General features: G+C 63.3%; 34 protein-coding genes. 18 read left to right on the plus strand and 16 right to left on the minus strand.

The features are described from left to right. Positions 1-56: 56 nt before the first annotated feature. Entirely contained in the window at positions 57-1,232 is a 1,176-nt protein-coding gene (locus ACTG4J_RS04215) for a pyridoxal phosphate-dependent aminotransferase (RefSeq protein ID WP_439137365.1), read from the plus strand. On the opposite strand, the gene eda is transcribed toward ACTG4J_RS04215, so the two are convergent. The 7 genes from eda to ACTG4J_RS04250 form a co-directional block, all read right to left on the minus strand. Beyond that, the gene (gene eda / locus ACTG4J_RS04220; protein ID WP_439137367.1) at positions 1,229-1,870 is read right to left on the minus strand and encodes a bifunctional 4-hydroxy-2-oxoglutarate aldolase/2-dehydro-3-deoxy-phosphogluconate aldolase; all 642 of its coding nucleotides are present in this window, start codon (positions 1,868-1,870) and stop codon (positions 1,229-1,231) included. The genes ACTG4J_RS04215 and eda overlap by 4 nt on opposite strands. Before the next feature lie 64 nt (positions 1,871-1,934). After that, complete coding sequence (edd, locus tag ACTG4J_RS04225; RefSeq protein WP_439137369.1) at positions 1,935-3,740, minus strand: phosphogluconate dehydratase; 1,806 nt, start codon at positions 3,738-3,740, stop codon at positions 1,935-1,937. Between the two features lie 69 nt (positions 3,741-3,809). Beyond that, positions 3,810-4,943 (minus strand): ABC transporter ATP-binding protein, encoded by a 1,134-nt coding sequence (locus tag ACTG4J_RS04230; RefSeq protein ID WP_439137370.1) that lies wholly within the window; start codon positions 4,941-4,943, stop codon positions 3,810-3,812. Positions 4,944-4,964: 21 nt separating this feature from the next. Continuing rightward, positions 4,965-6,638, minus strand: a complete 1,674-nt coding sequence (locus ACTG4J_RS04235) for an alpha-glucosidase (protein ID WP_439137372.1) — start codon at positions 6,636-6,638, stop codon at positions 4,965-4,967. A gap of 17 nt (positions 6,639-6,655) precedes the next feature. Then, positions 6,656-7,831, minus strand: a complete 1,176-nt coding sequence (locus tag ACTG4J_RS04240; protein ID WP_439137374.1) for a carbohydrate ABC transporter permease — start codon at positions 7,829-7,831, stop codon at positions 6,656-6,658. A 30-nt stretch (positions 7,832-7,861) separates the two neighbouring features. Next, the gene (locus ACTG4J_RS04245; protein WP_439137376.1) at positions 7,862-8,863 is read right to left on the minus strand and encodes a carbohydrate ABC transporter permease; all 1,002 of its coding nucleotides are present in this window, start codon (positions 8,861-8,863) and stop codon (positions 7,862-7,864) included. A gap of 83 nt (positions 8,864-8,946) precedes the next feature. Further along, positions 8,947-10,305, minus strand: a complete 1,359-nt coding sequence (locus tag ACTG4J_RS04250) for an ABC transporter substrate-binding protein (RefSeq protein WP_439137378.1) — start codon at positions 10,303-10,305, stop codon at positions 8,947-8,949. A 272-nt stretch (positions 10,306-10,577) separates the two neighbouring features. On the opposite strand from ACTG4J_RS04250, the gene ACTG4J_RS04255 reads away from it, so the two are divergent. The 3 genes from ACTG4J_RS04255 to ACTG4J_RS04265 are packed head-to-tail and all read left to right on the plus strand — an operon-like array spanning position 10,578 to position 13,920. Further along, positions 10,578-11,600 carry a substrate-binding domain-containing protein gene (locus ACTG4J_RS04255; protein ID WP_439137380.1) on the plus strand — a complete coding sequence of 341 codons (1,023 nt, stop codon included), beginning with the start codon at positions 10,578-10,580 and terminating at the stop codon, positions 11,598-11,600. Between the two features lie 23 nt (positions 11,601-11,623). Next, positions 11,624-12,937, plus strand: coding sequence for a GH1 family beta-glucosidase (locus tag ACTG4J_RS04260; RefSeq protein WP_439137381.1), 1,314 nt, complete (start codon positions 11,624-11,626; stop codon positions 12,935-12,937). A gap of 23 nt (positions 12,938-12,960) precedes the next feature. After that, positions 12,961-13,920 (plus strand): glucokinase, encoded by a 960-nt coding sequence (locus ACTG4J_RS04265; RefSeq protein WP_439137383.1) that lies wholly within the window; start codon positions 12,961-12,963, stop codon positions 13,918-13,920. Here ACTG4J_RS04265 and ACTG4J_RS04270 read toward each other — a convergent pair. The 3 genes from ACTG4J_RS04270 to ACTG4J_RS04280 form a co-directional block, all read right to left on the minus strand. Beyond that, on the minus strand, positions 13,917-15,386 hold the full coding sequence (locus tag ACTG4J_RS04270) for a carboxypeptidase M32 (protein WP_439137385.1): 1,470 nt from the start codon (positions 15,384-15,386) through the stop codon (positions 13,917-13,919). The two genes, ACTG4J_RS04265 and ACTG4J_RS04270, sit on opposite strands and share 4 nt — an antisense overlap. Continuing rightward, positions 15,383-16,525 carry a heme A synthase gene (ctaA, locus tag ACTG4J_RS04275; protein ID WP_439137386.1) on the minus strand — a complete coding sequence of 381 codons (1,143 nt, stop codon included), beginning with the start codon at positions 16,523-16,525 and terminating at the stop codon, positions 15,383-15,385. The genes ACTG4J_RS04270 and ctaA overlap by 4 nt, the downstream gene beginning before the upstream one ends. 165 nt (positions 16,526-16,690) lie before the next feature. Then, entirely contained in the window at positions 16,691-17,452 is a 762-nt protein-coding gene (locus ACTG4J_RS04280) for an RNA methyltransferase (RefSeq protein ID WP_439137388.1), read from the minus strand. A 99-nt stretch (positions 17,453-17,551) separates the two neighbouring features. Between ACTG4J_RS04280 and ACTG4J_RS04285 the strand changes: the two genes are divergently transcribed. Beyond that, positions 17,552-18,172, plus strand: a complete 621-nt coding sequence (locus ACTG4J_RS04285; RefSeq protein ID WP_439137390.1) for a thiamine phosphate synthase — start codon at positions 17,552-17,554, stop codon at positions 18,170-18,172. Positions 18,173-18,179: 7 nt separating this feature from the next. Further along, positions 18,180-19,208 (plus strand): patatin-like phospholipase family protein, encoded by a 1,029-nt coding sequence (locus tag ACTG4J_RS04290; protein ID WP_439137392.1) that lies wholly within the window; start codon positions 18,180-18,182, stop codon positions 19,206-19,208. A gap of 18 nt (positions 19,209-19,226) precedes the next feature. Here ACTG4J_RS04290 and ACTG4J_RS04295 read toward each other — a convergent pair whose 3' ends face one another. After that, complete coding sequence (locus ACTG4J_RS04295; RefSeq protein WP_439137394.1) at positions 19,227-19,550, minus strand: hypothetical protein; 324 nt, start codon at positions 19,548-19,550, stop codon at positions 19,227-19,229. 109 nt (positions 19,551-19,659) lie between these two features. Then, a complete protein-coding gene (locus ACTG4J_RS04300) occupies positions 19,660-20,277 on the minus strand; it encodes a helix-turn-helix domain-containing protein (RefSeq protein WP_439137396.1) in 618 nt (205 codons plus the stop codon). Between the two features lie 64 nt (positions 20,278-20,341). Here ACTG4J_RS04300 and ACTG4J_RS04305 point away from each other — a divergent pair, with 64 nt between their 5' ends. The 3 genes from ACTG4J_RS04305 to ACTG4J_RS04315 all read left to right on the plus strand — a co-directional run bounded on the left by ACTG4J_RS04305 (position 20,342) and on the right by ACTG4J_RS04315 (position 23,752). Then, the gene (locus tag ACTG4J_RS04305) at positions 20,342-21,826 is read left to right on the plus strand and encodes a class I adenylate-forming enzyme family protein (RefSeq protein ID WP_439137398.1); all 1,485 of its coding nucleotides are present in this window, start codon (positions 20,342-20,344) and stop codon (positions 21,824-21,826) included. Continuing rightward, positions 21,823-22,470: a DsbA family oxidoreductase gene (locus ACTG4J_RS04310; protein ID WP_439137399.1), complete on the plus strand. Its 648-nt coding sequence runs from the start codon at positions 21,823-21,825 to the stop codon at positions 22,468-22,470. Before ACTG4J_RS04305 ends, ACTG4J_RS04310 begins: the two co-directional genes overlap by 4 nt. A 61-nt stretch (positions 22,471-22,531) precedes the next feature. After that, the gene (locus ACTG4J_RS04315) at positions 22,532-23,752 is read left to right on the plus strand and encodes a multidrug effflux MFS transporter (RefSeq protein WP_439137401.1); all 1,221 of its coding nucleotides are present in this window, start codon (positions 22,532-22,534) and stop codon (positions 23,750-23,752) included. A 10-nt stretch (positions 23,753-23,762) separates the two neighbouring features. On the opposite strand, the gene mfd is transcribed toward ACTG4J_RS04315, so the two are convergent. Both mfd and ACTG4J_RS04325 read right to left on the minus strand, forming a co-directional pair. Then, a complete protein-coding gene (mfd, locus tag ACTG4J_RS04320) occupies positions 23,763-27,203 on the minus strand; it encodes a transcription-repair coupling factor (RefSeq protein WP_439137403.1) in 3,441 nt (1,146 codons plus the stop codon). A gap of 39 nt (positions 27,204-27,242) precedes the next feature. Then, positions 27,243-27,761, minus strand: a complete 519-nt coding sequence (locus ACTG4J_RS04325; protein ID WP_439137405.1) for a component of SufBCD complex — start codon at positions 27,759-27,761, stop codon at positions 27,243-27,245. A gap of 169 nt (positions 27,762-27,930) precedes the next feature. Between ACTG4J_RS04325 and hemB the strand changes: the two genes are divergently transcribed. From hemB to ACTG4J_RS04365, 8 genes are all read left to right on the plus strand, one after another. After that, positions 27,931-28,923, plus strand: coding sequence for a porphobilinogen synthase (hemB, locus tag ACTG4J_RS04330; RefSeq protein WP_439137407.1), 993 nt, complete (start codon positions 27,931-27,933; stop codon positions 28,921-28,923). Between the two features lie 128 nt (positions 28,924-29,051). Beyond that, a complete protein-coding gene (locus ACTG4J_RS04335) occupies positions 29,052-29,609 on the plus strand; it encodes a YSC84-related protein (protein ID WP_439137408.1) in 558 nt (185 codons plus the stop codon). A gap of 75 nt (positions 29,610-29,684) precedes the next feature. Beyond that, a complete protein-coding gene (locus ACTG4J_RS04340; RefSeq protein ID WP_439137410.1) occupies positions 29,685-32,156 on the plus strand; it encodes a penicillin acylase family protein in 2,472 nt (823 codons plus the stop codon). Positions 32,157-32,232: 76 nt separating this feature from the next. Continuing rightward, positions 32,233-33,111, plus strand: coding sequence for an ATPase (locus tag ACTG4J_RS04345; RefSeq protein WP_439137412.1), 879 nt, complete (start codon positions 32,233-32,235; stop codon positions 33,109-33,111). A gap of 32 nt (positions 33,112-33,143) precedes the next feature. After that, positions 33,144-34,088 carry a homoserine O-succinyltransferase gene (locus tag ACTG4J_RS04350; RefSeq protein ID WP_439137414.1) on the plus strand — a complete coding sequence of 315 codons (945 nt, stop codon included), beginning with the start codon at positions 33,144-33,146 and terminating at the stop codon, positions 34,086-34,088. Further along, a complete protein-coding gene (locus tag ACTG4J_RS04355) occupies positions 34,085-35,044 on the plus strand; it encodes an alpha/beta fold hydrolase (RefSeq protein WP_439137416.1) in 960 nt (319 codons plus the stop codon). Before ACTG4J_RS04350 ends, ACTG4J_RS04355 begins: the two co-directional genes overlap by 4 nt. Positions 35,045-35,103: 59 nt before the next feature. Continuing rightward, positions 35,104-35,994: a polyphosphate kinase 2 gene (ppk2, locus tag ACTG4J_RS04360; RefSeq protein WP_439137418.1), complete on the plus strand. Its 891-nt coding sequence runs from the start codon at positions 35,104-35,106 to the stop codon at positions 35,992-35,994. A gap of 6 nt (positions 35,995-36,000) precedes the next feature. Beyond that, positions 36,001-36,618, plus strand: a complete 618-nt coding sequence (locus ACTG4J_RS04365; protein ID WP_439137420.1) for a TetR/AcrR family transcriptional regulator — start codon at positions 36,001-36,003, stop codon at positions 36,616-36,618. Here ACTG4J_RS04365 and ACTG4J_RS04370 read toward each other — a convergent pair. Beyond that, positions 36,615-38,162: a helicase HerA-like domain-containing protein gene (locus ACTG4J_RS04370; protein WP_439137421.1), complete on the minus strand. Its 1,548-nt coding sequence runs from the start codon at positions 38,160-38,162 to the stop codon at positions 36,615-36,617. The genes ACTG4J_RS04365 and ACTG4J_RS04370 overlap by 4 nt on opposite strands. 410 nt (positions 38,163-38,572) lie before the next feature. On the opposite strand from ACTG4J_RS04370, the gene ACTG4J_RS04375 reads away from it, so the two are divergent. After that, a complete protein-coding gene (locus tag ACTG4J_RS04375) occupies positions 38,573-39,208 on the plus strand; it encodes an invasion associated locus B family protein (RefSeq protein ID WP_439137423.1) in 636 nt (211 codons plus the stop codon). 20 nt (positions 39,209-39,228) lie between these two features. Here the strand turns inward: ACTG4J_RS04375 and ACTG4J_RS04380 are convergent, their stop codons facing one another. Then, on the minus strand, positions 39,229-40,440 hold the full coding sequence (locus ACTG4J_RS04380; protein ID WP_439137424.1) for a beta-ketoacyl-[acyl-carrier-protein] synthase family protein: 1,212 nt from the start codon (positions 40,438-40,440) through the stop codon (positions 39,229-39,231). Positions 40,441-40,458 lie beyond the last annotated feature (18 nt).

Genomic DNA, 40,458 nt, shown 5'->3' on the forward strand with positions numbered 1-40,458 from the left:
CGCGCGCACCCATGCGCAACTGCCAGCCTAGCCCAATCGGATCGGAGCGCCCAATCATGCCCAGCCCCTCGCAGCGGATCGCGACATTGACGGGCGATGGCGATGATGGCTGGCAACTCTTCTACCGTGCCCGCGCGATGAAGGCCGCAGGTCATGATGTGTTGGAGTTGACCATCGGCGAGCATGATATCGGCACGGACCCTTTGATCTTGGACGAGATGCACCGCGCGGCGCGGGCCGGGCATACGGGATATGCCGCCGTGCCGGGGGTGGCCGCGTTGCGTGCAGCCGTGGCCGCAAGATTGAGCAAGCAACATGGGCGGCGCGTCACAGCCGATCATGTGCTGATCGTGCCGGGTGGACAGGCGGGGCTTTTCGCCGCCCATCACGCGGCCTGCGATGCGGGCGATCGTGCGCTGTTGATCGATCCTTATTACGCCACCTATCCCGGCACGATCCGCGCCGTGGGCGCCCTGCCGGTTCCGGTCCCTGCGCGCAGCGAGGATGGGTTTCAGCCCGATCTCGCAGCCCTTGCCGTCGCCGCAAAAGGCGCAAGATCGCTGTTGATCAACAGCCCCAACAACCCCACTGGCGCCGTCTATTCCGATGAGAGCCTGTCGGGGATCGCGGCCATCGCGCAGGCGCATGATCTTTGGGTGATCGCGGACGAAGTCTATGACACCCAAGTCTGGCATGGGCGGCATCGTCCGATCGCCAGCCTGCCCGGCATGGCCGCGCGCACGCTGAGCATCGGATCGCTGTCCAAAAGCCACGCCATGACCGGATCGCGCCTTGGATGGGTCTGTGGGCCGGAAGCGGTCATCGCACAGATGATCACTTTGGCCACCCATACAACCTATGGCGTGCCGGGTTATATTCAGGAGGCGGGGCTTTTCGCCTTGGCGCAAGGGGCCGCGATCGAGGCGTCGGTGGCCGCGCCCTTCAAGCGGCGGCGCGATCTGCTCTTGGCGCGCATCGAAGACCATCCATATCTCCGCGCGATCCCGCCGGATGGGGCCATGTATGTGATGCTCGATATTCGTGCCACCGGCCTATCGGGCGATGAATTCGCCGCGCGTCTTCTTGATGCAGAATTGGTGGCGGTCATGCCCGGCGAAAGCTTCGGAAATGCTGCAGCGGGTCATGTGCGGGTGGCTTTGACCTTGCCCGACGACCGCTTCGCCGATGCGATCGCCCGGCTCATCGGATTTGCCGAAACTTTGGCCGCCTAACGCGCCAAGCCTGCCGCCGCGGCGGCCAAGGCGGTAATCCCCGCCCAATCGCCCGCGGCGACCATTTCCTTGGGCGCAACCCAAGAGCCGCCTGCACAGATCACATTGGGCAAGCCAAGATAGCTGGGCGCATTTTGCGGCGTGATGCCGCCCGTGGGGCAGAAAGAGACCTGCGGGATCGGCCCGCCGATGGATTTGAGCGCAGGCGCGCCGCCCGCGGCCTCTGCGGGAAAGAATTTCAGCATGTCATAGCCCTGTTCCCACAGCGCCATGACCTCCGATGCCGTGACAGCCCCCGGCAAGAGCGGCAGGCCGATCTCGACCGATGCCGCGATCAGGCGTGGCGTGGCACCGGGCGAGACGCCGAACTTGGCACCCGCTTGCTTGGCGGCACGGATATCGTCGGGGGTGAGCAGCGTGCCAGCACCAACGATGCCGCCCGGCACATCGGCCATGGCCCGGATCGCGTCGAGCGCGCAATCCGTGCGCAGCGTCACCTCGAGCGCGGGCAGGCCGCCGGCCACCAACGCATGGGCCAGCGGCGCGGCATGAGCCGCATCCTCAAGCACCAAGACCGGGATGATCGGCGCTTGCGCCGCGATCTCGCGCGTGACGGCGGATTGGGCCATGGGGGTCATCAATGGTATCCTTTGCAACGATGGGGCTTTGCGTATTTGGGGAAAGATGAAGGCAAATGATACCCTACACGACCACGGCAGCGCCCAACGTGGCAGGCCCGGCATTGGCACGAAAGATCTCGAACAATTCACGCCCCACACCGTGACTATTGGCCGAAAGGTCGGGCAGCGCGGCGGTGCGATCGGCGACACCGTCGGTCAGCACGGCAAGCACACCGGTGCTGGCATCGACGCAGATAAGGTCGCCATCCTGCAGCTTGCCGATCAGCCCGCCATCAAGCGCCTCGGGGGCGACATGGATGGCAGAGGGGACTTTGCCCGAAGCGCCCGACATACGGCCATCGGTAACCAGCGCCACCTTGTGGCCGCGATCTTGCAGCACCGACAGAAGCGGCGTCAGCGCATGGAGTTCCGGCATGCCATTGGCCCGCGGGCCTTGGAATCGCACCACCACCACCACATCGCGGTTCAGATCGCCGCGCTGAAAGGCGGCCTTGACCGCGGCTTGGCTTTCAAAGATCGCCGCGGGGGCTTCGATCACATGGCGGGCGGGATCGACGGCCGAGACCTTCATCACGCCGCGACCCAGATTGCCGACCAGTTCGACCAAGCCACCCTGTGGCTGGAAGGGGGCGGCGGCGGGACGGAGGATCTTGTCGTTGAGGCTGGCGCGCGGGCCTGCCTCCCATGCAAGCGCGCCGTCGCGCAGTTTGGGTTCTTGCGCATAAAGCGCGAGCCCCTGGCCCGCCACGGTCTGGGTGTCGGGGTGCAGCAGCCCGGCCTCCAGCAACTCGCCGATCATGTAGGCAAGGCCACCGGCGGCGTGGAAATGGTTCACATCGGCCAGACCATTGGGATAGACCCGCGCCATCAGCGGCGTGGCCGCCGAGATATCGGCGAAATCCGTCGGCTCAATGATCACCCCCGCCGCGCGCGCCATGGCGACGAGATGGATGACAAGGTTGGTCGACCCGCCTGTCGCCATCAGCCCGACGATTCCATTGACGAAGGCCTTCTCGTCGAGGATGTCGCAGACCGGCGTATAGGCATTGCCAAGCGCTGTGATGGCCGCCGCGCGTTCGGTCGCGGCATCGGTCAGCGCCTCGCGCAAGGGTGTGCCGGGATTGACAAAGGACGCGCCGGGCAGGTGCAACCCCATGAATTCCATCAACATCTGGTTGGAATTGGCCGTGCCGTAAAAGGTACAGGTACCGGGGCCGTGATAGCTGTCCATCTCGGCCTTCATCAGCACGTCGCGGCCGACGGCGCCGGTCGCGAATTGCTGGCGCACCTTGGATTTCTCGTCATTGGGCAAGCCCGAGACCATCGGCCCCGCCGGCACGAAAAGCCCCGGCAGATAGCCGAAGGTGGCCGCCGCCATCACCAGACCCGGCACGATCTTGTCGCAAACGCCCAAGTAAAGCACCGCGTCGAAGGTGTTGTGGCTGAGCGCCACGCCGGTCGCCAAGGCGATCACATCACGCGAGAAAAGCGACAACTCCATCCCTGTCTGGCCTTGTGTCACGCCATCGCACATGGCGGGCACGCCACCTGCAACCTGCGCCGTGGCGCCGGCACGCCGCGCGGCCGCCTTGATCTTGTCAGGGTATGTTTCAAAGGGCTGATGGGCCGAGAGCATGTCGTTATAGGCCGTCACGATCCCGATATTGGGCGCGCGCGCGGCCACCAGCGCATCCTTGTCGGCACCCATCGCGGCATCGGCATGGGCTTGATTGCCGCAAGACAGATGGGCACGGCGCGGGCCATCCTCGGCCAATTTGCGCATCCGGTCGAGATATGTGGCGCGGGTGGCATGCGAGCGCGCCACGATCCGATCGGTTACTGCAGCGATACGACCGTCCAAGGACATGCCGCCCCTCCCTTTGATGCGAGTCGCCGCGTGTTTATCATGTTAGCGCTAACAACGCCAGTCACGCCCTCAATGCGGCTGCACGCCGGGCAGAAAAACGGGCTGGTCACGATGGTGCAGCGAAATGCCGTCACGGAAAACATGCACCTTTTCGGGATCGGCTGTCAGGCGCACGGTCTGTCCACGCAGGCCCGCATGGATTCCCTGCAGTTTTCCGATGACGCCATCCTGAACGCCCACGCCTTTGGCGAAATACAGCAGCGTCACCTCGCCAAGGGCCTCGACGATATCGACCGTCCCCTCGAAGGCAAAGGCGGCATCAGCGGTCTCGACCATATCCTCTGGCCGAATTCCAACTTGAACATCCGCCCCCAAATCACTGGCAAGAGACGGGTAATGCGACTTCACTTGCCCGGCACCCTGCGCCAGTTCCAACGTCGTGACATCGCCCGTGCCGACGATCTTGCCCGCCATCAGGTTCATCGCGGGGCTGCCGATGAATTGCGCGACGAAGGTGGAATTGGGCCGCTCGTATAGCTCCAATGGCGTGCCCACCTGCGCGATGCCGCCGCCTGCAAGCACGACGATGCGTGAGGCCAGCGTCATCGCCTCGACCTGATCATGGGTGACGTAGATCATGGTGCTGTCGGGCATTTGTTCTTTCAACTGCGCGATCTCGATCCGGGTCGCGACCCGCAGCGCGGCATCGAGGTTCGAGAGCGGCTCGTCAAACAGATAGACCTTGGGGTCGCGCACGATCGAGCGCCCGATCGCCACCCGCTGACGCTGGCCGCCCGAGAGCGCCTTGGGCAGGCGATCAAGGAAATTGGTCAGTTGCAGCTTGTCGGCGGCGGCGCGCACTTTTTGGTCGATGCTGGCCCGATCAAGCCCCGCAATCTTGAGCGAAAAGGCCATGTTGTCGTAGACGGTCATATGCGGGTAAAGCGCATAGGATTGGAACACCATGGCGATGCCGCGCTGGCTGGGCGGCACATCATTGACCACCTGACCGTCAATCTCGAGCGTGCCGCCCGAAATCTTTTCCAGACCCGCGATCATGCGCAAAAGCGTGGATTTCCCACAGCCCGAGGGGCCGACGAAGACGATCAATTCGCCTGTCTTGATGTCGAGGTCGATGTCATGAAGGACGCGCACAGCGCCCCCATAGACCTTTTCCACCCCACTCAGCTTCAGATCGGCCATGTCCTCTCCCCCCTGCCCTTGTTACGTCGCGATTTGCGTGTCATCGGCCGCGGCGAAAACGGCGTGATATGGCGATAGATCGAACACATCTCCATCCTCAGTTGCGGGCGCGAAGGGGGCGCCGCGATCTTGGCGCCATTGACCCTCGGGCATGGGAACGCGCTGGGGCTCATCCGTCATGTTGAAGGCACAGAACAACACCTGGCCTTCATGGCTACGCCGGAAACTCAGCACGCCATCCACGGCGCTGATATGGGACAGATCGCCCTTGATGAGCGGGGCCCATGCTTGGCGAAAGCCGATCATGCGGCGGTAGAAGTCAAGCATGCTGTCCGCCTGTGCCGCTTGGGCGCCGACAGCGCGCGGCAGATGTTCGACCGCAACGGGCAGCCAGGGCCGCGCCTCCGAAAAGCCGCCATTGTGATTGTCGGTGGTCCAAGGCATCGGCGTGCGACAACCATCGCGCCCCTTGAACTTGGGCCAGAAGCGGATGCCATAGGGGTCTTGCAGATCCTCATAGGCGACATAGGCTTCGGTCAGGCCCAGCTCTTCGCCCTGATAGATGCAGACCGAGCCGCGCAAAGACATCAAGAGCCCGGCAAAAAGCCGCACCGCCGCATCATCCAGCCCCCAGCGCGTCGCATGGCGCACGACGTCATGGTTGGAAAAGGCCCAACAGGCCCAGCCATCGCCGATCGTCGCCTCATAGGCGGTAAGCACTTCGGCCACCTTGGCGGCATCAGGGGTGGTGCCCGACAGGAACTCGAAGCTGTAGCACATATGCACCTTGTCGCCGTCCGAGGTGTATTCGGCCTGTATCTCCATGCCACGCTGGGCATCGCCCACCTCGCCCACGGCGGTCGTGCCGGGGTATTCGTTCATCAAGACGCGCAGCCGCCGTAAAAAGGCGAGGTTCTCGGGCTGGTTCTTGTCGTAACGGTGATCTTGCCAGTTATAGGGGTTCACCTCGGGCGCGATGGTTGTGTTGCGCGCCTCGGGGGGCAATGCGGGATTGTCGCGCAACAGCTTGTCGTGGAAGTAGAAATTGATCGTATCAAGGCGGAAGCCATCCACCCCACGCTCCAGCCAGAACCGCGCCACATCCAAAAGCGCATCTTGCACATCAGCATTGTGCAGATTCAGGTCGGGCTGTTCTTTCAAGAAGTTGTGCAGGAAATATTGCATCCGGTCGCCCGACCATTCCCAGGCCGGGCCGCCAAAGATCGACAGCCAGTTGTTGGGCGGGCTGCCATCGGGCTTGGCGTCGGCCCAGACATACCAATCGGCCTTGGCATTCGTGCGGCTGTGCTGGCTTTCCTGAAACCAGACATGCTGGTTCGAGCTATGGCTGATCACCAGATCGATCAGCACCCGCACCCCCAATTCATGCGCGCGCGCGATCAGCGCGTCGAAATCGGCCAACGTGCCGAACATCGGATCGACGTCGCAATAATCGCTGACATCATAGCCGAAATCGAGCATGGGCGACCGGAAGAAGGGCGAAATCCAGATCGCATCGACGCCCAAGCCCGCGACATGTTCCAGCCGCGCGATGATGCCCGCCAGATCGCCGATCCCGTCGGCGTTGCTGTCTTGGAAACTGCGCGGATAGATCTGGTAGATCACAGCGCCGCGCCACCAGTCGAGGTCAGGCGCAATGATATCTTCGGGCCGCAAGGAGTGCATGGCAGTCATCTTGGGGGGAGGCTTTCCTATTTCACCGATCCGGCCAACAGGCCGCGAACGAGGTAGCGTTGCATTGTGAAAAACACGATCAGCGGCACGGCGATGGAGACAAAGGCCGAGGTCGCCAAAATCTCCCAATCGCCGCCGCGGGTACCCATCAACTCGACGATCTGGCGCGTCATCACCGTGGTCTGGCCCGAACTGTCGATCAAAAACACCATGGCGACGAGCAAGTCATTCCATGTCCAAAGAAACTGAAAGATCGCGAAGCTGGCCAAGGCCGGAAAGCTCAGGGGCAGCACGATCTTGGTAAAGACCTGAAAATCGGTGGCGCCATCGACCTTGGCGCATTCGATGATCTCACGCGGCAGGCCGACCATGTAGTTGCGCAACAAATAGATCGCGAGCGGCAGGCCAAAGCCGGTATGGGCAAGCCAAACCCCCAAGTAACCCTTTCCGATCCCGATCTGGTTATGCAACGTCAACAGCGGGATCAGCGCCAGCTGCAGCGGCACGACAAGCATCGCCACGACAGCCGCCACCAACAGCGCGCGGCCCGGAAACTCCATCCATGCCAGCGCATAGGCCGCGAAAGCGGCGATCAAGATGGGGATGATGGTGGCCGGGATCGTCACGGTGAGCGTATTGAAAAAGGCCTTTGCCATCCCCTCGCGGTTACCGGGGTCGAACAGCACGCCCCGGTAATTGGACAGCGTGAACTCCGGCGGGCTTTCGGCGGTCACAAAGACGCGTTGACCACGCCCGCTGATCTGTTCGTCATTGCCCGACCAGATGTAATCGCCGTTCGCCGCGACGCTCAGCGTCTCGCCCTCGCCCAGATCGGCGGTCTCACCCGGTGCAAAGGCCGCGATATCGCGCGACGAGACACCCCAAGCACTGATCACGGCGGCCACATCGGCGGCGGTCTCGGCCCGGCCATCAACGACGTAGAGATTGCCCTCGACCACGAAAACCCCGTCGCGTTCGATGCGGAACTCTCCGGGATTGGCGGCGCGGAATACCTCGTTCTGCACCGCGGGAAACATTGCCGCCCACCAGCCCGAGGTGCGGATTTGATCGGTGGTGCGGAAAGACGACACCAACAGCCCCAACGTGGGAAACACCCATAACAGCACCAATGCCGCTACCGATAGATGCACGGCCCAAGTCAGGCTGGATTTCTTGCCCGCGATATTATCCATGATCCCGCCCCCCGCGACACAAGCCAGACATCAGCGCATCTCCTTGCGGGCGTTATAGACGTTCCACACAAGGATCGGCGTCACGAGCAGCATGATCACCATGGCCGCCGCCGACCCCATGCCCCAATCATTTGCGCGGAACATCTTGTCATACATGAAATTGGCCAACACTTGCGTTTCCCACTGGCCGTTGGTCATGGCAAAGACGATGTCGAAGACCTTCAGCACGACGATAGTGATTGTCGTCCAGACCACCACGATCGTGCCCGCGATCTGGGGCACCTTGATCTTGAAGAAAATCTGGAACGGGTTGGCGCCATCGACGATGGCCGCCTCGATCGTCTCCTCGGGGATGCCGCGCAGCGCGGCGGACAAGATCACCATGGCAAAGCCGGTCTGAATCCAGATCAGGACGATCATCAAGAAGAGGTTGTTCCAAAACGGCACCGTCAGCCATGTGACAGGCGCAGCGCCGCCTAGCTGCAAATAGACCGCATTCAGAATACCGATCTGCGCCACATCCTCGGGGCGGGCATCATAGACCAGCTTGAAGATCACGGCCGCGCCCACGAAGGAAATCGCCATCGGCATGAAGATCAACGATTTGGCGATATTGCCCCAGCCAATCCTGTCGGTCAGCTGTGCCGCCAAAAGTCCGAAGGCGGTCGAGGCCGCAGGCACGATCAAGAGCCACAGGAAATTGTTGCGCAGCGCCTCCCAGAACTTGGGATCATCAAGCATGCGCGCGTAGTTGTCGGCCCCCACGAAGGCCCCGCCTGCATTGCGGTCGACCAGCGACAGGCGGAAAGTCTCGAACACCGGATAGGCAAGGTATAGCCCAAGCGCGAACAGCGCGGGAAACAGGAACAGCCAAGGCCGCACCGCATTGGCGCGGTTGATGTTGCGCCCCGTATTCGGCCCGCGCGCCGGGAACAGGACGCGGTCAAGAAACAGGTTCGACAGGTAGAAATAGCCCACGCATCCGCCAACACCCACGATGATGGTGATCAAGGCCTGAAATGCCGGATTCATCTGCAAACCTCCCCCAAGGCGCGGAACGGAATGATCCGGCCCCGCAGGGCCGGATCTTCTGTGTCAGCGCATCACGCGCACGCTTACTTCAGCGCGTCCCAGCTGGACTGGATGGTGTCGGCCACGGCCTGCGCATCGGCACCGCCGACAAAATCGACCATGCCGGTCCAGAAGCTGCCAGCACCCACGCCGCCCGGCATCAGGTCGGAGCCATCGAAGCGGAAGGTGGTCGCGTTGAGCAGGATCTCGCCCTGCCCAGCCTCGACCGCGCTGGGATAGGCCTCGAGGTTCACACCCGAATGGGGCGTGAGGAACCCACCCTGCGCCATCATGATCTCATGCGCGAAGGGGGTCTGCAGGAAGGCCATGAAAGCCGCCGCCGCATCCGAAGGATCGGTCACGGCCATCAGCGTGCCACCGCCCAGAACCGGGTTGCCGAGGTCTTCACCCGCAAAGGAAGGGAAGTAGAAGTAATCGGCATCTTCACCCACAACCGTGCCTTCGGGGAAGAAGGCGGGGATGAAGCTGGCCTGGCGGTGCATGTAGCAGCCCGGGGGGGATGCAAACAGGCCCGCAGGGCTGTCACGGAAATCGGTCGTGGCAACCGCACCTGCGCCGCCCGCGACATAGTCATCATTGCGCGCAAAAGAGCCGAAGACCTCGATCGCATTGACGACGCGGGGGTCGTTGAAGGGCATGTCATTGGTGGTCCAGGCATCATAGACATCGGGGGTCTGCGTGCGCAGCATGATGTCTTCCACCCAGTCTGTAGCCGGCCAGCCGGTCGCTGCACCCGAACCCAGACCAATACACCACGGCGTGCCGCCATCCGCGACGATCTGGTCGCTCAGCGCGATCAGCTCTTCCATGGTGGTGGGGATCTCGTAGCCCGCATCCTCGAAATTCTCAGGCACGAACCAAACCAGAGACTTCAGGTTCACGTTGAAGAAAAAGCCGTAGAACTCATCCTGGCCCGATGCATTGGCATAAGTGCCCAGATCGACCCATGACGACCCGGCGGCGTAGTTTTCACCGACCCATGCCGCCATATCGGGGCCAAGCGCGCTGAGTTGGCCATTGCCCGCCAAAACCGCCGCGAGACCGGGCTGCGGGAAAACCGCGATATTGGGGGCGGAACCGGCCTCGACGTCGATGACGATCTGCTGCTCGAAGCTGTCAGAGCCGGTGTAGCTGGCATCCACCCCGGTGGCCGCTTCGAAATAGTTGAGCAAGATGTCGAAACGCTCCGCCTCGGGCGAAAGCCAAGGGCCGGAAACGGTCAGGCTTTGACCCGCCAAGCTGGGCGCCGATGCCGAGAACGCGGCATAGCTGTCCCAATTGAACGCCCCTTCGCCCTGCGCGAAGGGCATATGCGCGTCTGCCAACGCACCACCCGCCGAAAGCGCGACAACAGCCGCGCTGATCATCAAGGAATGTTTCATCTTATCCTCCCAGGAAACTGCCGACCCGAAGGGCCGACATAAACTTGCACCCAAGCACGGATGGCACTTTGCCAAATCTTCCAAAGCGCTTTGGGTTGGAAGCACATTTTCGAATACAACTGAGTCTGTCAATCCGGCTCGCGCAAAATACTGAAATAACGAAGAGTATTTCGCAGGTGCAGAAAGATTTGGCAGTTTTGAATCTTTGACAATCCGCCCGCTGCAACGCTAGCCTCGCATGACAATTCAAACCGGTTTGGATCATTTCGCGCATGAATCTCAAGGAACTGGCAGATTCGCTGAACCTCAGCCCGACGACCGTCAGCCGTGCGCTGAACGGCTACCCGGAAGTGCGCGAAGAAACCCGTAGCCGCGTCATGGCCGCAGCAAAGGCCGCCAATTACGCCCCCAACAGCCGGGCGCGGCGCTTGGCCACAGGGCGCGCAATGACCATCGGTCACGTCATCCCGCTGACCGGCCGGGCCGAGATGGTCAATCCGATCTTCGCCGATTTCTTGCTTGGCGCGGGCGAGGTCTATGCCGCCGAAGGCTATGATCTGCTCTTGTCGATGGTCCCCGAGGCCGAGACCGAGGCCGCGTTTCGCCAGCTTGCCACCAATGGGTCAGTCGATGGCGTCATGGTGCAGGCCCCGCAACAAGACGACCCCCGTATCGCCCTGCTGAACGAGTTGGCCCTGCCTTTTCTGGTTCATGGGCGCACAGGGGACGCGCAGGGTTACAGCTGGCTCGACATCGCCAATCTGCGCGCCTTTCGGCGGGCCACGGATTTCTTGATTGATCTCGGACATCGCCGGATCGCGCTGATCAATGGTCAGGAAGGCTTCGATTTCGCAAGGCGTCGCCGCCGGGGCTTCGAAGAGGCCTTGGCGGCGCGCAATATCGCCGCCCTGCCCCATTTGATGGCCAGTGACGCGATGACCGAAAGCTTCGGCTATCTGACCGCCGCGCGCATGCTTGACGGCCCCAACCCGCCCACCGCCTTCTTGGTGTCATCCGTAATCCTCGCCATCGGTGTGCGGCGCGCTGCGGGTGAACGGGGCTTGCGCATGGGGCGCGAGATATCGGTCATCTGCCATGATGACGAATTGAGTTATCTCAACAATGACGTCGGCGGCCCGGCCTTTACCGCCACCCGCTCATCCATTCGGGCGGCCGGGCGGCGCTGCGCCGAGATCTTGATCCAGCTGATCCGCGAACCTGACCATCTTCCGATCCAGGAATTGTGGGATGTCGATCTGATGGTCGGACGCTCGACCGGCCCCTGCCCCGGCTGAACAGCCAGACAAGGAAACAAATCATGGATTTCGCCCGCACGGATTTTCCCGATGGGTTCCTCTTCGGTGTCGCCACATCCGCCTACCAGATCGAGGGGCATGGCTTTGGCGGTGCCGGGCAGACCCATTGGGACAGCTTCGCCGCGACGCCCGGCAATGTCGTGCGCGCCGAGCATGGTCAGATCGCCTGCGACCACTACCACCGTTGGGAAGATGACCTCGACCTGATCAAGGGGCTGGGGGCCGATGTCTATCGCTTCTCGACCTCATGGGCGCGGGTGCTGCCAGACGGCACCGGCCAGCCCAATGCAAAAGGTCTCGATTTCTACGACCGGCTGGTCGACGGGATGCTGGCGCGCGGGTTGAAACCCGCAGCCACGCTCTATCATTGGGAGTTGCCGCAGGCCTTGGCCGACAAAGGCGGTTGGCGCAATGCCGACATGCCCGACTGGTTCGCCGATTACACCCATCTGGTGATGACGCGCATCGGTGACCGGGTTTGGTCGGCCGCGCCCATCAACGAGCCGTGGTGCGTCGGCTGGCTGTCGCATTTCGAAGGGGCGCATGCGCCGGGCCTGCGCGATATCCGCGCCACCGCGCGCGCAATGCATCACGTGCTGCTCAGCCATGGGCGATCGATTCAGGTGATGCGCGATCTGGGGATGACGAACCTTGGCGCGGTGTGCAATTTCGAATGGGCCGAACCCGCCAGCGACGCACCCCAAGATATCGCCGCCGCCCGGCGCTATGATGCCATCTATAATCGCTTTTTCCTTGGCGGGCTGTTCAAGGGCGCCTATCCGGCCGAGGTGCTTGAAGGGTTGGAGCCCCATCTGCCGCAAGGCTGGCAAGATGATTTCGTTACCATTCAGGCCCCGCTCGATTGGTTGGGGCTGAACTATTATACCCGCAAGCTGGTGCGCCATGCCGATGGTCCATGGCCCAGCTACACGGATGCCCCGACCCGCCTGCCGCTGACCCAGATGGGATGGGAGATCTACCCCGAGGGCTTGCGCGATTTCTTGATCCGCACCGCACGCGACTATTCCGGCGACCTGCCGCTATTCATAACGGAAAACGGGATGGCCAACCCCGATTTGCCCGATCAGCCCGACACCGCCCGCATCGCCTATTTGCAAGCGCATCTGCACGCCGTGCAGGCCGCAATCACCGCTGGCGCGCCGGTTCAAGGCTATTTCGTCTGGTCCTTGATGGATAATTACGAATGGGCGCTTGGCTATGAAAAACGCTTTGGCCTGATCCATGTCGATTTCGAGACCTTGGCAAGGACGCCCAAAGCGTCCTATCACGCGCTCGCGCGCTGGTGGCGCGGCTAAGGGCAAGACAACCGGGATCGGCAATGGGCAATCTCACAGGCAAAGACGGGCTGAGCCTCGTCGCCGATATCGGCGGCACGAATACCCGCGTGGCCCTTGCGCGCGGCCCGATCGTGGACCGCGCGACTGTGATGCGCCATAGCAATGCCGATCATCCCGACCTTGCATCGGTGCTGGCCCAATACCTGGCCCAAAACGATATCGCGACCGATCAGATCAGCGGGATCTGCGTGGCTGCGGCTGGCCCCGTGCATGACGGCGTCGCGCGCCTGACAAATCTGGATTGGCAGATCGACCGCGAAACGCTGCGCCGCACATTGGGCGCGCAAAAGGTGGCGGTGCTCAATGATCTGCAAGCCCAAGGCCATGCGATCGGCCATATCGATGCCGATGATCTCGACATCATCATCGCCCAACCCACGGTGCCGGACCATGCCGCCAAGCTTGTTGTTGGGCTAGGCACGGGCTTCAACGCCTGCCCGGTCTTCGACACCAATGCCGGCCGCTTCGTTCCCCCGTCCGAGGCGGGCCATGTGAGCCTGCCCGCCCTTGGCGGCAGCATGGCCGCGCTCACCGCCGCGATGATGGAAGATTTCGGCTTTGCCTCGGTGGAAGAGGTGCTTTCGGGGCGCGGCATCAGCTATCTGCACCGCGTCTTGCATGGCGAGGCCGCGCTCCCTGCGCAAATCATGGCCGATCTGGACGCGGGCGAGGCGCGCGCGCAAGCGACCGCCGCGGGTTTCGTTCAGATCATGGGCACGGTGGTGGGCGATCTCGCACTGTCGCACCTGCCCTTTGGCGGCGTGTATTTGGTGGGGGGCGTCAGCCGCGCTTTCGCCCCCTATCTTGACCGTTTCGGCTTTGCCGATCACCTGCGCGCCAAGGGCCGTTTCGCTGATTTCATGGGCCGCTTCGGCATCTTTGTGGTGCGCGACGACTACGCCGCACTGACCGGCTGCGCCTCGCATCTGGCCAAGCTTTAAAGCCCGTATAGCGCGCTGTATTTCGCCTCGAGATAACCCAACAGCGCATCTTCATGCACGGGGGCGCCGGTGGCATGGGCGATGGTCGCTTGCGGCGTGCGCAGCCCGCCATGGCATTGCAAATTGGACCGCAGCCAGCCAAGTGCGGTCGACAGATCGCCGCGCGCCAATTGCCCATCCAAATCCGGCGCCGCCGCGCGCAACGCGACATGCAGACAGCCCGCATAGACATTGCCAAGGCTGTAGGTCGGGAAATATCCGAACAACCCCACCGGCCAATGCACATCTTGCAAGACCCCTTGCGAAGGCTTGCCAACCGCGATCCCGAAATCCGCGCCGAAACGGTCGTTCCACGCCGCCTCGAGATCGCCCAAGGCCAGATCGCCGCGCATCAAGGCGCGCTCCAGATCGAAACGCAGCATGACATGCAGGTTGTAATGCACCTCATCGGCCTCGGTGCGGATGAAACCCGCCGCCACCCGGTTCACGGCGCGGGCGAAATCCTCGGGCGTGTCCACCGAAAGCGGCCCGAAATGATCGCGCATCCGCCCATAAAGCCAGTCGCAAAAGGCCGGTGAGCGACCAAGCTGATTTTCATAGATCCGGCTTTGGCTTTCATGCACCCCCATCGAGACGCCTTGGCCCAGCACGCTCAACCCGTAATCTTGCGCGATATTCTGTTCATATCCCGCGTGTCCCACCTCGTGGATGGTGGAATAGATACAGCCCAAGGGCTCGGCCTCGTCGATGCGGGTGGTGATGCGCACATCATTGAACGAACCCGATGAGAACGGATGCACCGCCTCGTCGATGCGCCCGCGGCTGAAATCATAACCAAAAACGGCGGCCACCTCTTGAGCAAGCGCCAACTGCGCCCCACGGGGGAAATGGCCGGTCAGCACCGGTGCCGGCGGCGCATCGCGCAAAGCCGCACGCAGCCCAACGATACGGGGCCGCATCCGGTCGAACAGCGCCGCGATCTCGGCACCCGTGATGCCCGGCTCATAGCCATCGAGCAGCGCGTCATAAGGATCGCCGCCCCCGGCCAGCGCCTGCGCCTCGGCGCGGCGCAGCGCGATCACCTCGCCCAGAACCGGCAAGAACCCCGCCAGATCCTCGGCCTTGCGCGCCGCCGCCCATTTGCCCTGCGACACAGAGGTGACGCGCGCGATCTCGGCGGCGAGATCGCCCGGCACACGGCACGCACGTGTGTAGCTATGCGCGATCAGCCGGATCTGCGCCGCCTCACCCTCGCTTTGCGGCGTCGCGCCGACCAGCCAATCGCCGATCCGCGGATCGGTGCGGCGCGCATGCAAGACCGCCTCAAGCGCCGCCATCTCTTCACCGCGCTGCATCGCCGCGCCGCGCGGCATCATGGTTTCTTGGTCCCAGCCCAAACGCCCCATCACCTGCGCCAGCGCCTCGGTCTCGCGCTGAAAGGCCAAAAGCCCCGCTAGCGCGCTCATGGCTTGGCCCCCTTCACGCTTTGCGCCAGCGGGTACATGCTCAAGAACCGCGCGCGCAGCACCAAGGTCAGCACCGCCACAGCCCCCAGCTGATGCCAGATCGCGATATACCAGGGCGAGGAATGCATCACCGTCACGATCCCCAACACCATCTGGGCGAAAATCGCCACCATCACCCAATCAAAGGCGCGCTTGGTCGCCATCCGCCCGGTGCGCCGCGCGGCGAACCAGACGCCGATCGCCAACGCCAAGATGATATAGCCGACGATCCGGTGAATGAACTGCACCGTCCCGTCATTCTCGAACAGGTTGCGCCAAAGCGGCTCGATCGTCCACATGCCGGGCGGGAAAAACCCTCCCGCCATCAAGGGCCAATCAATGTAATTGCGTCCCGCATCGATGCCCGCGACCAGCGCGCCGATCAAGATCTGCAAAAAGCTCAAGTGCAAAAGCCCCGTCGACATGCCCTTGAGTTTGCGATCTCCATCGCGGCGTGCGGCCATCAGCAGCGCCTCTTCGCGGCCAAGCTTCATCATAAACCACGCGATCAGACCAAGGATCAGAAACGCCAGCCCAAGATGCGTGGCCAGGCGGTAGGAGGCGACCGAGATCATCCCCTCTTGCAGCCCCGAGTGCACCATCCACCAGCCGATCGCCCCCTGTAGGCCACCCAAGCCACCCAGCAACAGCAAGCGCCCCGTCCAACCGGGCGGGATATTGCGCGAGACCAAAAGCGCGAAAAACCCCAACGCCCAGACAAGGCCGATCACGCGCCCCAGCTGCCGATGGCCCCATTCCCACCAATAGATTACCTTGAACTCCGCAAGGCTCATGCCGCGGTTCATCAGCTGGTATTGCGGGATCTGGCGATAAGCGTCGAATTCCGCCTGCCAATCCGCGGCATTCATCGGCGGCACGGCCCCGGAAAGCGGTGCCCATTCGGTAATCGACAGCCCCGAATCCGTCAGCCGCGTCAGACCGCCCACCGCCACCATCAAGACAACCAGCGCAAACAGGGCCATCAACCACGCCCGCACCAGCCGCCGCGCGCGGCCACTGTCGCGCGTCACCCCGCCCGGTGTCGCGGCTGGTTTCTGGACACTGTCCACTTCTTGGAAAATGCTGCGCTTCTCGGCCATCGGCGGGTTCCCCTGTCACTCGTTGCCAGACCTAACGCGCGACCGCCCCCCCTTCAAGCGACAGCCAAGCGACTGCGGCAAGCGGTCCAACATCTTCTTCGTTTCAAAAATATCCCGGGGGGGACGCGGCCCAGGGCCGCGGCGGGGGCAGCGCCCCCATTTCACTCAACCATCATTGCGCTTTTGTTCGGCCCAGCGAACGATCTGGCGAAACGCGCCGTGCAGCGTGCGCACATCGGCTTGCGTCAGGGGCAAGCGGCTCCAGATCTGGCGCAGGTTGCGCTTCATGCGCGGGGCCTTGTCCTCGGGAAAGAAAAAACCTGCCTCATCAAGCCGCGCCTCCAGATGATCGCCAAGTGCTGCGATCTCGGCTTGATTGGCGAAATCGGTGCCTGCCATATCCAGCACTTCGGGCGGTGTCGCATCGCCCGCACGGCGGAATTCATAGGCGCAAAGCAGCACGCATTGCGCCAGGTTGAGCGAGGGAAAATCCGGGTTTACCGGCACCGAGATCACGGCATTGGCGCGCGCGATATCATCATTGTCGAGGCCCGAGCGTTCCGGGCCGAACAACACGGCGACACGCCCGCCCTTGGCGATGATTTCACGCGCCTGCGCCATCGCATGCTCGGGCGTCAGGATCGGCACCGTGATGCCGCGCGCGCGCGCCGTGGTGGCGAAAACATAGGTGCAATCGGCGACCGCGGTGGGCAGGTCATCATAAAGCCCCGCATGATCGAGCAACCGCCCCGCCCCCGAGGCAAGCGCCACCGCACGTTCATTGGGCCAGCCGTCGCGGGGCGCGACCACCCGCATGCGATCCAGCCCGAAATTCCACATCCCCCGCGCCGCCGCGCCGATATTCTCGCCCATTTGTGGGCGGAGCAGGACAAAGACAGGCTGGGCGGCGGGCGTGGCATTGGTCATGAAGCAGCGGTTAGCGCGGCACGGCGCGCGCGGCAAGCGCCCCATTGCCCCACAAGCGCACGGGCGTTATCACCCAGACAGCCGCAAGGATGCCCGCACATGACGCAGACCGAACAACCGAACCTTTACCTGATCACGCCCCAAAGCTTCGAGATCAGCGCATTCGCGCCGCGTTTGTCGGCCGTGCTGGATGCCGAACCCATCGCCTGCCTGCGTCTGGCGATGGTCAGCGATGACGAGGATGATCTGGCGCGCGCCGCCGATGGTCTGCGCGAGATTGCCCATGCCCGCGATGTCCCCTTGGTGATCACCGGCCATGCGGGCCTGGCCGAGCGGCTGGGGCTCGACGGGGTGCATTTGGGCGATGGCGCGCGCAATGTGCGCGCCACGCGCAAGGCGCTGGGGGCGGATGCGATCATCGGCGCCTATTGCGGCGCTTCGCGCCATGATGGGCTGTCAGCGGGCGAAAGCGGGGCCGATTACGTCGCCTTCGGCCCGATCGGCGATCATGCGCTCTTGCCAGGCCCGCGCGCCGAGATCGCACTTTTCGAATGGTGGTCGCAAATGATCGAATTGCCCGTCGTCGCCGAGGGCGCACTTGACCGCGAACTGGTCGCATCCCTCGCGCCGGTCACCGATTTCTTTGCCCTCGGCAACGAGATTTGGCGCGCCGATGACCCTGTTACCGCACTGCGCGATTTGATCGCGCCCATTCGCTGAGGCCCCGATGGCGCGGCGCATCACCCTTGCCCTTCAGGGCGGCGGCGCGCATGGGGCCTTTACCTGGGGTGTGCTTGACCGGCTATTGGAAAGCGACGAGATCGAGATCGCTGGCATCTCGGGCACCTCGGCGGGCGCGCTGAACGGGGCGGCACTCAAAGCGGGATTGCTGCGCGGCGGGCGCGATGCGGCCCGCGAAAACCTTGCATGGCTGTGGGAGCAGATGGGCGCGATCACCGATCCGCGCCTGAACCCGTGGCTGACCGCCGTGACCCCCAGTGCCCTAAGCGACGCCATCGAAAGCTCGCTGCCCTTCGCCTTGGGCGATGGGCTGTCGCGGGTGGTCAGCCCCTATGCCTCGGGGCCTTTCTATACCAACCCGCTCGAACGCATCGTGACGCGTTTTCACTATGACACGGTCTGCGCCGCACAAGGCCCCGATTTCTCGATCTGCGCCACCAATGTGCGCAGCGGCAAGATCCGCGTCTTTCGTGGCGCCGAAATCACGGCCGCGGCGCTGATGGCCTCGGCCTGCCTGCCAAGCCTGTTTCGCGCGATCGAAATCCCCGACCCCAAGACCGGCAAGGTCGAGGCCTATTGGGATGGCGGCTATACTGGAAACCCCGCGCTTTTCCCCCTCTTCGCGCCCGAGCTGCCCGCCGATATCGTGATCGTGAATATCAACCCGCTGATCCGCGACGAAATCCCGACCTCGGCGCGGGCGATCCAGAACCGGGTCAATGAGATCAGCTTCAACGCCGCGCTTTTGCGCGAATTGCGCGCGATCGCCTTTGTCCAACGTCTGATCGAAGCGGGCCAAGTCGAAGATGGCCGGATGAAGCGCTTGCGCATCCATATGATCGCCGATGACGCGCTGATGCAGCAACTCTCGGTCGCCACCAAGATCGTGCCGGTGCCTGCGGTTTTGCACCAGCTTTTCACCGCCGGTCGCGATGCGGCGGCGATGTTCTTGGACAAGCACCTGGGCCAGATCGGCGTCGCAAGCAGCGTCGATCTGCGTGAAATGTTCGACTAGCCCAAGCGCCGGGCGCACTTACTGGGTATCGACCAACCCGAGGCTGACGACAGGCGCACCTTGCACCAGATCGTATCCAAAGCCGAAGGCCGCATTATCGAACAGGTATCCGGCGAACACATCGACGCCGATGTCGCCTGAAAACAGGAAATAGGTGACACCCGCGCCCAAGGTGCTTTCATTGGCGCGGTCGTTTTCCAACAAACGCGCGGTAATGCCGAAATTGGGGTCTTGCATCGCGCCGAAGGTGAATGTGCCGCCCAACATCAGGGTCGGATCAGCCAGCACGGGGCTTGCGCCGGCCAGAAATACAACTGCGGTGGCCAAGGTTACATGTTTCACAGGACTGCTCTCGTTATGCTTAAAAACTCCACGCATTGTAGCAGCTTTGCGGCAGGACACAAGAATTTGTGTCCACAAGCACCCGTCTACGCGCCAAAGCCATGCCCGTTCAGCCCAGTGATGTCACCCACAAGATCGTGGCGTCATCCTCTGACAGCGAGATCACGTTATGCCCCATCGAGGCGTCATAATACGCGCTGTCACCCCGCTTGAGATCAACGGGTGCATAGAATTCGGTCAACAGCCGCACCACCCCGGTCAGCACATAGAGAAATTCCTCGCCATCATGACGCACCCAGCCATCGAATTCGTCAAAGCTGCGCGCGCGAATGCGGGCACGATAGGGCAGCATGGATTTGCGCGTCAGCGCCCCGGCCAGCAACTCATGCTCATAGGTGGTGGTGGCGTGCGCCTGCCCCTCGCCCGACCGCGTCACGGCCATACGCCCGTTGACATGCGGATCGGTGGGAGGCGTGAAAAGCTGCGGCACCGAGATGCCCAGCCCCAAGGCCAGCTTCTTGAGCGCCTCATAGGTTGGCGACATCTGCCCATTCTCGATCTTGGACAACGTTGAACGCGCGAGCCCCGCGTGGTTGGCCGCCTGTTCCAGCGTCCAATCGCGCGCGCGGCGCAATTCGCGCACCCGCAAACCCAGATCGACGGGCTGCGCCGGGGCCTCGGCCCCCGTCTCACGTGCAAGGCGGATCAGGCTTGGTTCATCACTCATGAGCCGGGTTTAGCGCGCGCGCGGATGGCTTGCAACGTGGCGATGGCAGGCGTAATTCCAACCCATGCACCCCTGCCCCGCCCCTTTCAATTTGGCCGATTACGTTCTGACGGCAGGGCGCGCGACACCCGACAAGATCGCGCTCGCGGTGCTTGGCCCCGCGCGCGCCGAGCGATGGAGCTTTGCGCGGCTGGAGACCGCCGTAAGGGCAATGGCGGGGGGCTTGCGCGGCTTGGGCCTTGCGCCGGGCGCGCGCGTCTTGCTGCGGCTCGGCAATGACACGCATTTCCCCGTGGCCTTTCTCGGGGCGATCGCTGCGGGGCTTGTGCCCGTCCCCACCGCCCAAGGTCTGAGCGTGGCCGAGCTAGACAGCATGAGCCCGCTGATCGCGCCCGATGCAATCCTCGCCGCCCCCGGCGTCACCCTGCCCTCTGCGCCGGGCTGCAAGGTGGTGACGGATCTGGCGGCGCTGATGGCCGGGCCCGCGGACAGTTTTGCGCTGGGCGACCCCGACCGCCCGGCCTTCATCGTTTTTACCTCCGGCTCTTCGGGGCGGCCAAAGCCCGTGGTGCATGCCCATCGCGCGATCTGGGCAAGACGCATGATGTGGGATGGCTGGTATGGGCTGCGGCCCGATGACCGGGTCTTGCATGCCGGGGCGTTCAACTGGACCTTCACCTTGGGCACCGGGCTGCTCGATCCATGGTCCATCGGTGCCACCGCCTTGATCCCCGCACCCGGCACCAAACCCGAGGCGTTGACGCTCTTGCTCAAGCGGCACGACGCCACGATCTTTGCCGCCGTGCCGGGGGTGTTTCGCAAGCTGTTGAAATCGGCCGATCCGCTGCAGCTGCCAAAGCTGCGCCATGCGCTAAGCGCGGGCGAGAAACTCTCGCAACTTCTTCGCGAGCAATGGCAAGATGCGACGGGCTGCATGATCCACGAAGCATTGGGCATGTCGGAATGCTCGACCTTCATCTCGGGCAGCCCGGCGCGGCCCGCGCCTGCGCACAGTCTTGGCTTCCCGCAACCCGGTCGCCGGATCGCGGTGCTGGGTCCGAACGGCGCAGCCGTGGCAAAGGGGGATGTCGGCATCCTAGCCATTCACCGCGATGATCCGGGGCTGATGCTTGGCTATCTGGGGGCGGATTTCTTGCCCAAGCTGCCATTGCGCGGCGCGTGGTTCGCCACCGGCGATCTGGTCAGCGCGGCATCTTCCGGGGCGCTGCTTTACCACGGGCGGCATGATGATATCCTGACCACCGGCGGCTACCGCATCGCTCCGCTGGAGATCGAGGCCGCCTTTCACGATGCCGCAGGTCTGATCGAATGCGCCGCCACCGCGCTGCCGGTCAAGGCCGATACCGATGTGCTGGCGCTGGCCTATAGCGGCACGGCGACGCCCGAGGCTTTGGCGGCACTGGCCGCGGCGCGGCTGGCCCGCTACAAGCAGCCAAGGCTCTATCTCCCGCTCGAAAGCCTGCCGCGCTCGGCCAATGGCAAACTCGACCGAAAGGCGCTGATCGCGCTGTTGAAGGACAGATCATGATCAAACTCGATATCCTCAGCGATCCGATCTGCCCGTGGTGCTATATCGGCTGGTCGAACCTGACCCGCGCGATGGAGGCGCGACCCGACCACCCGTTCAGCATCGAATGGCACCCCTTCCAGCTCAACCCCGAGATGCCCGCCGAAGGCATGGACAGGCGGCACTATCTCGAGGCGAAATTCGGCGGCAAGGATGGGGCGGTGCGCGCCTATGCACCGGTCGTGGCACATGCAGAAGCGGCGGGTCTGCGGATCAATTTCGAATTGATCGCGCGCACGCCCAACACGCGTGACGCCCATCGCCTGATCCACTGGGCCGGGCTGGAGGGGCGCCAAACCCCGGTCGCGGTGGCGCTTTTTCGGGCCTATTTCGTCGAGGGTCGCGATATCGGCGATCATGGTGTGCTGACACAGATCGCCGTCGATGCGGGCATGGCGCAGGCAGTGGTCGCGGCATTGCTTGCGGGCGATGCAGATGCCGACGACATCATGGCGCGCGACGCCCATACCCGCGGGCGCGGCGTGACGGGCGTGCCGACCTTCGTGATCGCGGGCCAACATGTGCTCAGCGGTGCGCAACCCACCGACACATGGATCGCGGTGATCGACGAGATCGCGGAACAATTGCGGGATCGGCACGCATGAAAAAGCCTGCGTCACCTTTCCCCAAATACGCAGATCCCGCCTGTGCCCCCGGAACGCCGCGTTGAGCGGGGCGCGCCCAGTGGCGGCCGTGTCGCGATGGGAATTCATCGCCATGATGGGGATGATGTTCGCCACCATCGCCTTTTCCATCGACGCGATGCTGCCCGCCCTGCCCGAGATCGCACACGACCTGACACCAAACGATCCCAACCGCGCACAGCTGATCTTGACCAGCTTTTTGTTCGGTATGGGGCTCGGTACGCTTTTCGCAGGTCCACTTTCGGATGCGCTGGGGCGCAAGGCCGTCATCACGATCGGTGCGGCGCTTTACTGTGGCGGGGCGCTCTTGGCCTATCTTGCACAGGATCTGGAGTGGATCTTGGCAGCGCGGGTGTTGCAAGGCTTGGGTGCGGCAGGGCCGCGCGTGGTCTCGCTTGCCATGGCGCGCGATCTGTTTTCGGGGCGTGCCATGGCCCAGATCATATCTTACGCGATGCTGGTCTTCACGATCTTTCCCGCGATCGCGCCGCTGATCGGGTCATGGATCATCCTGGGCTTCGGCTGGCGCGCCATCTTTTTGACCTTCTTGGTGTTTTCGCTCATCTCGGTCTCTTGGCTGGGCCTGCGCCAACCCGAGACATTGCCGCGCGAAAAGCGCCGCCCCTTGCGGCTGAACACGCTTTGGTCGGGCCTGCGCGAGACCTTGATCCATCGCCAGATGCAGCTGTCGATCCTTGTGCAGTCTTGTGTTTTCGCGGGGCTTTTCGGCTCGCTCTCCTCGATCCAGCAGATTTTCGACGAAACCTTCGGACGCGGCGCCAGTTTTCCGTTGTGGTTCGGGCTGATCGCACTGGCCTCGGCACCGGCGGGGCCGATCAACGGGGTTTTGGTGATGCGTTTGGGCATGCGGCCCCTGATCCGGATCACCTTGATCTTGCAGGCGGTATTCGCCTTGGCATTGGCGCTGCTCTTTGTGACCGGTGCCTTGGGCGGTGCGGCCTTCGGGGTCTACCTCGTCTGGAACGTCACGCTTTTCGTCACGGCCGCCTTCACCATCGGCAATCTCAACGCGCTCGCGCTGGAACCCTTGGGCCATATCGCGGGCATGGCCGCGTCGGTGATGGGGTCCATCGCCACGGTGATCGGCGCATTGGCCGGTGCGCTTGTGGGGGCGTTTTTCAACGGCACGCCCGTGCCGCTGCTTTTCGCGATGGCCGGTCTGATGGCGGTTGGCGCGGCGATCATGCTGGGTATGCCGCGCGAGCGGGCCGCGCCCGGCTGACCGCGGGCCGCTAGCCCTTGGCCTTTTCGGCCAGATCGCGCGCAATCGCAAAGGCGCCCTTGATCTTGTCGGCCTCGCTTGTCCAAGCCCGCATCAGCACGATCTTGTTGTCCTTGATGCGCGCCGATCCCTGTTGATCTTGAACAAAGGCCACCAGCCCCGCGGGGTTGGGGAATTTGTCATTGTGAAACTGCACTGTCGCGCCCTTTGGCCCGGCATCGAGCTTGGCGATATGGGCGCGCTTGCACATCGCCTTGATCCGCACGACCAACAACAGCGTGTTCACCTCACGCGGGAGGGTGCCGAAACGGTCGATCAACTCGGCGGCGAACCCTTCCAGATCGACCTTGGTCTCCAACTGGCTGAGGCGACGATAAAGCCCAAGCCGGACGTCGAGATCAGGCACGAAAGCCTCGGGGATCAAGACCGGCACGCCAAGGTTGATGGTGGGCGACCATTGCCCATCGGCGACCATCGGTTCGGCCACGCCTGCGCGGATGGCGGCGATCGCCTCTTCCAGCATGGATTGGTAAAGTTCAAAGCCGACCTCGCGCACATGGCCCGATTGCTCCTCGCCCACGATATTGCCCGCACCGCGAATATCGAGGTCTTGGGAGGCGATGGTGAAACCCGCCCCAAGGCTGTCGAGGCTTCCCAGCACCCGCAGGCGCTTCTCGGCGGCCGGTGTAAGCTTTTGGCGCGGCTTGGTGGTGAGATAGGCATAGGCGCGCGTCTTGGCGCGCCCCACCCTGCCCCTGATCTGGTAAAGCTGGGCCAGCCCGAACATATCGGCGCGGTGGATGATCATCGTGTTGGCAGTCGGGATGTCGATGCCCGATTCGATGATCGTCGTGGCCAAAAGCACATCGTATTTACCATCGTAAAAGGCGTTCATCCGCTCATCAAGCTCGCCCGCTGCCATCTGGCCATGGCCGATGACATAGCTGACCTCGGGCACTTGGGTTTTGAGGAACTCCTCGACCTCGGGCAGATCCTCGATCCTTGGGACCACGAAAAAGGACTGCCCGCCGCGGTAATGTTCGCGCAGCAGCGCCTCGCGCAGCGTGACCGCGTCGAATTCCGAAACATAGGTGCGGATCGCCAAGCGATCGACCGGCGGGGTGCCGATCATCGACAGATCGCGCACACCCGTGAGCGACATCTGCAGCGTGCGCGGGATGGGCGTGGCCGATAGTGTCAGCACATGCACATCCGAGCGCATTTCCTTGAGCCGTTCCTTGTGGTTCACGCCGAAACGCTGTTCCTCGTCCACGATCAACAGGCCCAGATCCTTGAAGACCACCCCCTTGGCCAAAAGCGCATGCGTGCCGATCACGATATCGACCGTGCCATCGGCCATGCCGCGCTTGGTCTCGGCCACCTCTTTCTGGCCGACGAAACGCGACAGTTGCCGCACATGCACCGGAAAGCCTCGGAAACGGTCGGCGAAGGTCTTGGCATGCTGGCGCGCAAGCAGCGTGGTTGGCGCGATAACGGCGACCTGTTGGCCTTGGGCAGCGGCCACGAAAGCGGCGCGCATCGCGACCTCGGTCTTGCCGAAACCCACATCGCCCACCACCAGCCGGTCCATCGGGCGACCTGCCTCCAGATCGGTCAGCACATCGGCAATTGCGGCCAGTTGGTCGTCGGTTTCCTCATAAGGAAAGCGGGCGCAAAACGCCTCCCACATATCGCCGGGGGGCGTCAGGATGGGGGCGCGGCGCAATTCCCGCTCGGCGGCGATGCGGATCAGCTTGTCGGCGATCTGGCGCAGCCGCTCCTTGAGCTTGGCTTTCTTCGCCTGCCACGCGCCACCGCCCAACCGGTCGAGCAGGCCATCATCCTGCCCATATCGGCTGAGCAATTCGATATTTTCGACCGGCAAGAACAGGCGATCACCGCCTGCATATTCCAAGAGCAGGCACTCATGCGGCGCACCCATCGCCGTGACGGTTTCCAAGCCCTTGTAGCGCCCGACCCCGTGATCGACATGCACCACCAGATCGCCGGGCGAGAGCGATTGCGCCTCGGTCAGATAATTGTCGGCGCGCTTGATCTTGCGTTTGGGCCGGATCAGCCGGTCGCCCAGCACATCTTGCTCGGAGATCACGCACAGCCCGTTGCCGGTGAACCCCTCGTCCAGCGGCCAGACCGCAAGGCTCAGGCTGCCCTTCGGCCCAATGCCGCGCGCATCCGCGATCAACGTCGCATCGCGCAGCCCCTGATCCTCGAGCAAGCCTTGCAAGCGCTCGCGCGCGCCCTCGGACCATGAGGCGATGACCACGGCCGCCTCTTCACGCTTTGCCTTTACATGATCAGCCAAGGCACCGAAAAGGTTTAGGGATTCGCTTTGGCGTTCAGGCGCGAAATTGCGCCCCACGCGCCCGCCCGCATCGATCACCCGCGGGCCGGGCGCGGCCGGAATCGGCGCGAATTGCAAGACGCGGTGGCCGGCGATCGCCTTGGTCCATGCAACATCGTCAAGGTAAAGCAGCCCCGGTGGCACAGGCTTGTAGACGCTATCAAGCCGCCCCTTCTGGGTCAGCGCGGTTTTGCGCGTGTCATATTGATCGGCAATGCTGTCCCAGCGCGACAAACGCTGCGCGGTGCTTTGATCGTCAAGCGTGATGCGCGCATCGGGCAGATAGTCGAAAAGCGTCTCGAGCCGGTCGTGGAAAAAGGGCAACCAATGCTCGATCCCTTGATGCTTGCGGCCCGCGCTGACAGCCTCGTAAAGCGGGTCATCGGTCCCAGCCGCGCCGAACTCGATCCGGTAATTTTGCCGAAACCGCGTGATCGCGGCCTCGTCCAAGATCACTTCCGAGACGGGCGCAAGCTCGACCCGGTCGAGCTTTTCGGTTGTGCGCTGCGTCGCCGGATCGAAGCGGCGCGCCCCATCGAGCATATCGCCGAACAAATCAAGCCGCACAGGGCCGCTTGCCCCCGGCGGCCAGACATCGATGATGCCGCCCCGCAGTGCGTAATCACCCGGCTCGCTGACAGTGGGCGTTTGCACAAAGCCCATACGGACCAGAAATTGCTTGAGCGCGGCGTCATCGATCCGCTGCCCGACAACGGCCGAGAACGCCGCCGATTGCAGCACCGCGCGGGCCGGCACGGCTTGGGTCGCGGCGTTGAGCGTCGTGAGAACGATGAACCGCCCCGACAGACCACCGGCCAGCGCCGCCAGCGTCGCCATGCGCGCCGCCGAAACCTCGGCATTGGGCGAGACGCGGTCGAAGGGCAGGCAATCCCATCCCGGAAAGGACAACACCACCACGGACGGGTCGAAAAAGGCCAAGGCGCGCGCCATCGCGGCCATGCGCTTGTCGTCGCGCGCCACATGCAGCACGGGTGCCGCAGCACCCTTGGCCAATTCCTTGAGCACAAGCGCTGCGTCGAAACCTTCGGGCGCGCCAGAGGCGAGTATATGATCGGATGTGTCGGCCATGGCCGCGTGACCTACGCCGCGGGGGGGCGGTGTCAAGCGCTAGTGCAGCGGGCTGACCGTGACATTGGTGTACATGCCCCAGAAGGCAGTGATGAAAATAGAAATAACGCCCATGAGTTGCACGATCATCCGGTGATTGCGAAGCCGCAGGTACAGCTGCTCGATCTCGGCGTTCTGCACCTGATGCGCCGTCACAAAGCTCAACCCCGTCACAGCCAAAAGCGGCAGCAACAGCAAGACAATGGCTTGGGCAAATTCGACCCCATAGGCCCAACCCAGTACCATCAACGCGCTGAGCGCAAAGCCCGAGGCCGCCACAAGCAGCGTGCCCGAGAGCGCGGCGAATTCCAAAATGCGCCTTGCGTTGACCTCGACCAAAACCAAAAGATCGCGCTGGCTGTCGGCATGACCACGGCGCGCGCGTTGGACCATATGATAGGGAATACCCAGCACCCAATGCGACAGCGATGACCACATCACGGCCAAAACGATCCAATACCAAAGATTCGAAAATGACCGGAGGTCGATCACTTCGGTGACAAGATCGAGAAAATCCAAAACTGCGCCGCCCGCATGCCGATACCGTTGCTATGATGTGTCTATACCCGCCCTGTCGGCGGTTTCCAGCCCCGGCTTGCATCAGCTTGGCACTCAGCACAACCCTTGCCCTTGTCGCCCGCCCGTGGCACCGCTTGAAGTTGCAAAGCCCGAAGGAAAGGCCCCCGCCATGCCCCAAGCCGCATTTCCAGCGATCCGTCACCGCCGCCTGCGCGCCTCGCGCGCGCTGCGCAATCTGGTGCGTGAGCATGAATTGAGCGTCAATGACCTGATCTGGCCGATTTTCGTGCGCGACGGCGTGGGCATCGAAGAGCCGATTTCCTCGATGCCGGGCGTGTTTCGCCGCTCAGTCGACAAGATCGTGGAGGCCGCGCGCGAGGCCGCAACCTTGGGCATCCCCGCGATCTGTCTGTTTCCCTATACCGACGCCGCCCTCAAGACGGCGACCTGTGAAGAGGCGTGGAACCCCGACAACCTGTCCAACCGCGCCATCCGCGCGATCCGCGATGCAGGCATCGAGATCGCGATCATGACCGATGTCGCGCTCGACCCCTACAACATCAACGGCCATGACGGCATCGTGCGCGACGGCGTGATCGTGAATGACGAGACCGTCGCCGCACTGGTCAAGATGGCGCTGGCCCAAGCCGCGGCGGGGGCCGATATCATCGGCCCATCCGACATGATGGATGGGCGCATCGGCGCGATCCGCGCGGCACTCGAGGCCGAGGGGCATCAGAATGTGACCATCATGTCCTATGCCGCGAAATTCGCCAGCGCATATTACGGCCCCTTCCGCGATGCCGTAGGTGCGTCCGGCGCGCTCAAGGGCGACAAGCTGACCTACCAGATCGACCCGGCCAACCGCCGCGCGGCGCTGGCCTGTGTCGAGCGCGACCTGATGGAAGGGGCCGATATGGTCATGGTCAAACCCGGCATGCCCTATCTCGACATGGTGCGCGAGGTGAAAGACCGCTTCGGCGCGCCGACCTACGCCTACCAGGTCTCCGGCGAATACGCGATGATCGCGGCGGCAAGCGCGAATGGCTGGGTCGATGGCGACAAGGTGATGGTCGAAAGCATGATGAGTTTCCGGCGTGCCGGCTGTGACGGTGTCTTGACCTATTTCGCACCGCGCTTGGCCAAGATCCTCAACGGGTAGCGGCCCATCGGCGGGTCAACGCCAATGATTGTGTTTTGCCCGTGACAGGGCCGCACGAAAGCCGTAGACTGCGCGGTAAGACGCGGGCAGCAAGACCCGCCCCCGAGGCTATTGGCAAGAGGCATCAGATGCGCACCATCACCCGTCGTCATTTCGTGATCACCGCCGCCGCGGTTCCGCTCGTGTCGGCATGTGGAAACGGCGTCAACTCCAGCGGCGCCCAACGTATCGACGCGCGCGTGGACAGCGCCTTGGAATTCATGAACCGCGAAGTGCCTGGCGCGCAGGAACTATCGAACAACGCGGCCGGTGTGCTGATCATGCCCTTGATCACCGAGGCGGGTTTCGGCTTTGGCGGCTCTTACGGGCGCGGCGCATTGCGCATCAATGGCGTGACGGTCGATTATTACTCGGCGACGGCGGGCACTTTCGGGTTGCAGATCGGCGCACAGCAATATGCCCATGCGCTGTTTTTCATGACCGATACGGCCTTGCAGGATTTTCGCAACTCCAACGGTTGGGCTGCGGGCGGCGATGTGCGTTACGCGCTAAACGATCGTGGCGGCATGCTTGGTGTCGATACCAACACGCTGACCGATCCGGTCATCGCCATCATCTTCGGACAGGCGGGGCTGATCGTGGGCGCCACCCTGGAAGGCACGCGCTACGCGCGCATTCTGCCCTAGGCCCCGGCGACACCACCCATTTGCATTTGCCGACGCTTGGGGTAGCAGGCGGTAATTGATTTTCGCCGAGGGATCATGGTCTTTCTGCTGCGCTGGCTTGTCCGTTTGGGTTCTGTCGCCGTCGCCCTGACGGTGGTCATCGTGCTATCCGCTTGGTGGATCGGGGCGCGTTCCATCCCCGATTACGACGCGGCTTGGTCAGTGCCGGGCATTTCCGCCCCGGTCGAGATCGTGCGCGACACCGCCGCGGTGCCCCATATCTTCGGACAAAGCGATGCAGATGTCTTTTATGGCCTTGGCATCGCGCATGCGCAGGACCGTCTGTGGCAGATGTTGATGATGCGCCGCACAGCACAGGGGCGTTTGTCAGAGATATTCGGCCCGGCCACCTTGCAGATCGACGATCTGCTGCGCCGCCTCGATATCTATCAATTGGCGGGCGACTCGGTCGCGGCCCTCGACGCCGACACACGCATGGCGCTTGATGCCTATGCCGCGGGCGTCAACGCGTGGCTCGGCCTTGTGGGCCAAGAGGCATTGGGGCGCGGTGCGCCGGAATTGTTTCTGTTCACCCCCGACATCACCCCGTGGCGACCCGCCGATAGCGTTGCCGTGACATTCCTGATGGCGCTGCAACTGACCGGCCACCACGATGAAGAGGTGCTGCGCGCCCGGCTGTCGCTGGCGCTCGATGATCCGCGCGGCCTGGCCGATCTCATGCCCGATGCCCCCGGTGCGGGTGTGGTCGAACTGGCCAGCTACCAAGATTTCTTCCACACCATCCTGCCCCGTTTCGCACAAGCGACTTCTGCGCCGCGCCACCCGCTGCATCCCAATGTGTTGGGCCGCGGGCGGGCCGGTGCCTCCAACGCTTTCGCTGCGACACCGGCGCGCGCCGCCGCATCCGGGGCGTTATTGGCCAATGATCCGCATCTGGGGCTTACCGCGCCGGGGATCTGGTATCTTGCAAGGTTGGAGTTGGCGACCGGCGGCGTGATCGGCGCGACCATTCCCGGCATGCCTGTGATCTTGGCGGGGCGTTCGGAAAGGCTGGCATGGGGGATCACCTCGGCCTATCTCGACGATATCGACCTTTATGTCGAACAGGTGGACCCCGCGAACAACGACCAGTATCGCACCCCCGATGGCTGGGCTGCATTCCGCACCGACCGGCGGGTGATCGAAGTTGCGGGCGAGGCCGATATCACCATCACCCGCCGTTGGACCGCGAACGGCCCGGTCCTGCCCGGTCAGCATTTCGATCTGGCCAGCATCACGCCCCCCGGCCATGTGATGAGTATGGCCTGGACCGCGCTGACCGACCGCAACACCTCGATCCAGACGGGGATGCGCCTGATGCGGGCGCAAAGCATCGAAGACGGGCTGGCGGCAGGCGAGGATTTCGTGGCGCCATCCCAAAACCTGATGCTGGCCGCCGCCGATGGGCGTATCGCGATGCAGGTGATCGGGCGCATGCCGTGGCGTCTGAACGGTCATGAGACCCAAGCCCGCATGCCCGCACCCGGCTGGGTGGCCGAGAACCGCTGGCAGGGGATGACGCTCTATTTCGCCAATCCGCGCTTCGTCGACCCCGAAAGCGGCATGTTGGGCAATACCAATAACCGCACTGTCGACCGGGCATTTCCGCTGCATGTCACCCATGATTGGGGCGACACACAACGCATCACGCGGCTGTCACGGCTGATGGAAGCGCGCGATGTGCATACCCGCGACAGTTTCATCGAGGCGCAGCTCGATACCGTCTCGGCGGCGGCGCGCAATATCCTGCCACTTGTCGCCCGCGATCTGTGGTTCACCGGCGAGGCCGCGCCCGCCGGGACCCCCGAACGCCGCCGCCAACGCGCGCTGGCGCTCTTGGCCGATTGGAACGGCGAGATGAACGAGCATATGCCCGAGCCGCTGATCTATGCGGCTTGGATGCGCGAATTGCAGCAACGCCTGATCCGCGACGATATCGGCCCGCTGGCCGATGCCTTTCAAAGCTATGAGCCGCTGTTCTTGGAACGCGTCTATCGCGATATCGACGGGGCCGCGCGCTGGTGCGATGTGAGCCATTCGACCGCAGCGGAAAGCTGCACCGACATCGCGCGCTTGGCGCTCGACGATGCGCTGCAATGGCTGGAAGATCGCTATGGCAGCGAGTTGGAAAGCTGGCGCTGGGGCGCGGCGCATGAGGCGCGCCATGACCATTCGGTTCTGGGCCAAACGCGGCTGTTTTCATGGATCGTCAATATCCGCCAGCCCACCAGCGGGGGGGATTTCACGCTCAACCGCGCGGCAACACCCGGCACGCTGCCCGATCCCTTCCTCAATATCCACGCAGCCGGCTATCGTGGCGTCTATGATTTCGCCGATCCCGACAGTTCGGTCTTCGTCATCGCCACAGGACAGTCGGGCAATCCCCTGTCGCGTCATTATGATGATCTGGGCGAATTGTGGCGGCGCGGCGAGTATATTCCCATGACGCTTGACCCCGAACTCGCGCGGGCGGGCAATATCGGGATTACCCGGCTCGAACCTCGCTAGGCGGCACGCATAGGCTTTTGCATCGCCGCACCCTGCGCTATGAGGCTATCGAACCCGCACGCCAAAGGCCCATGCCATGCCCCTTATCTATGATAGCCCCGCCGCTTGGGCGGACGCGCCTCAAAAGCGGCTCGCCGTCTTCGGCATGTCGGGGCTTGGCAAGACGCGGCTGGCATCAATCCTGCGTGCGCAAGGCAGTTGGTATCACTACTCGATCGATTACCGCATCGGCACCGCCTATATGGGCGAACACATCGCCGACAACCTCAAGCGGCAGGCGATGCAAGTGCCGTTTTTGGCGGAATTGCTGCGCTCGGACAGTATCTATATCGGCTCCAATATCAGCTTCGGCAATCTGGCCCCGCTCTCGACCTTCCTCGGCAAACCGGGTGATCCGGCTTTGGGCGGCTTGGATTTCGCCGAATACATGCGCCGCCAAGCCCTTCATCGCCGGGCCGAGATCAACGCGTTGCTCGATACGCCCAGCTTCGTGGCGCGCGCGCGTGATCTTTATGAATACCCCCATTTCATCGCCGACACGGGCGGCTCGATCTGCGAGGTGGTCGATCCCGAAGATCCCGCGGACGAGGTGCTGAGCGCGCTTTGCGCCCATTGCCTGATGATCTGGATCGAAGGCCCCGAAAGCCATACGCAAGAGCTGATCCGCCGCTTCGACCGCGACCCCAAGCCCATGTATTACAAGCCCGAATTCCTGCTTCCGCTGTGGCAGGGCTGGCTTGACGAACAAGGCATCACGGCGGAACGGGCCGACCCCAACGCCTTTATCCGCTATGCCTATGCCCGTGCCATGGCGCATCGCGCGCCGCTTTACGCCGCGATGGCGCGCAACTGGGGTGTCACCGTCACCGCCGCCGAGGTCGAGGCGGTGCGCGACGCCCAGGACGCTATCGCCATGGTCGCCACGGCCCTTGGCAGGGCGCGCGCGCGCAACTAGGTCAGCTTTCCCAGTCAAGGACGTCCCCCCCAATGCCCATCAAGCTACCCTCGACCCTGCCCGCCTATGCCGTGCTCAAGCGCGAGGGTGTGATGGTGATGGGTGCCGATGCGGCCGACAAGCAAGATATCCGCCCCCTGCGGGTGGGTTTGCTGAACCTGATGCCCAAGAAGATCCAGACCGAGACGCAATTCGCCCGGCTGATCGGGGCAACCCCCTTGCAGGTGGAATTGTCGCTCATCCGCATGACCGACCACGAGACCCGCAACACCGCCGCCGAGCATATGGAGGCGTTCTATCGCCCCTTCGCCGAGGTGGCCGCCACGGGCGAGAAATTCGACGGGCTGATCATCACCGGCGCACCGATCGAGCATCTGGATTTCAGCGATGTGACCTATTGGAACGAGTTGCAACAGGTCTTTGGCTGGACGCAAAGCCATGTTCATTCCACCTTCGGCGTGTGCTGGGGCGGGATGGCGATGATCAACCATTTCCACGGGGTCGAGAAACATATGCTCGACCACAAGGCCTTTGGCTGTTTCCGCCATCAGGTGTTGGAACCTGCCTCGCCTTACTTACGCGGGTTCTCGGATGATTTCATCATCCCCGTCAGCCGTTGGACCGAAATGCGCCAGCCCGAGATCGACGCCGTGTCGGGGCTGACCACGCTTTTGGGCTCACCCGAGGTCGGCCCCTGTCTGGTCGAAGATCGCGCACATCGCGCGCTCTATATCTTCAACCATTTCGAATATGACAGCGATACGCTGAAGCAGGAATTCGACCGCGACACCCAGAACCGCACGCCGATCAATGTGCCGATGAATTACTACCCCGAGAACGACCCTGCCCGCGCGCCGCAGAACCGCTGGCGCAGCCATGCGCACCTGCTCTACAGCAATTGGATCTCGGAGATGTATCTGACCACGCCTTTCGACATGGCCGAAATCGGACAACGCACCACCGATTGGCGGGAATGAACACCGGCACAGTCATCGTCTTGCTCTGCGCGGCGACGCTGTTGGGGCTGTGGGTGGTGACCTTATGGCGCGCGGCCCGCAACGAGGTGCGCGCGCGCGAAACCCACCCACCCTTGGGCCGCTTCGTGATGGTCGGCGGCAAGCAGCTTCACCTGCTGCAAAAGGGGCAAGGCCCCGATCTGGTGCTGATCCATGGCGCAAGCGGCAATATGCGTGACTTCACCCATGACCTGATGGACCGGCTGGCGCCAAGCTACCGTGTCACCGTGTTGGACCGGCCCGGTCTGGGCTATTCCCAGCGGCTCGATCGCGATGGGGCCACGATCTTCGAACAGGCCGATCATCTTGCCGCGGCGATGGCCGATCTGGGCGTGCAGCGTCCCTTGGTGCTGGGCCATTCCTATGGCGGGGCGGTGGCGCTGGCTTGGGCGGCGCGCCAACCGGGGCTGGTGGCGGGACTGGTCTTGCTTGCGGCGGCCTCGAACCCGTGGAACACGCCTTTGTCGCGCTATTACAAGATCTTGTCGCACCCGCTTGGGCAAAGGTTGGCGGCACCGATCCTGACGGCATGGGTGCCGCAGCGCGTGGTGACGGACACGATCGCACAGATCTTTGCCCCTCAACCGATCCCGCCGGGCTACGCCGATTATATCGGGGCGGGGCTGACGCTCCAACGTGACGCCTTGCGCGAAAACGCGTTGCAGCGCGCCGGTATCTTGGCCGAGATCGACCAACTCGTGCCGTGCTATGCGGGCCTCGATCTGCCGGTCGAGATCTTGCATGGTGATCGCGACACGACGGTGGGGCTCGCGATCCATTCCATTCCCCTGTCCCGACAGCTGACAGGTGCGCGGCTTTGCGTCATGGAGGGTGTGGGTCATTCGCCCCATCACGCTGATCCCGATGCGGTGCTTGCCGCCATCGACCGTGCAGCCCGGCGCGCCGCATTGCGCTAGGCCCGCCTTACCCCTAATGTCAAAGGCTGTAACATCCCCTGGGGACATGGTGAGCGCGTATGTCTAAACCTTTCAACGGCGCCATTTCGGCGTTTTACGAGACCGAAGCCCCTGCCGATATCCGGCAGGCGATCATGGCCGCGAAAAAAGACGAAATCATCAATCCGAGCTTTCCCTATCGCGAACGCATGGACCGCGATGACTACGAGGATCAACTCGCCGCGCTACAGATCGAATTGGTGAAATTCCATGCTTGGGTCCGCGATACCGGAAAGCGCATCGCCGTGATCTTCGAGGGGCGGGATGCCGCGGGCAAGGGCGGCTGCATCGCGCGCGTGCGCCAGAACCTCAACCCGCGGGTGGCCGGTGTCGTGGCGCTGTCCAAACCGACCGAGCGCGAGGCCGCGCAATGGTATTTCCAGCGCTACATCGCCCACCTGCCCGCCCGTGGCGAGATCCGGCTTTTCGATCGTAGCTGGTACAATCGCGGCGTTGTCGAGCATGTCTTCGGCTTTTGCACGCCTGACGAACGCGAAAGGTTTTTCCTGCAATTGCCCGATTTCGAACGGATGATTGTCGATGACGGGGTCGTGCTGACAAAGATCTGGCTCAATGTGGGGCGGGCCGAACAATTGCGGCGCTTTCTCGACCGCGAGGGGGATTTGCTCAAGCAATGGAAACTCAGCGCCATCGATGTGGATGGGCTGAAGCGCTGGGGAGGCTATTCTGCCGCAATCGCCGAGACGTTGCGGCGCGGCCATAGTGCGGATGCGCCTTGGACGGTGATCCGCTCGGATGATAAGCGCAGGGCAAGATTGGCGGTGATCCGTGCGATCCTTGCCGATCTGGATTATGATGGAAAAGATCCCGAGATCGTCGGCCGCCCCGATCCCGCCATCTGCGGCGGACCCGAGATCTGGACCGATAACGTCACCGACGAGGTGGCCTGAGGGCAAATGAGCAAACGCGGATATCATCACGGCAATCTCAGGCAGGCATTGGTCGATGCCGCCCTTCTTCTGATCGAAGAGATGGGGCCGACGGGCTTTACCTTGTCCGAGGCAGCCAAGACCGCTGGCGTCACGCCCGCCGCGGTCTATCGCCATTTCGAGGGGCGCGAACAGCTGATCGCGGAATGCGCGCTGCAGGGCCATGATATCTTCGCCGATCTGATGGAACATGCATTCGCCGATGGTCAACCCTCGGCCCTTGCTGCCTTTGAGGCGACGGGCCGGGCCTATCTGGCCTTTGCACGCAAATATCCCGGCCATTACATGGCGATGTTCGAAAGCGGCACATCGGTCAATGCGACGCCGGAACTGGCGGCGGCGGCGGCGAAATCGCGCGGCGTTCTGGAACGTGCTGCGCTGGCGCTGTCCGAACATATCCCGGTCGAAAAACGCCCGCCGCCTGCGATGTTCTCGGCCCATATCTGGGCGATGAGCCACGGGGTGGTCGAGTTGTTCGCCCGCGGGCGACCGGGCGCCACGGCCCCCTTCTCGCCCGAGGATCTGCTCGAGTCGGGGATCGGCATCTACCTGCGCGGTCTTGGGTTGATCGCGCCAGACGCTTAGCGCCCGCGAAAAAGCCCTCCCAAGATCCCCCTGACAACGGCCTGCCCCGATTTGGTGCCGAGTTGGCGGGCAAAGCTTTTGGCAAAGGCCGCGCCGACACTGTCGGAGCGGGTGCTGCTCGTCGTCCGGCGGCGGCTTTTTGGCGCGTCATCCGCAGAATAACGCCGCGCGGATGTGAATTCGCGCGCCTCCTCGGTCGCGCGGCTTGCCGCCTCTTCGGCGGCCTCAGCGTCGCGGGCTGCGGCAGCGGCGCGCGCCTGCAAGATCTCGAAGGCGCTTTCGCGGTCGATCAGCCGGTCATATTTCCCCGCCAAGGGCGAGGCTGCGATCACGGATGCGCGCTGGCTGTCGCTGATCGCGCCCAAATGCGAGGATGGCGGCCGGATCAAGGTGCGCTCGGCCATGCCCGGCGCGCCCTTGCGTTCCAGCATCGAGGTCACCGCCTCGCCGGTGCCGACCTCGCGGATCGCATCCTCGATATCGAAGCGGGGATTGTCGCGGTAATTCTGCGCGGCTTGGCGCAGATCTTGCCGGTCCTTGCCGGTAAAAGCGCGCAGCGCATGCTGCACACGGTTGCCCAGCTGGCCCAAGATATCCTCGGGCACATCGGCGGGGTTCTGCGTCACGAAATAGACCCCCACCCCCTTGGAGCGGATCAGGCGGGCGACCTGTTCGACCTTGTCGACCAAGGCCTTGGGCGCATCCTCGAACAGCAAATGCGCCTCGTCGAAGAAAAAGACCAGCTTGGGTTTATCAGGATCGCCCACCTCGGGCAGGGTTTCGAACAATTCCGACAACAGCCACAGCAAGAAGGTCGCGTAAAGCCGCGGGCTTTGCATCAGCTGGTCGGCGGCAAGAATATTGATCCGCCCCGCCCCAGTCGGATCGGTCAAGAACAGGTCGTTCAGATCCAGCGCCGGTTCGCCGAACAACCTGTCACCGCCCTGCCCCTCCAGCACCAAGAGGCGGCGTTGGATCGCCCCGATCGAGGCGGGCGCGACATTGCCGTAGCGCAGGCTCAGCGCATCGCGCGCCTCGCCCAGAGAGGTCAGCATCGCTTGCAGATCCTTAAGATCGAGCAGCGCCATTCCCTCTTCATCGGCGACGCGGAAGGCGATGTTCAGCACCCCCTCCTGCGCCTCGGTCAACTCCAGGAGCCGCGCCAGCATCAATGGCCCCATCTCCGAAACCGTGGTGCGGATCGGATGGCCCTTCTCGCCATAAAGATCCCAAAATGTGACCGGAAACGCCCGATAGGCATAATCGGCAAAGCCGATGCGTACTGCGCGTTCTGTAAAGGGGACATGCAGCTTGGCCGTTTCGCTGCCCGATTGCGACAGCCCGGCCAGATCGCCCTTCACATCCGATAAAAAGACCGGCACGCCAGCGGCCGAGAAACTCTCGGCCAAAATCTGCAATGTCACGGTCTTGCCTGTGCCCGTCGCACCCGCGATCAACCCGTGACGATTGGCGTATTTCAGCAAAAGCTGCTGCGGGCCGGCATAATCCGGGCCACCCCCGCCGATAAAGATTCCCTGATCCATGCGCGTTCCTCACTCGTTACTTGGGCTAACAATACAATCTAAACCTTTCTGCGCCAGTCTTTCCCAGCGATCACCGCGGGGTGTATCGCTGACTTCCTCCCTGTTGACTGGCCGCGCCTGCAAGGGCGCGGCATTTTTCGCCTCAAGGGCGCGGTAAGACGCAACATCATTGCCCTGTTGACGGATGGGATTCTGTATCATAGCGTCTGCTTCAGAATGTCGGCCAGTCCGGCAGGGAGAGAAAAAAATCAGCAAAGGGTCCGATCTTCGGGCCCTTTCGCCTTTCTGGCGGGTGCCTGCGCGAAAGCCCGCCTCGCCCGACGCATCACAAGATTTTGCCCCTGACAGTCTGCAAGACGCGTGCTAGCCAATGGCCAAACGGCCAACGGGCCGAAAAAGGAGTTGCTTCGATGTTCCATCATCCCGCCCTGCGCGCCGGACTGGCGATTGTCGCGATTGCATTGGCACCCGGCCTCGCGCAAGCCCAAGCCACGCAAAGCGCCGAGGGTCTGCCCACCGGAGAGGTTCCCGTCGGCACGACCTATGTCGCCGAAACCCATGGTGATTGGGAAATCCGCTGCATCCGCGCAGAAGAAGGACAACCCGAGCCTTGCCAACTCTACCAGCTTTTGCGCGACAGCAACGGCGGGGCCGTGGCCGAGTTCAACATCTTCGACATTCCCGATGAGGGCGCGTTGGTGGCGGGCGCCACGATCGTCACCCCGCTCGAGACATTGCTGACACCGGGCATCCGCTTGCGGGTGGATGAGGGCAATTGGTCGGAATACCCCTTTGCCTTTTGCCAGACCATCGGCTGCTTCGCGCGCCTTGGGCTGACCCAAGATGACATCACCGCCCTGCGCCGCGGCTCAACCGCCACGGTGGCCTTGGTGCCGCTGCCCGCCCCGGATCAGCTGGTGCAGATCGCGGCCTCGCTTGCCGGGTTCACCGCAGGTTTCGCCGCGCTCGAGGCGCGCAATGCCGCCGCGCTCAGCTTGCTCGAACAACTCCGCCAAGACGCGGCCGCCAGCCCCCCGGCCCAGTGATCCCGCATCATGCGCCCATGCTAGGGCGCGCGGCGCAGGGCCAACACTGCGTTGAAGCCGCCAAAGGCAAAGGCGTTGGACAAACACGCCTCGACACGGGCCTCGCGCGCCTCGTTCGGCACGACATCGAGGGCGCATTCGGGATCAGGCTCCTCATAGCCGATGGTGGGCGCGATGATCCCGTCGCGCAGCGCCATGATACAGGCCAAAAGCTCGACCGCGCCGGTGCCGCCGATCAAATGCCCATGCATCGACTTGGTCGATGAGATCATCAACTCATCGGCATGATGGCCGAACGCATCGGCCACAGCGGCGCATTCCACCTTGTCATTGGCGGCCGTCCCGGTGCCGTGGGCATTGATATAGGCCACATCCGAGGGGTTGAGCCGCGCATCCTTGAGTGCGCCCGCGATGGTGCGCGCCGCCCCCTGTTTCGAGGGCATGACGATATCGGCCGCATCCGAGGTCATGGCGAAGCCCACCACCTCAGCCAAGATCGCGGCACCGCGCTTTTTGGCGTGTTCATATTCCTCGAAGACAAAGATCGCCGCCCCCTCGCCCTGCACCATGCCGTTGCGATTGGCGCTGAATGGGCGGCAGGCATCCTTGGACATGACGCGCAGCCCTTCCCAGGCCTTGATACCACCAAACGACAGCATCGCCTCGGAACCGCCGGTCACCATCACATCGACAGCACCCCCGCGGATCAGCTGAAACGCCAGCCCCATCGCATGGTTGGAGGAAGCGCAAGCCGTGGCGACCGAAAAGCTCGGCCCCTTGAGGTTCCATTCCATCGAGACATGTGAAGCGGCGGCATTATTCATCAGCTTGGGCACGACGAAGGGATGGACGCGGTTTTTCCCTTCTTCGTAAACCGTGCGGTAATTTTCATCCCAAGTGTTCACGCCCCCCCCCGCAGTGCCAAGCACCACGCCCGAGCGCACCGCCAACTCGCCCGCGAAGGACAGGCCGCAGCCGTCAAGCGCTTGGCGCGCGGCGATCAGGGTGAATTGCGTGAAACGGTCGTACAGCGCGATCTGCTGGCGGTTGAACAGCGCCTCGGGGTCGTAGCCCTTGATCTGGCCGCCGATCCTGACCGAAAGCCGCTCGACATCGCGCAGCTCCAACTCGCCGATCCCGCAACGCCCCTCGCGCATGGCGGCCAGTGTCTGCGGCACACCTTGGCCAAGCGCGTTGATCGTGCCTTGGCCGGTGATCACGACGCGGCGCATTGCGTCTCAGGCGCCTTT

Origin of the sequence: Roseicyclus sp. (assembly GCF_965662675.1) — a bacterium.
Taxonomy (GTDB): domain Bacteria; phylum Pseudomonadota; class Alphaproteobacteria; order Rhodobacterales; family Rhodobacteraceae; genus Roseicyclus.

Bases quoted from the DNA above. Each gene is read 5' to 3' on its own strand.
- ACTG4J_RS04365 (WP_439137420.1), top strand. From the start codon at position 36,001: ATGAGCAAACGCGGATATCATCACGGCAATCTCAGGCAGGCATTGGTC.
- ACTG4J_RS04340 (WP_439137410.1), top strand. From the start codon at position 29,685: ATGGTCTTTCTGCTGCGCTGGCTTGTCCGTTTGGGTTCTGTCGCCGTC.
- ACTG4J_RS04235 (WP_439137372.1), bottom strand. From the start codon at position 6,638: ATGACTGCCATGCACTCCTTGCGGCCCGAAGATATCATTGCGCCTGAC.
- ACTG4J_RS04260 (WP_439137381.1), top strand. From the start codon at position 11,624: ATGGATTTCGCCCGCACGGATTTTCCCGATGGGTTCCTCTTCGGTGTC.
- ACTG4J_RS04350 (WP_439137414.1), top strand. From the start codon at position 33,144: ATGCCCATCAAGCTACCCTCGACCCTGCCCGCCTATGCCGTGCTCAAG.
- ACTG4J_RS04310 (WP_439137399.1), top strand. From the start codon at position 21,823: ATGATCAAACTCGATATCCTCAGCGATCCGATCTGCCCGTGGTGCTAT.
- ACTG4J_RS04240 (WP_439137374.1), bottom strand. From the start codon at position 7,831: ATGGATAATATCGCGGGCAAGAAATCCAGCCTGACTTGGGCCGTGCAT.
- ACTG4J_RS04300 (WP_439137396.1), bottom strand. From the start codon at position 20,277: ATGAGTGATGAACCAAGCCTGATCCGCCTTGCACGTGAGACGGGGGCC.
- ACTG4J_RS04270 (WP_439137385.1), bottom strand. From the start codon at position 15,386: ATGAGCGCGCTAGCGGGGCTTTTGGCCTTTCAGCGCGAGACCGAGGCG.
- ACTG4J_RS04380 (WP_439137424.1), bottom strand. From the start codon at position 40,440: ATGCGCCGCGTCGTGATCACCGGCCAAGGCACGATCAACGCGCTTGGC.
- ppk2 (WP_439137418.1), top strand. From the start codon at position 35,104: ATGTCTAAACCTTTCAACGGCGCCATTTCGGCGTTTTACGAGACCGAA.
- ACTG4J_RS04290 (WP_439137392.1), top strand. From the start codon at position 18,180: ATGGCGCGGCGCATCACCCTTGCCCTTCAGGGCGGCGGCGCGCATGGG.
- ACTG4J_RS04305 (WP_439137398.1), top strand. From the start codon at position 20,342: ATGCACCCCTGCCCCGCCCCTTTCAATTTGGCCGATTACGTTCTGACG.
- hemB (WP_439137407.1), top strand. From the start codon at position 27,931: ATGCCCCAAGCCGCATTTCCAGCGATCCGTCACCGCCGCCTGCGCGCC.
- ACTG4J_RS04280 (WP_439137388.1), bottom strand. From the start codon at position 17,452: ATGACCAATGCCACGCCCGCCGCCCAGCCTGTCTTTGTCCTGCTCCGC.
- ACTG4J_RS04255 (WP_439137380.1), top strand. From the start codon at position 10,578: ATGAATCTCAAGGAACTGGCAGATTCGCTGAACCTCAGCCCGACGACC.
- ACTG4J_RS04370 (WP_439137421.1), bottom strand. From the start codon at position 38,162: ATGGATCAGGGAATCTTTATCGGCGGGGGTGGCCCGGATTATGCCGGC.
- ACTG4J_RS04355 (WP_439137416.1), top strand. From the start codon at position 34,085: ATGAACACCGGCACAGTCATCGTCTTGCTCTGCGCGGCGACGCTGTTG.
- edd (WP_439137369.1), bottom strand. From the start codon at position 3,740: ATGTCCTTGGACGGTCGTATCGCTGCAGTAACCGATCGGATCGTGGCG.
- ACTG4J_RS04345 (WP_439137412.1), top strand. From the start codon at position 32,233: ATGCCCCTTATCTATGATAGCCCCGCCGCTTGGGCGGACGCGCCTCAA.
- ACTG4J_RS04265 (WP_439137383.1), top strand. From the start codon at position 12,961: ATGGGCAATCTCACAGGCAAAGACGGGCTGAGCCTCGTCGCCGATATC.
- mfd (WP_439137403.1), bottom strand. From the start codon at position 27,203: ATGGCCGACACATCCGATCATATACTCGCCTCTGGCGCGCCCGAAGGT.
- ctaA (WP_439137386.1), bottom strand. From the start codon at position 16,525: ATGGCCGAGAAGCGCAGCATTTTCCAAGAAGTGGACAGTGTCCAGAAA.
- ACTG4J_RS04215 (WP_439137365.1), top strand. From the start codon at position 57: ATGCCCAGCCCCTCGCAGCGGATCGCGACATTGACGGGCGATGGCGAT.
- ACTG4J_RS04285 (WP_439137390.1), top strand. From the start codon at position 17,552: ATGACGCAGACCGAACAACCGAACCTTTACCTGATCACGCCCCAAAGC.
- ACTG4J_RS04375 (WP_439137423.1), top strand. From the start codon at position 38,573: ATGTTCCATCATCCCGCCCTGCGCGCCGGACTGGCGATTGTCGCGATT.
- eda (WP_439137367.1), bottom strand. From the start codon at position 1,870: ATGACCCCCATGGCCCAATCCGCCGTCACGCGCGAGATCGCGGCGCAA.
- ACTG4J_RS04230 (WP_439137370.1), bottom strand. From the start codon at position 4,943: ATGGCCGATCTGAAGCTGAGTGGGGTGGAAAAGGTCTATGGGGGCGCT.
- ACTG4J_RS04335 (WP_439137408.1), top strand. From the start codon at position 29,052: ATGCGCACCATCACCCGTCGTCATTTCGTGATCACCGCCGCCGCGGTT.
- ACTG4J_RS04245 (WP_439137376.1), bottom strand. From the start codon at position 8,863: ATGAATCCGGCATTTCAGGCCTTGATCACCATCATCGTGGGTGTTGGC.
- ACTG4J_RS04250 (WP_439137378.1), bottom strand. From the start codon at position 10,305: ATGAAACATTCCTTGATGATCAGCGCGGCTGTTGTCGCGCTTTCGGCG.